General features: G+C 46.3%; 49 protein-coding genes, 1 other RNA gene, 1 pseudogene and 1 riboswitch. Of the genes and pseudogenes, 19 read left to right on the forward strand and 32 right to left on the reverse strand.

Translation table 11 applies throughout. The annotated features are described in order from the left end of the window. Positions 1-596: transposase (locus NE536_RS17620; protein WP_425347538.1), on the reverse strand; the 596-nt coding region annotated here is incomplete at its 3' end. Between the two features lie 90 nt (positions 597-686). Here NE536_RS17620 and NE536_RS17625 point away from each other — a divergent pair. Both NE536_RS17625 and NE536_RS17630 read left to right on the forward strand, forming a co-directional pair. Further along, a pseudogene (locus NE536_RS17625) lies at positions 687-890 on the forward strand (ISAs1-like element ISSpu13 family transposase); the annotation flags it as partial. Between the two features lie 134 nt (positions 891-1,024). Continuing rightward, a complete protein-coding gene (locus tag NE536_RS17630; protein WP_261273501.1) occupies positions 1,025-2,350 on the forward strand; it encodes a YecA family protein in 1,326 nt (441 codons plus the stop codon). Positions 2,351-2,563: 213 nt separating this feature from the next. Here the strand turns inward: NE536_RS17630 and gcvP are convergent, their stop codons facing one another. The 6 genes from gcvP to NE536_RS17660 form a co-directional block, all read right to left on the reverse strand. Next, entirely contained in the window at positions 2,564-5,452 is a 2,889-nt protein-coding gene (gene gcvP, locus NE536_RS17635; RefSeq protein WP_261273502.1) for an aminomethyl-transferring glycine dehydrogenase, read from the reverse strand. 122 nt (positions 5,453-5,574) lie between these two features. Then, positions 5,575-5,964, reverse strand: a complete 390-nt coding sequence (gcvH, locus tag NE536_RS17640; RefSeq protein ID WP_006080188.1) for a glycine cleavage system protein GcvH — start codon at positions 5,962-5,964, stop codon at positions 5,575-5,577. A gap of 25 nt (positions 5,965-5,989) precedes the next feature. Further along, a complete protein-coding gene (gene gcvT / locus NE536_RS17645) occupies positions 5,990-7,084 on the reverse strand; it encodes a glycine cleavage system aminomethyltransferase GcvT (RefSeq protein WP_259482970.1) in 1,095 nt (364 codons plus the stop codon). Between the two features lie 254 nt (positions 7,085-7,338). Beyond that, positions 7,339-8,562, reverse strand: a complete 1,224-nt coding sequence (locus tag NE536_RS17650) for an FAD-dependent monooxygenase (RefSeq protein ID WP_259528957.1) — start codon at positions 8,560-8,562, stop codon at positions 7,339-7,341. Positions 8,563-8,606: 44 nt separating this feature from the next. Then, on the reverse strand, positions 8,607-9,833 hold the full coding sequence (gene ubiH, locus NE536_RS17655; RefSeq protein ID WP_261273503.1) for a 2-octaprenyl-6-methoxyphenyl hydroxylase: 1,227 nt from the start codon (positions 9,831-9,833) through the stop codon (positions 8,607-8,609). A 179-nt stretch (positions 9,834-10,012) separates the two neighbouring features. Further along, the gene (locus tag NE536_RS17660; RefSeq protein ID WP_261273504.1) at positions 10,013-10,588 is read right to left on the reverse strand and encodes a UPF0149 family protein; all 576 of its coding nucleotides are present in this window, start codon (positions 10,586-10,588) and stop codon (positions 10,013-10,015) included. Positions 10,589-10,824: 236 nt separating this feature from the next. Here NE536_RS17660 and NE536_RS17665 point away from each other — a divergent pair, with 236 nt between their 5' ends. The 3 genes from NE536_RS17665 to NE536_RS17675 all read left to right on the forward strand — a co-directional run bounded on the left by NE536_RS17665 (position 10,825) and on the right by NE536_RS17675 (position 12,117). Further along, the gene (locus NE536_RS17665; RefSeq protein WP_006080182.1) at positions 10,825-11,127 is read left to right on the forward strand and encodes a cell division protein ZapA; all 303 of its coding nucleotides are present in this window, start codon (positions 10,825-10,827) and stop codon (positions 11,125-11,127) included. 102 nt (positions 11,128-11,229) lie between these two features. Beyond that, positions 11,230-11,410, forward strand: a non-coding RNA gene (ssrS, locus tag NE536_RS17670) — 6S RNA. Positions 11,411-11,418: 8 nt separating this feature from the next. Further along, entirely contained in the window at positions 11,419-12,117 is a 699-nt protein-coding gene (locus NE536_RS17675; RefSeq protein ID WP_261273505.1) for a 5-formyltetrahydrofolate cyclo-ligase, read from the forward strand. Between the two features lie 142 nt (positions 12,118-12,259). On the opposite strand, the gene folM is transcribed toward NE536_RS17675, so the two are convergent. Further along, positions 12,260-13,006, reverse strand: coding sequence for a dihydromonapterin reductase (folM, locus tag NE536_RS17680; protein ID WP_261273506.1), 747 nt, complete (start codon positions 13,004-13,006; stop codon positions 12,260-12,262). A 266-nt stretch (positions 13,007-13,272) separates the two neighbouring features. On the opposite strand from folM, the gene NE536_RS17685 reads away from it, so the two are divergent. Then, the gene (locus tag NE536_RS17685; protein ID WP_173247430.1) at positions 13,273-13,671 is read left to right on the forward strand and encodes a thiol-disulfide oxidoreductase DCC family protein; all 399 of its coding nucleotides are present in this window, start codon (positions 13,273-13,275) and stop codon (positions 13,669-13,671) included. Positions 13,672-13,765: 94 nt separating this feature from the next. Here the strand turns inward: NE536_RS17685 and mdh are convergent, their stop codons facing one another. Continuing rightward, positions 13,766-14,701, reverse strand: coding sequence for a malate dehydrogenase (mdh, locus tag NE536_RS17690; protein WP_198571920.1), 936 nt, complete (start codon positions 14,699-14,701; stop codon positions 13,766-13,768). Between the two features lie 294 nt (positions 14,702-14,995). On the opposite strand from mdh, the gene argR reads away from it, so the two are divergent. Continuing rightward, positions 14,996-15,466 carry a transcriptional regulator ArgR gene (argR, locus tag NE536_RS17695; protein WP_006080175.1) on the forward strand — a complete coding sequence of 157 codons (471 nt, stop codon included), beginning with the start codon at positions 14,996-14,998 and terminating at the stop codon, positions 15,464-15,466. Positions 15,467-15,605: 139 nt separating this feature from the next. Here the strand turns inward: argR and NE536_RS17700 are convergent, their stop codons facing one another. Further along, positions 15,606-16,238: an NAD(P)-dependent oxidoreductase gene (locus NE536_RS17700; RefSeq protein ID WP_261273507.1), complete on the reverse strand. Its 633-nt coding sequence runs from the start codon at positions 16,236-16,238 to the stop codon at positions 15,606-15,608. Between the two features lie 106 nt (positions 16,239-16,344). On the opposite strand from NE536_RS17700, the gene NE536_RS17705 reads away from it, so the two are divergent. After that, a complete protein-coding gene (locus NE536_RS17705; protein WP_261273508.1) occupies positions 16,345-17,247 on the forward strand; it encodes a LysR family transcriptional regulator in 903 nt (300 codons plus the stop codon). A gap of 72 nt (positions 17,248-17,319) precedes the next feature. On the opposite strand, the gene NE536_RS17710 is transcribed toward NE536_RS17705, so the two are convergent. The 5 genes from NE536_RS17710 to NE536_RS17730 form a co-directional block, all read right to left on the reverse strand. Continuing rightward, entirely contained in the window at positions 17,320-18,255 is a 936-nt protein-coding gene (locus NE536_RS17710) for a Dyp-type peroxidase (protein ID WP_011845757.1), read from the reverse strand. A gap of 243 nt (positions 18,256-18,498) precedes the next feature. Then, on the reverse strand, positions 18,499-20,211 hold the full coding sequence (ggt, locus tag NE536_RS17715; RefSeq protein WP_261273509.1) for a gamma-glutamyltransferase: 1,713 nt from the start codon (positions 20,209-20,211) through the stop codon (positions 18,499-18,501). A 176-nt stretch (positions 20,212-20,387) separates the two neighbouring features. Beyond that, on the reverse strand, positions 20,388-21,437 hold the full coding sequence (locus tag NE536_RS17720; protein ID WP_261273510.1) for an ABC transporter ATP-binding protein: 1,050 nt from the start codon (positions 21,435-21,437) through the stop codon (positions 20,388-20,390). Further along, positions 21,437-23,068 carry an ABC transporter permease gene (locus NE536_RS17725; protein ID WP_261273511.1) on the reverse strand — a complete coding sequence of 544 codons (1,632 nt, stop codon included), beginning with the start codon at positions 23,066-23,068 and terminating at the stop codon, positions 21,437-21,439. Before NE536_RS17725 ends, NE536_RS17720 begins: the two co-directional genes overlap by 1 nt. Positions 23,069-23,152: 84 nt before the next feature. Beyond that, the gene (locus tag NE536_RS17730) at positions 23,153-24,160 is read right to left on the reverse strand and encodes a Fe(3+) ABC transporter substrate-binding protein (protein WP_107949207.1); all 1,008 of its coding nucleotides are present in this window, start codon (positions 24,158-24,160) and stop codon (positions 23,153-23,155) included. A gap of 219 nt (positions 24,161-24,379) precedes the next feature. Between NE536_RS17730 and NE536_RS17735 the strand changes: the two genes are divergently transcribed. Further along, a complete protein-coding gene (locus NE536_RS17735; RefSeq protein WP_107949209.1) occupies positions 24,380-24,790 on the forward strand; it encodes a hypothetical protein in 411 nt (136 codons plus the stop codon). 14 nt (positions 24,791-24,804) lie between these two features. Here the strand turns inward: NE536_RS17735 and NE536_RS17740 are convergent, their stop codons facing one another. The 3 genes from NE536_RS17740 to NE536_RS17750 form a co-directional block, all read right to left on the reverse strand. Next, the gene (locus tag NE536_RS17740; protein WP_261273512.1) at positions 24,805-25,401 is read right to left on the reverse strand and encodes a glutathione S-transferase N-terminal domain-containing protein; all 597 of its coding nucleotides are present in this window, start codon (positions 25,399-25,401) and stop codon (positions 24,805-24,807) included. Between the two features lie 81 nt (positions 25,402-25,482). Then, positions 25,483-26,232, reverse strand: a complete 750-nt coding sequence (locus tag NE536_RS17745) for a ferredoxin--NADP reductase (protein ID WP_106651639.1) — start codon at positions 26,230-26,232, stop codon at positions 25,483-25,485. 112 nt (positions 26,233-26,344) lie between these two features. Beyond that, on the reverse strand, positions 26,345-26,962 hold the full coding sequence (locus tag NE536_RS17750; RefSeq protein WP_106651640.1) for a DUF5610 domain-containing protein: 618 nt from the start codon (positions 26,960-26,962) through the stop codon (positions 26,345-26,347). Between the two features lie 226 nt (positions 26,963-27,188). On the opposite strand from NE536_RS17750, the gene NE536_RS17755 reads away from it, so the two are divergent. The 3 genes from NE536_RS17755 (at position 27,189) to NE536_RS17765 (ending at position 29,667) form a co-directional block, all read left to right on the forward strand. Beyond that, on the forward strand, positions 27,189-27,806 hold the full coding sequence (locus tag NE536_RS17755) for a histidine phosphatase family protein (protein WP_261273513.1): 618 nt from the start codon (positions 27,189-27,191) through the stop codon (positions 27,804-27,806). 11 nt (positions 27,807-27,817) lie between these two features. Further along, positions 27,818-29,308: an FMN-binding glutamate synthase family protein gene (locus NE536_RS17760; protein ID WP_261273514.1), complete on the forward strand. Its 1,491-nt coding sequence runs from the start codon at positions 27,818-27,820 to the stop codon at positions 29,306-29,308. A 149-nt stretch (positions 29,309-29,457) separates the two neighbouring features. Further along, a complete protein-coding gene (locus NE536_RS17765; RefSeq protein ID WP_006084154.1) occupies positions 29,458-29,667 on the forward strand; it encodes a hypothetical protein in 210 nt (69 codons plus the stop codon). A 149-nt stretch (positions 29,668-29,816) separates the two neighbouring features. Here NE536_RS17765 and NE536_RS17770 read toward each other — a convergent pair whose 3' ends face one another. Together NE536_RS17770 and NE536_RS17775 are read right to left on the reverse strand one after the other, a co-directional pair. Next, entirely contained in the window at positions 29,817-30,077 is a 261-nt protein-coding gene (locus NE536_RS17770; RefSeq protein WP_106651643.1) for a hypothetical protein, read from the reverse strand. Between the two features lie 80 nt (positions 30,078-30,157). Then, a complete protein-coding gene (locus tag NE536_RS17775; RefSeq protein ID WP_261273515.1) occupies positions 30,158-31,954 on the reverse strand; it encodes an ABCB family ABC transporter ATP-binding protein/permease in 1,797 nt (598 codons plus the stop codon). A gap of 482 nt (positions 31,955-32,436) precedes the next feature. Here NE536_RS17775 and NE536_RS17780 point away from each other — a divergent pair, with 482 nt between their 5' ends. Further along, positions 32,437-32,613, forward strand: coding sequence for a hypothetical protein (locus NE536_RS17780; protein WP_006080150.1), 177 nt, complete (start codon positions 32,437-32,439; stop codon positions 32,611-32,613). A 103-nt stretch (positions 32,614-32,716) separates the two neighbouring features. Here NE536_RS17780 and aroG read toward each other — a convergent pair whose 3' ends face one another. The 5 genes from aroG to NE536_RS17805 all read right to left on the reverse strand — a co-directional run bounded on the left by aroG (position 32,717) and on the right by NE536_RS17805 (position 37,618). Continuing rightward, positions 32,717-33,772 (reverse strand): 3-deoxy-7-phosphoheptulonate synthase AroG, encoded by a 1,056-nt coding sequence (gene aroG, locus NE536_RS17785; protein WP_261273516.1) that lies wholly within the window; start codon positions 33,770-33,772, stop codon positions 32,717-32,719. A gap of 373 nt (positions 33,773-34,145) precedes the next feature. Then, complete coding sequence (locus tag NE536_RS17790) at positions 34,146-35,339, reverse strand: tetratricopeptide repeat protein (protein ID WP_261273517.1); 1,194 nt, start codon at positions 35,337-35,339, stop codon at positions 34,146-34,148. Between the two features lie 126 nt (positions 35,340-35,465). Further along, complete coding sequence (locus NE536_RS17795) at positions 35,466-35,804, reverse strand: hypothetical protein (protein WP_012090222.1); 339 nt, start codon at positions 35,802-35,804, stop codon at positions 35,466-35,468. Positions 35,805-36,018: 214 nt separating this feature from the next. Beyond that, positions 36,019-37,269: an ammonium transporter gene (locus NE536_RS17800; protein ID WP_006080145.1), complete on the reverse strand. Its 1,251-nt coding sequence runs from the start codon at positions 37,267-37,269 to the stop codon at positions 36,019-36,021. A 10-nt stretch (positions 37,270-37,279) separates the two neighbouring features. After that, a complete protein-coding gene (locus NE536_RS17805) occupies positions 37,280-37,618 on the reverse strand; it encodes a P-II family nitrogen regulator (protein WP_006080143.1) in 339 nt (112 codons plus the stop codon). Between the two features lie 343 nt (positions 37,619-37,961). On the opposite strand from NE536_RS17805, the gene NE536_RS17810 reads away from it, so the two are divergent. Then, positions 37,962-38,504: a hydrolase gene (locus NE536_RS17810; protein WP_261273518.1), complete on the forward strand. Its 543-nt coding sequence runs from the start codon at positions 37,962-37,964 to the stop codon at positions 38,502-38,504. A gap of 81 nt (positions 38,505-38,585) precedes the next feature. Here NE536_RS17810 and NE536_RS17815 read toward each other — a convergent pair whose 3' ends face one another. Further along, on the reverse strand, positions 38,586-39,338 hold the full coding sequence (locus NE536_RS17815; protein ID WP_063881746.1) for a putative porin: 753 nt from the start codon (positions 39,336-39,338) through the stop codon (positions 38,586-38,588). Between the two features lie 258 nt (positions 39,339-39,596). Further along, positions 39,597-41,000 carry an ammonia-forming nitrite reductase cytochrome c552 subunit gene (gene nrfA, locus NE536_RS17820; protein ID WP_012090224.1) on the reverse strand — a complete coding sequence of 468 codons (1,404 nt, stop codon included), beginning with the start codon at positions 40,998-41,000 and terminating at the stop codon, positions 39,597-39,599. 225 nt (positions 41,001-41,225) lie between these two features. Here nrfA and narQ point away from each other — a divergent pair, with 225 nt between their 5' ends. Both narQ and NE536_RS17830 read left to right on the forward strand, forming a co-directional pair. Further along, positions 41,226-43,061 (forward strand): nitrate/nitrite two-component system sensor histidine kinase NarQ, encoded by a 1,836-nt coding sequence (narQ, locus tag NE536_RS17825; RefSeq protein ID WP_261273519.1) that lies wholly within the window; start codon positions 41,226-41,228, stop codon positions 43,059-43,061. Continuing rightward, a complete protein-coding gene (locus tag NE536_RS17830) occupies positions 43,054-43,683 on the forward strand; it encodes a response regulator (RefSeq protein WP_006084162.1) in 630 nt (209 codons plus the stop codon). The genes narQ and NE536_RS17830 overlap by 8 nt, the downstream gene beginning before the upstream one ends. An 89-nt stretch (positions 43,684-43,772) precedes the next feature. On the opposite strand, the gene NE536_RS17835 is transcribed toward NE536_RS17830, so the two are convergent. Beyond that, complete coding sequence (locus NE536_RS17835) at positions 43,773-44,147, reverse strand: YacL family protein (protein ID WP_261273524.1); 375 nt, start codon at positions 44,145-44,147, stop codon at positions 43,773-43,775. 299 nt (positions 44,148-44,446) lie between these two features. Here NE536_RS17835 and NE536_RS17840 point away from each other — a divergent pair, with 299 nt between their 5' ends. Beyond that, positions 44,447-45,412: a zinc transporter ZntB gene (locus NE536_RS17840; RefSeq protein ID WP_012588585.1), complete on the forward strand. Its 966-nt coding sequence runs from the start codon at positions 44,447-44,449 to the stop codon at positions 45,410-45,412. A 103-nt stretch (positions 45,413-45,515) separates the two neighbouring features. Here NE536_RS17840 and NE536_RS17845 read toward each other — a convergent pair whose 3' ends face one another. The 3 genes from NE536_RS17845 to NE536_RS17855 all read right to left on the reverse strand — a co-directional run bounded on the left by NE536_RS17845 (position 45,516) and on the right by NE536_RS17855 (position 48,855). Beyond that, a complete protein-coding gene (locus tag NE536_RS17845; RefSeq protein ID WP_261273520.1) occupies positions 45,516-46,637 on the reverse strand; it encodes a succinylglutamate desuccinylase/aspartoacylase family protein in 1,122 nt (373 codons plus the stop codon). 1 nt (position 46,638) lies between these two features. Further along, positions 46,639-47,994, reverse strand: coding sequence for a lysine-sensitive aspartokinase 3 (gene lysC / locus NE536_RS17850; RefSeq protein ID WP_261273521.1), 1,356 nt, complete (start codon positions 47,992-47,994; stop codon positions 46,639-46,641). A 150-nt stretch (positions 47,995-48,144) separates the two neighbouring features. Then, positions 48,145-48,319, reverse strand: a riboswitch (Lysine riboswitch). 101 nt (positions 48,320-48,420) lie between these two features. Next, positions 48,421-48,855 (reverse strand): DUF3293 domain-containing protein, encoded by a 435-nt coding sequence (locus NE536_RS17855; protein ID WP_006080129.1) that lies wholly within the window; start codon positions 48,853-48,855, stop codon positions 48,421-48,423. 588 nt (positions 48,856-49,443) lie between these two features. Between NE536_RS17855 and arcA the strand changes: the two genes are divergently transcribed. Next, the gene (gene arcA / locus NE536_RS17860) at positions 49,444-50,160 is read left to right on the forward strand and encodes a two-component system response regulator ArcA (protein ID WP_006080127.1); all 717 of its coding nucleotides are present in this window, start codon (positions 49,444-49,446) and stop codon (positions 50,158-50,160) included. A 336-nt stretch (positions 50,161-50,496) separates the two neighbouring features. Here arcA and NE536_RS17865 read toward each other — a convergent pair whose 3' ends face one another. Next, positions 50,497-52,821 (reverse strand): S9 family peptidase, encoded by a 2,325-nt coding sequence (locus NE536_RS17865; RefSeq protein WP_261273522.1) that lies wholly within the window; start codon positions 52,819-52,821, stop codon positions 50,497-50,499. Positions 52,822-53,087: 266 nt separating this feature from the next. Between NE536_RS17865 and NE536_RS17870 the strand changes: the two genes are divergently transcribed. Further along, positions 53,088-54,080 carry a class 1 fructose-bisphosphatase gene (locus NE536_RS17870; RefSeq protein ID WP_261273523.1) on the forward strand — a complete coding sequence of 331 codons (993 nt, stop codon included), beginning with the start codon at positions 53,088-53,090 and terminating at the stop codon, positions 54,078-54,080. Positions 54,081-54,533: the final 453 nt, after the last annotated feature.

Consider the following 54,533-nt stretch of genomic DNA (forward strand, 5'->3'; position numbering starts at 1 on the left):
TGTTCTGGCGTATCCGCTATTTGGGCTCTAATCGGATTCAAATCAACATAGGCTATACAGGTTAACACAGCGGCTTCATCGAGTAAGGCTTGGGATTTAAAGCGTCCTTCCCAAAAACGACCAGTACAGTTATCCTCTTGATTTGCTTGTCTTGCTATCGGTTCATTAAGGCAGCGCATAAACCATGAAATATCGCATAATCGGCTACGGTAAATTGCGATTGAATGCCTTAATCTGTTGACCTCGTGAGCTTCAACTAACTCACCTTTAGCGAATTTTTGTGTTAAGCCATCACCTTTAAACAGCTTATGCCATTGCTCAAGCACTTCACGGTCAGTCCAACGATTAGCACTGTCGATATCCACCCGCAGCACCACATGCAGATGATTGGACATCACAGCAAAGGCCGCCACATCAATGGCAAAAACGGCTTCAAGTTCAAACAGTAGTGACTCAACCCAACTACGGCGATGGTCATAGTTTTTCCCTAAATAGGCATCATCTCCACATAAAAATGCACGCCGAACAACACGGCTACAGCAATGGTAATAGGGAGTATCTTCAACACTAATCTGAGTTCTTCTAGGGCGCGGCATCACATGCTCTCCACATAAACACTTTATTGAGTCTAGTCGAGGCCCATAAAACTCGCGATTTAAGATGGGTGGCACGATTTACTAACAGAATTTGGTACAGCGATTAGAGCGCACTGGCAAACAGAAAACAATCAACACTGGCTTTTAGATACGCTATTTCAAGAAGACAAGCAGAAGATGTATGATGAAGACGGTGCCAGTATCTTAGCAATTTTAAGGCGTTGGGCATTAAATTTAGTGAAATTACATCCCGCAAAAACGACTCAAAATCAGAAGTTTAATAGGGCATGCTAGAGTGATGACTTCAGAGAGGAGATTATTTTTGGTGCTGGTCAAAAAGTGTAATCAGCCCCTGGCTGTTAAGCCACTTTTGTGATCAATAAATAGGTTTATTTTGAAAAATAATAATTTAATGAGAGTACAACGAGATGAAATTATTTGATGTCCAATTACCATTGGAAGACGGTAAGTACCACAATAAATTTGCGGTGCTCTGCACAGAACCTGCGTATTGTATTGAAAAAGACATTATTAGCGATTGGGCGATAAATTTTCAGGATAAAGATGGTAAATTTGTCAATGAGTTCCAAACTACGTTTCATTCATCATTTTGGGAGCTATATTTACATAAAGCTTTTAATGAAATGGGGTTTTCAATAGATTTCGACCCGAAGCACTACGCGCCAGATTTTATATTAAATGGAGAAGATGGATTTAATGTTGAAGCTGTTGTTTCAAATATTAAAGCTGATGGTGAACCCGAGAGTAGCCGAACATATGATCACCACCTTCAAAATTTGATGGAATTTAGCAGTGATGAAGAGTTTTCTTCAATAATTGATGAGGCTATTGTCAGGCACTCAAACTCGATGCAATCGAAATTAAAAAAATACATTGGGCATAGCAAAAATGGCAAAATAAAGAAAGGTTATAGAGATCTTACTTGGGTAGATGAAACTAAACCTTTTGTTATAGCTCTTGCTTCTTATGACCAAATTGAATATGGCAAAGAATCGTTTTATTCAATGCTAGCATTATTGTATGGATTTTATTTTTCTCCAGAGAAGTACGGATATGAATTAAAAGAATCTATAAAAAAGCCTTATACAGATTCAGATATAAAATTAGGTATTTTTAAAGATGAGTCATTTTCTGACATTTCAGCAGTTATATTTACATGTAATTTAACCTTAGGCAAACTTACTTCACTCGCCATTTCACAAGGCATGCCATCATTCAAGTCATCGATTTTGATCAAATTGCTTGATGAAAATATTGATGGGGACTTCATTCGCAGCATGCCAATGGAAGTAACACCCACTACTCCCGAATCTTTATTTGATGGCTTATATATTTTCCATAATCCTAAAGCAAAAATAAAACTATCTTCTGAAAAGTTTTCACAGAGCAAAATAATGGAAATTACTAGTGATTTCAGTTCGTTTACTTTTTCCGAAGGTAGATTACCTCCAATAAGAGCAAGAATTACAGAACTAAGACCTCTTAAAGAAATTTTTATGCGAGAGGCTGAACTCCAATACAACCGTCACTTATACGAAGAAAGCATTGCAAATGAAGAGAGATATTTTCAAGATTCTATGGAAATGGAAAAGAAAAGAAGTGATGAAAAGTTGGCTGAATTTTATTCAGAACGCTTTGAAAAAAAAACACAAAAGAAAAAAACTGGTAGGAACGCTCCGTGTCCATGTAACAGTGGAATAAAGTATAAAAAATGTTGCTATTTTCTTACTTAATTTAATTGTAAGCATCGCTAAAAAAGATCAAAGATGGATATTTTCTATCAGTACCTCACTTTGAATGGGGCAATAACGAGTTAACAAAAAGGCGAACCTTGCGGTTCGCCTTTTTAGTGCTCTACTAGCTAGATTGTCACAATCTTAATTACCTGTTACAGACTTCATTAAAACTGTCACAAACTTCATTACCAGTTATCAACTATTCAGCCCCTACTCGTAGTCTGATAATGGCGCACAACTACACATTAGGTTACGGTCGCCGTATACGTCATCAATACGATTCACAGTTGGCCAGAACTTGTTAGTGCGTACTGCTGCACTTGGGAACACGGCCACTTCGCGGCTGTATGGACGCGTATCAAACTCTGGGTCCATGATATCAGCCATAGTGTGCGGTGCGTTGTGCAGCGGGTTGTTGTCCACTGGCCATTCACCTGATTCCACTTTGGCGATTTCAGCGCGGATTGACACCATAGCGTCGATGAAACGATCGAGTTCCACCTTAGATTCAGATTCCGTCGGCTCAATCATCAGGGTACCCGCAACAGGGAAGCTCATGGTTGGCGCGTGGAAACCGTAGTCATTCAAACGCTTAGCGATATCCATTTCGGTCACGCCTGAGGCTTCTTTCAGTGGACGTAGGTCGATAATACATTCATGCGCGACGCGATCGTTACGGCCACGGAACAATACTGGGTAGTGTTCTGACAGCTTCTTCATCACATAATTTGCGTTTAACAGCGCAGTTTGGGTCGACTTTTTCAGGCCCTCTGAACCAAGCAGCTTAATGTACATCCAGCTGATCGGCAGAATGCCAGCGCTACCATAAGGTGCAGCTGATACGGCACCGTTGTTGTCGCTTTCACGGCCCGGTTTCACCACAACGTGACCCGCAACAAATGGGGCTAAGTGCGATTTCACACCGATTGGGCCCATACCTGGACCACCGCCGCCGTGTGGAATCGCGAAGGTTTTATGCAAGTTAAGGTGTGAGACGTCGGCACCGATAAAGCCAGGAGACGTTAAGCCGACCTGAGCGTTCATGTTAGCGCCGTCTAAGTACACTTGACCGCCGTGCTGATGCACTATGTTACAGATTTCGCGGATAGATTCTTCATACACACCGTGGGTCGATGGGTAAGTGATCATGATGCAAGACAGGTTTTCAGCCACTTCGGCAGCTTTCGTCTTCAGATCTTCTAAATCGACGTTACCTTGCTTATCGCACGCCGTCACCACCACTTGCATACCGGCTAATTGCGCCGATGCAGGGTTAGTACCGTGGGCTGATTGCGGGATCAAACAGATATTTCTGTGCGCATCGCCACGTGACTCATGGTATTTCTTGATGGCTAACAGGCCAGCGTATTCACCTTGAGCGCCTGAGTTAGGTTGGATACACACAGCGTCATAGCCTGTGATGTTCACTAACCAAGTCGACAGCTCTTCAATCAACTGGGTGTAGCCTTTAGCTTGATCCAGTGGGCTGAATGGGTGCATGTTGGCAAATTCTGGCCAGCTCACGGGCAGCATTTCAACCGCTGCGTTTAACTTCATGGTGCAAGAGCCCAGTGAAATCATCGAGTAGTTAAGTGCTAAGTCTTTGCTTTCGAGACGTTTGATATAACGCATCATCTCGGTTTCGCTTTGATAGCGATTGAAGGTTGGGTGGCTTAAAATCGCATCTTGGCGCACGAGTGCCGCCGGAATCGATTGGCTACCTTGGCTGACGATTTGCGCGTCTAACGCGACAACATCTAAACCATGGCCAGCACCTAAAATCACATCGAACAGGGCGTCGATATCTGTGCGCAACGTGGTTTCATCTAAACTTATGCCCACAGTACCGTCGGCATCAAAACGTAGGTTCATTTCAGCAGCCAGTGCGCGTGCATTAACAGCAGCAACATCTAAGCCTTTGATGCTGATGGTATCAAACCAAGTGCTGTTGACTAAGTTCACGCCCTTCGCTTTTAAGCCTGTAGCTAAAATATCGGCGAAACGGTGAATGCGTGATGCAATAGTTTTCAGGCCATCTGGGCCGTGGAATACGGCGTAGAAAGACGCCATATTCGCTAACAGAATTTGTGCAGTACAAATGTTGGAGTTGGCTTTTTCGCGACGGATATGTTGCTCACGAGTTTGCATTGCCATACGCAGTGCGCGGTTACCACGGGCGTCTTTGGACACACCAATGATACGGCCAGGCATAGAACGTTTGTGCTCGTCACGGGCAACGAAGAAGGCAGCGTGTGGACCACCAAAGCCCATTGGCACGCCAAAACGCTGCGCACTACCAAAGACCACATCGGCGCCCATAGCGCCCGGTGATTTCAGTAATACCAAGGACATAATGTCGGCAGCCACAGTCACAACCACATTCTTCGCACGCAGGGTGGCGAAGAATTCAGTAAAGTCAGTGATTTGACCGAAACGGTTAGTATATTGGAACAAGGCACCAAACAGTTCGTGATTAACGGCTTCAGATGCAGGGCCAACTACCACTTCAAAACCGAAACACTCAGCGCGAGTTTTTACTACGTCTAAGGTTTGTGGGAACACATCATCGGCAACGAAGAAGATATTGGCTTTTTTCGCTTTAGACACACGCTTAGCCAGCGCCATCGCTTCGGCTGCGGCGGTTGCTTCATCTAACAAAGAAGCAGAAGCCAAATCTAAACCCGTTAAGTCCATCGACACTTGTTGGAAGTTTAGAATGGCTTCTAAACGGCCTTGGGCGATTTCTGGCTGATATGGCGTGTAAGCCGTGTACCAACCTGGGTTTTCAAATACGTTACGCAGGATCACGTTTGGCACTTGAGTGCCGTAGTAACCCATACCTATGTAGCTCTTAAATACTTGGTTTTGGTCCGCTAAACCACGAATGTAGGCAATGCCTTCGGCTTCGCCGCAGGAATCACCAATGCTCAGGTCTTGGCTTAAACGGATCGACTCAGGCACGATTTGCGCGGTCAGATCTTCCAGTGACTCAGCACCAACAAAATTCAGCATAGCTTGCTGTTGGTTGCTATCTGGGCCGATATGACGACGTAAGAATAAATCGTGCTGTTCTAACTGAGTAAGGGTTTGCTTGGTCATGATAAACCTTGTTCCAGATTTGCCGAAATTCAGAACTGTAGGGTACTGATTAACGGGCTGTTGTTATGTCAATCTTGCGCTAAAACAAACGAAGCCCCTCAGGGCTTCGTTAGCGTCGACGATTAATCTTCGTCGATTACAGCTTGGTAGCCTTCGGCATCCAGCAGGGCGTCGACTTCTGATTCGTCAGAAGGCATCACGCGGAAAAACCAGCCTTCGCCGTAAGCGCTGCTGTTAACGAGTTCTGGAGAATCTTCCAGCGCTTCGTTCACGGCAATCACTTCGCCAGAAATAGGGGCATAAATATCAGACGCCGCTTTTACTGATTCAGCTACAGCACAGTCTTCACCCGCAGTAACAGTGTCGCCAACTTCTGGGAGTTCAACGAAAACCATATCACCTAACAGCTCTTGGGCGTGTTCAGTGATACCTACTGTGTAGCTGCCGTCTTCTTCCTTGCGGATCCATTCGTGTGAAGAGGCGTATTTCAGTTCTGTCGGAATATTGCTCATTGTTCTTGTTCCTTGTTCCGTTTTTTTAAAATGCTTGTTTACCGTTGCGCACAAAGTTTGGCGCTACTACTCTAACAGCCACACGTTTTTTACGCATTTCGACTTCCGCCGTATCCCCAATCGAGTTAGGAACACGCGCCATCGCAATAGAATAGCCCAATGTTGGCGAGAAAGTACCGCTGGTAATCACGCCTTGGTGCTCAACACCGGCTGAGTCGGTGAAAAATACTGGCATATCATGGCGTAACACGCCCTTTTCTTCCATCACTAGACCAACAAGTTTGTCGGTTCCGGCATCGCGAAGTGTTTCGAGGGCTTTACGGCCGATGAAGTCACGGTCGCTCGGTTCCCATGCTATGGTCCAGCCCATGTTGGCGGCCAATGGGTTGATGGTTTCGTCCATATCTAAGCCGTAGAGATTCATACCGGCTTCGAGGCGTAGAGTGTCACGGGCACCGAGACCACAAGGTTTAACACCTTGATCTAACAATGCTTGCCACATAGCTTGGGCTTCGTCTTCTGGGACGATAATTTCGTAGCCCGCTTCGCCTGTGTAACCCGTTGTCGCAATAAACAGAGAACCGGCTTGCTTGCCGAAGAAAGGTTTCATGCCTTCGATGGCGGCGTTTTGCTCGACACTGAGCACGGCAGCGGCTTTCGCTTTAGCGTTAGGACCTTGAACGGCGATCATCGCCAGTTCTGGACGCTCAGTCACAGTGACGTCAAAACCTTGGGATTGCTTGGCGATCCAAGCGAGATCTTTTTCGCGGGTCGCTGAGTTCACTACCACGCGGTAGTTAGTGTCAGTGAGGTAGTAAGTGATGAGGTCGTCGATGACGCCAGCATTTTCGTCTAACATGCCGCCGTATAAGGCTTTACCTGGAACTTTAAGCTTAGCCACATCGTTTGCCAGCAACTTACGCAGAAATGCACAAGCGTCGTTACCAATCACATCAACCACAGTCATGTGGGAAACGTCGAACATACCCGCGTCTTGACGCACGGCATTGTGTTCTTCGATTTGTGAACCATAGTTGAGAGGCATGTCCCAACCGTGGAAGTCGACCATCTTAGCGTTTGATTCTAAGTGCTTGTTAAACAGAATAGTTTTGTTAGCCATTGTTATCCCTTTTTTGCGGCCTTTTTCAGGTCTCTGCCTAGTGTAGGGTGTAGATACTAGGGTCTAAAATGCGGCGAAATTATACCTTGCGTCACAAATTTGTATACAGGAGATTTTTCTAATCCGAAGTCAGTGCCATTAGATTTTCTCATCTTTAACCTGTAATTTTTTTACATGCGAAGACCAGATTTGCGCAGCTTGCAATCAAAATGCTGATAATAGCGGCAATTCTGATCACATTAGCGCAACCTAGGCTAACGACACAACTTAGGCAGCGCCGACTTATTGCCCATGGCCTGTTGTATGAACACTGTTTTCAGCCCAGCGACATTATCAACCAGATTTAAGCCCAGATCGCGGATCGCTTTTTTCAGCGGATTCGTCCCTTCGAATAAGCGTTTAAAGCCTTCCATCGCCGCAATCATCTCCATCGCATCGGCTTTACGCCAACGTTCCAGCGCGCGCAGTTGGGCATAATCGCCGATATCTTTACCCGCTTGCTGTAATTCACTGATGACTTCGATGATGCTGGCCGCATCTAAAAAGCCGAGGTTAACCCCTTGGCCCGCCAGTGGATGGATAGTGTGGGCGGCGTCGCCTGCCAACACTAAACGGTGGCGGGCAAAATGGCGGGCGTAGCGCATCCGTAATGGGAAGGCTTGGCGCTCGCTTTCCAGCTGGCAAATCCCTAAACGACCGTCGAACGCCGCGGTTAAGTTGCGCTCGAATTGCACTTTGTCCATCGCTAATAATTCATTGGCGCGCTCGGGCGGCACCGACCAGACGATGGAGCAGAGATTGTCTTCATACAAAGGTAAAAATGCTAACGGGCCGTCCTTTAAAAACACTTGGCGGGCGGTGGCAAGGTGCGGCATTTCGGTGCGGATCGTCGCGACGATTGCGTGGTGGCCGTAATCCCAAAACGTCAGCGGGATCTTACATTGTTCACGCACCCAAGAATTAGCGCCATCGGCAGCGATCACCAAGGCAGCACTCACACTTTCTATTCCAGACTCGGCACCATTGGCGAGGGTCAGCCAAGCTTCGCGCTCACCAAAGGCAATGCGTTCTAAGCGTTGGTTTTCGATATGGGTGATATTGTCAAACTCACCGACGCGTTTGGCGAGGGCAAAGCTAATGGCATCGTTTTCGATAATCGCGCCGAGACTGGTTTCGCTGATGCTGTTGGCGTCAAAGGCAATTTTGCCAAAACCGTCTTTATCCCACACCGCCATTTTTTGATAAGGCGTGGCGCGGGAAGTGTCTAAATAAGTCCATGCACCTAAGTTTTCTAACAAGCGCTGACTCGCCTTATTGATGGCGCTCACCCGTAAACGCGGCTCGCCGACTACGGCATCTGTGTGGCCCGCATCGATAACGACGACATTAAGATTGGCCTGCGCCAATCCAATCGCGGTGGCGAGTCCCACCATGCCGCCACCCACAATGGCGATGTCATAGGCTTGTGAACTTAACATGGGTACATCCTTTTCGCGTTGCGATACCAGTAATGAAAAGCGAGTTATTTCCAGCCCATCGCCTTTTGAGCAACGGGGGTTTTAAGTGGCGGAAACCAAGATAATAAGCGCAAGCCTAAGTTACGACCCAGCGCCATCGGCCAGTATTGGTTTGAAAAGCCGCGGACTAAAAATTCGATATTGCGGATAGTGCTGTTTCTGTCGTGCTCACGGACATTGAGATAAGCATGGGTCACGGCGGCGGAGCCGATATCATCACCCTGATCTAGCGCCGTTTTGAGCACCTCAAGTAAGCTCACTACATCACGCAGCCCTAAGTTAAATCCTTGCCCCGCAATAGGATGCAGCGTCTGCGCCGCATTGCCGATAAACACACATCTGTGATGGATTGGCCTTGGCATATACGACAAATTAAGCGGATACGCATGGCGCGCGCTGACATCGATAAAGGTGCCTGCTCGATAACCAAAGGCCTGCTGCAGCGCCGCTAAAAATTCCGCTTTCGGCGCGGTTTGCATCTGTTTAGCCCGCGCATCATCGAGCGCCCACACAAGTGATAAGCGAGGTTGACCTTGGCTATCAGCCATAGGCAACAACGCTAAGGGGCCCGTTTGGGTAAAACGCTCATAGGCCCAATGTTGGTGGAGCTTATCGGTTTGAATATTGGCGATAATCGCAGTCTGCTCGAAGGCAACTTGGGTCACGGGCAAATCAAAACTGCTGCGCACTTTGGATTGCAGACCATCGGCGGCAACCACGAGTTTGGCTTTAAGGCGCTCGCCCGTATCGAGCACTAAGCTGTGGCCTTCAACGGCGGGTTCCACTTGGGCAAGCTTGGCGGGGCAATAGAGTTTTACCTCGCTCTTGTTCAACTCGTTAAACAACACTTGGCCGACACGCTCAAGCTCGACCACTTGGCCTAAGGCATCTAAATGAAACTGCGCAGCATTGAGTTCTGTCATGCCAAAGTGGCCGCGATCCGACACATGGATATTTTCAATCGCCGTGCCCAAATGGGCGAGCTTTGGCCAGAGGCCTAGACGGGATAATTCGAAAATAGAACCATGGGCGATAGCGATGGAGCGAGCATCGAATCCGGGATGTTGTTTATCGGGAAGGTGCGCCTCGATTAAGGCGATAGAAAGCGGCCTAGCTGCGGATAAAGAAAGACGCGCGAGAGCCAACGCGAGAGTCGCCCCCGCCATCGCACCGCCTACAATCGCGATGTCGACGTGTTGAACTGAAGTATCCATGTGATTTGTGGCCGTCATGGGGATCTCATTCAAGCTTTGGCATGGCACTGAGGCATGTAAACATAAAAGATGTAAACATCAGTGCTATGCACTCAAAAGCACCAGTGCTATGGATTTAAAGGCAGGCTTACCCGCCTTTAATATCAAATGAAGCCACTACTGCGTTAATGTATTGAACATTACACAACTGAGGTAAATTAATGCACCACAGCGGTATCGTCGGTCTCGCCAAACGGGATTTCAGGGCCAAACTCCGAGTAACACATAATGGCGGCGATGCGCACAAACTCGAGTAGTTCAGTGTAAGCAGCTTCAGATTCTTCATCGTCGGCGACATCAAATTCCACTTGAGCAATTTCCGCCAAGTCTTTGATCACTTCACGCACTTCTGCCGAGGCTTGATTCAGTTTCGGCTGAATAATCGCCATGCCAGTCAAAAAGCTTTGGGTCCAAAGGGACAAGGCTTCAACACGTTGGCTGAGCGGCTCTTCTTCTTCAGGCAATAGCGGCATGAAACCAAATTCAAAATCAACTAAACGCGCGACAGAATCATTAAACAAATCAGATACTAATTGGTGCAACTGCGCCGGTAAAGGTTGACCATCGTTCATCAGGTCGAATAGAGGCTTGATCCAAGTGTCGCCAGTTTGTTCTACACCACCGCAGATTAAACCGACTAAAGCACCGTGAACTTCTACCGGATGTTGGCCGATTTCAGCTGCATCTAAGGCGAGTTTTAAGCTGTCGATACGTAACGAAGGAGGGGTTGCCATATCAGATCCCAATAAGATTTTTTCCAGCAGCAATGCTAGCAGAGATAAAGACTTGAACCAATACTGAATCCCAATAATGGCGAAATCGGCCACACCCTGATAAAAAATTATCCAACTGCTCACACAAACAGCAAACAAAGCCGTCAAAGACCAATCCAATTGCGGCTTACCTTGCACTTTTAATATCAGCCCTATATAGTCCGCCCTAAGAGGCTAACGAAAGGATCACCCGCGACATGAGTAACAGTGCTGTTGAAATTACCCTACTTGGGCGCACCTACTCTATCGCTTGCCCGAAAGGTCAAGAGGATGCTTTACGTACGGTGGCATTGGGAGTTGAACAACAACTCACAGCGTTAAAAACCCGCACTAATAGCCTAAGCCGCGAAGAAATTGCCATTATGGCGGCGCTGAATATTGGACACGAGTTGTTCCAAGAAAAGCAAAAAAATAAGCATTATATGCAACAGATGGACGACAGGATCAGCTTGCTGCAGTCGACCCTCGAGAATGCCTTAGTTGAGCGTTCAACTAAATAGATTTAAACTGTGCGCCTTGGCAATTAGGTCAATTAACGCACAGTGAATGGCTAAGCTGGCTTATACTCATAGGCCAATGTTTTAGCGATTCAATACCGTTTTTGCTCCCTGGGATGCATGCCAACTGGTAATGTCCCTGTGCCGATAATTTTGATCTCAGGGTGAATGTTTTACTGACATTGAGCATGCTCGGCTTGTACCGAGAAGCCTTAGGAGGTAATCATTTACCCGCCTTGAACCTACGGTTCAAGGGCTACACCGGTAGCGGCATTCTGGGGAGCATCTTAATTTATGCCTACATCTTCCAAACTTTCTCATTTGAAGACCCAAAGCGACATGGCGCACCTTGCCGTAGAAGTCGCTGATGCCGTAGATGTCACAAACTATGCGGCAAATATCGCATTCCATACAAAAGAAAGCCGCAATCAGATACGCAAAGCCATTCGCACCGCGCGCAAATCCCTTTCAGAAACCGAGCAAACTCAAGCAAGCTTAAGCGCTAGCCAACGTATGCTCCATGCATTGCAGGCTCAAAATGCGCAACATGTAGCCCTGTATCTCACCCACGATGGCGAACTTGCCACGCCGCCGCTAATCGAAGCACTGTGGCAATTGGGGATTCACACCTATCTGCCAAGGTTGCATCCCTTCAATGCCGGGCAATTGTTATTCCTGCATTACAGCGCTGACACACCTATGCAGGCGAATCAATTCGGCATCTTAGAACCTAAGTTAGATGTGCGCGCCATTATCCCAGTAACAGATCTCGATGTGGTTATCACGCCCTTAGTGGCGTTTGATTTAATGGGAAATCGTATGGGCATGGGCGGCGGCTATTACGATAGAACGCTGGCGAACTGGCAACTTAAGGGTAAACCTTTGCCTATGGGTTACGCCCACGACTGTCAACAATTGACCAGTTTACCCTGCGAGCATTGGGATGTGCCTTTGCCCTTTATCATCACCCCAAGTCGCCTACTGACGTTTTAAAAGAAGGTGCAAGAAACTAGAAGCTAGAGCGCTTCGCTGCTAGAAAAAGCAGAGCGTCGCTCCATAACGACTTCTTCTTGAATCTAGATTCTAGAGCTATGCAATGGCGCTCTAGAGGCCGCAGGCCGTTCTAGATTTTTCTTTACCTCAAATGCCGGCCACCATCAACATTATGGCAACGACCAGTGACGTAGCGGCTATTCAGCAGGTAGTCCACTAGTTCAATAATCTCCGCATTTCCCGCCTCTTTCGGCAACAGCGCTTTGGCTAAGGTTTTTTGCTGATAGGCAGCGTCATCACCCGCATTAAAGAGGATCATCGCTGGCGCAATCGAATTCACTTTGACCTCGGGCGCAAACTTGGCGGCAAAGGATAGCGTCATATTGTGCAGCGCAGCTTTACTGGCGGCATAGGCGATATGCTTCTGACTGCCCTTCTCTGCCACATAGTCAGTAATATGAATCACATCACTGCCGCCGATTTCATCGCCAGCACCCGCACGTAGCTGCGCCTCTAAGGCCAAGTTCAACTGATAGGGCACACTCACATGCACTTGCATCATCCGCTGCAGCACTTGGCTCGGCGCAAAAGTGGTACTCTTTAAAGACTCATTCTTTGTAAGCACAGGATCAGGCAGCCAATCTGAGGCATTGTGAATAATGGCGCGAATTTGCGGCAATTTAGCTAACTCAGCAATTAAGAATCGCACTTGGGCATCGTCATAAAAATCGCAGGGATACAGAGTCGCACCTAAGGTGGTAAGCTCATCAATACTAGCGTAATGGCTGCGATAAGTACCAATCACGCGCTGACCTTGGGCGAGAAAATGTTTGGCTAAGGCGTAACCTATGCGTTTACCCACGCCTGTGATAATGATGGGAGATGTCATACCTATCCTTTTGAGTCGTTATTTGTCAGGCTTTACCTTGTTCACTTAAAAATCAGCAATCAAGTTAAACTGATTAATAACCAAGATGTTACTGCACTCATTTGAATTTAACCTAACAAAAAGCCAAATGAGATGCTGATCCGTTCTACAATCGCTTCGATCTAAAACCCTTTATTCTGCGTATAGGGTAGAAGAAAACCAAGCTTAAGTACTCAAGCCAAGAGCTTAGACCAAGTATTGTGATCAAGTCATCAGAGGTAATACCAATGGAACTGCGGATTTTTTACGATGGGAATTGTCCATTATGTAGCGCCGAAATGCGTCAACTGAAAGCGCGCGATCCGAAGAACTTGATTGCGCTTGAGGATTTAAATGCACCAGACTTTAGTGAGCGCTTCAGCCATATCGATAGAGACTACGCCAATACGATTCTCCATGGCGAAACCGCAACAGGCGAAGTGTTACTCGGGTTAGATGTCACTTGTAAAGCGTGGGCACTGACAGGAACACGCGCTTGGATCCAACTATTACGCCTGCCCGTGATTAAAACTGTCGCCGATTGGTGCTATCTCAGATTCGCAAAACACAGATATCGCATCTCTTATTTACTGACGGGCAAAGCCCGCTGCGATGATAACTGCCAAATTCCCACTAAGCGCCGCTGAATTAGCTTGGTAAAGTGTAAAACCCAGGCATAAAAAAACGGAGCTCATGGCTCCGTTTTTAATTCGTCATAATCTAAAAAGATTATCCGAAAGATTATTTAACGAAATCAACGCCTAGTTTGATATCGCCTTTCAGCGTATCTAACATAGAATCACGAGCGTTAGCTTCGAATGCACTCACTTCACCGTAAGGCAGTACTTTTTCAATACCGTTTTTGCCTAACAGCACAGGTTGTGCGAAGAATTCAGCATGCTCGCTGCCGCCGTCAACATAGGCGCATTCAACGATGTTAGCTTCGCCTTGCAGACCACGAACCAGAGACAGACCGAAACGGCAAGCCGCTTGACCCATAGACAGAGTCGCGCTTCCGCCACCGGCTTTAGCTTCAACCACTTCTGTACCCGCGTTTTGGATGCGAGTCGTCAAACTTGCCACTTCTTCGTCAGTGAAAGTCGCGCCTTCAACTTGAGACAGTAATGGCAGAATAGTCACGCCGCTGTGGCCGCCGATCACATTGACTTTAACGTCAGCAACGTTCAGGCCTTTTAATTCGGCGATGAAAGTTTCAGAACGGATCACGTCTAATGTCGTGATACCGAACAGACGGTTTTTATCATAAACACCCGCTTTTTTCATCACTTCTGCAGCGATAGCTACGGTCGTGTTAACTGGGTTAGTGATAATACCAATCAAAGCGGTAGGGCAAGTTGCCGCTACTTTTTCGATCAGGTTGCGAACGATACCCGCATTGATATTGAACAGATCTGAACGATCCATACCAGGCTTACGTGCAACACCAGCAGAAATTAGAACAACGTCAGCACCCACTAGGGCAGGCGTTGGATCTTCACCAGCAAAACCTTTGATTTCAACAGCAGTTGGAATGTGGCTCAAGTCAACCGCAACACCCGGAGTTACCGGTGCGATATCATATAGAGACAATTGTGAACCCGCAGGCAATTGAGTTTTTAACAGTAGGGCAAGAGCCTGGCCGATACCACCAGCAGCACCAAGTACAGCAACTTTCATAGTTATCTCCGTTATTTCTCGGATATGTGTGACATGGATCTAATTTGCGTTGGCGTCACATTACTGGAATGTCACAACAATTTCAATTATCCCTTAGTCGTGGGACAAAAGAATTCCGGAATAACGCAGAAGCAATGTAGAACAATTACTCAAATTGGGATTTTTACGCCCCCAGCAAACGCTTAACCACTGGGGCTTAGTGAATTTTTATTCAACCAATCTGGTTATTTGTTGACAATTTTTCTAAAAATATTCAAAATGGGCCTGTTTTTTTGAATAACGAATAATAATATTATGCAAACGACCAAGAATCAGGATGACCTTGTTAGAATTTTTAAGTCGATTTTAAAAGAAGAGCGCTTTGGCTCTCAGAGTGAAATCGTCACCGCCTTGCAAGCTGAAGGCTTTGGTAATATTAACCAATCAAAAGTGTCACGCATGCTCAGCAAGTTCGGCGCAGTGCGGACTCGCAACGCTAAGCAAGAGATGGTGTATTGCTTACCAGCCGAATTAGGCGTACCCACCGCGGGTAGCCCACTGAAGAATTTGGTACTCGACGTCGATCACAACCAAGCTATGATCGTCGTGCGAACTAGCCCAGGTGCCGCGCAGCTGATTGCCCGTTTATTGGATTCTATCGGTAAACCAGAAGGCATTTTGGGCACAATTGCCGGTGATGACACTATCTTTATTTGTCCATCGAGCATCCAAGATATCGCCGATACCTTAGAAACCATCAAATCTTTATTCAATTATGCAGAATAAAAAAACAGGTCAGTGAGCTGACCTGTTCTATTTTATCAATACATTTTGAAGTGCAATACCGCGCTGGTTATTTGGCCATTGTCCCGATTACGTTACACATTTAAGCCAATCTCTTGCGAACCGATTTTATACGCTAAGGTCAGTAAGCCACACTGATGCGCTGATTTGCGTGAGTGCCCTGTTCGGCTTCGTCTAACATGGCTTTAGCGTAATCTGTAACAGAAATGCGGCTGCGACCATTGGCATCGGTAAAGAAGCTGTCGCCACCAAGACGATATGGGCCTTCACTCTCGCCAGGATAAATCTCAGCGGCTGGGCTCACAAAAGTCCAATTGATTGCCGTTTGCGCCGCACGGAATACCTGCAAAGCTTCACCCTGAGCTAACGCCTCATCTTTATATGCAGCGGGGAAATCTGGGCTAGAAACCAGAGTCACACCCGGTGCCACTTCTAAGCTCCCTGCGCCACCAACCCACAATAAACGTGGCACCTTAGCGTTAGGCAGCACATCCAGTAAATGCTGAACCGTACTCGCCACTAGGCCATGATTTTGTTGTGCGCGGCCACCAACAGAGGCAATAACAACATCTACGCCAGCAAAGGTTTGCGCAACTAATGGCTGCTCTAAATCCACAGCATGCACAACCACGTCAGTAACAGATAACTTGCTCGGATCACGCACTAGCGCTGTTACTTGGTGCCCACGGCTCAATGCTTCTTTTAAAATTGCACCACCAATCCAACCTGTTGCACCTAAAATTGCGATTTTCATTTCGTTAACTCTCTCTGATGATTTACATTGAAGCCAGTTTACTTGCAGTGGTTCACGTGATAAACATCAATAAATGAGCATGATTGTTTCAGTTTGAGGTACTAATATGGATAAAATTGCCGCAATACGCAGTTTCGTCGAAGTGGCAAACTGTGGCAGCTTTACCAAAGCTGCCGAGCATTTAGACCTCAGCCGCCTGCAGGTGTCCCGCCATATTCAAGAAGTGGAGCAGTGGTTGAGTTTACGCTTACTACACCGTACCACCCGCAGCGTCAGCCTGACCTTGCAAGGCGAAGAAGCGCTGCAATTTTGCCAGCGGATCTTAAGTGAAGTCGCCGACATGGAAAGCCGCGCCCACAGCCATAACAGTGAACTGGTGGGCAGTATTCGTATCGCCACACCGATTGGCCTTGGGCAGCACAGCCTGTTCGATGTCGTCGACCGCTTTATTAAAATTCACCCTAAAGTCAGCATTCAGCTGGTGATGTCAGACAGTTTTGCCCAATTGGTAGATGAGCGAGTCGATGTGGCACTGCGCTATACCGAGCAGCCCGATGAGAATTTGATTGCGCGGCGTTTAATGACCATAGATGCCGTGATCTGCGCTGCGCCAAGCTACCTTGATAGCAACACACCACTTGTCGAGCCCATCGATCTACTGGCTCACAACTGCCTGATACACTCGGCGCAACAAAATTGGCCTTTCCTGAAAGAGCTGCAAGCCGAGCATGTAAAAGTCACAGGTAATCTTAAAGCCAACGATATGGGCGTATTGGTGAGTGCGGCGCTGCGGGGACATGGCATAGTGCGTTTGCCCTGCGACTTAGCCAATCAATACCTTGCCAGTGGCCAGCTCAAAGAAGTGTTACCCAACTTTACGACGCCAGGCCAAACCCTGTGGGCAGTGTACTTGTCCCGCAGTTATCAGCAAAATCTGGTGCGCGCCTTTATCGATTTCACTGCCCAGCAATGGCAACTCGATATCAAAAAATGGCTCCCTGCGCATTAGCATAAAAAACGCACTTAGGCGTTAGCATAAGTGCGTGTTAATTGATGCTGAATCTGGGCAGATATCGAACGCTTATTCGTCGAATTGCAACATAAAATCCAATGCGGGGGCAAAGAAGGATGAGCCTGTCATCGCCTTGGTAAAATGCATCAAGTGATCATGGTTACCTTCGCCATCACCAAACATCATGCTATGCAGCATTTTTTCAAAATGCTCCGGCGTACGGCAGTTAGAGATAAACATCAATCCCTGCTCCTTCAGCGAACCATAGGGCATGCTCTGGCGCAGGATCTCCATCGACTGACCATTCGCATCTTTAAGATTCACCCGCTTGATATGGCTGGTCAGTGGCTTATCCTCTGACTCATACTCGATATTATCTTGCTTAGTGCGACCGATAATATCTTCTTGTTTTTTAACCGGCAATCTATGCCATTTACTCAAGTTATGGGCATACTTTTGCACGTGAATATAGCTGCCGCCCCTAAACTCAGGATCTTCATCGCCAACCAGAGCGACTTCTTGACGGTGACGCCCCTTAGGGTTTTCGGTGCCATCGACAAAGCCGGTTAAATCGCGGCTATCCATAAATCTAAAACCCCGTTCTTCATCGACTAATTCCACTAAGTCTTCAAACATTTGGCTGATTTCATTGGCGACTAAATGCAGAATATCGTAACGGTCGCAGCGGATATGCACGAACAAATCATATTCAATGGCCGGCGCTTCACGGCTGCCGACTTGCATCGCAGGGAAAGGCTTAAGCATTTCAGGACGCGCATTAGGATAGAGACTATCCCAATAGTTAGCGCCAATCCCTACAAAACCATTGAATGCACTGTCAGAATACTGATCTGTCAGCTCATAAATATACTGCGCAACGTTGGCAAGACAGGGACGTAATTGTGACTCTACATTGTCATTGGCATTAAACATCAAATAGACACTGTGTAAGTTCCCCTCGGCACACACACCCAACTGTTCACGCGGCATATTTTGAATATCCATTTGGTTATCACCCTTTTTCTAAATTCATTTTCGGCAATATTATCCGCAACTTTACCTGAAAATGACATTAACTAACGCACAGTTTGTTCTGGTTTATCATGATAATGCTCATTAGGTAGCAATATCACGCCCAAGATCCCTAATGTAAAAATGACGAGACTGGAAAGTCTCGTCATTCAGTTTAATCGAATTAGAGCAGCAAAGCTTACTCTACCTCAAGCTTACCTTAGCGTGACGCTGAAGTTAATAACCGGCGGCATGACCATCTTTACGGCTCTCAGAAGCGCCACGATACACGCCCGTTTCAGCATTAAATCCAATAGCTTGATAGCCGCCAAAATCCCCAAGTCCATCACGCAGCACATGACCTTTCTTGATAAGCTCACGGCGTGTTTCCACAGGGAAGCCCGATTCCAGACTGACATAGCCGCCATCATTCATCACTTCGCCGGTGGGCTCGGTTGAACCCATATGCAAAATTCTGGGGGCATCGCCCGCTTCTTGCAAGTTCATTTTAAAATCAATCAGGTTCATTAGAATCTGTGCATGCATTTGTGGTTGAGTCGCGCCGCCCATCACCCCAAAGCTGAGCCAAGGTTTACCGTCTTTGGTCACAAAAGCGGGAATGATGGTATGAAATGGACGCTTGCCCGGTGCGTAGGTATTAAAACGCCCTTCCGTTAAATCAAACATTTGCCCACGGTCTTGCAGCACAAAACCGAGATCCGGCGGTGTCATGCCCGACCCCATACCACGGTAGTTACTTTGAATGAGTGACACCATGTTGCCGTCTTTATCGGCGGTGGTCAGGTACACAGTATCGCCATGTTGCAACGCAGGATTACCCGCATCAACACTCTTGGCCGCTTTATTGGGATCGATTAACTTAGCGCGATCATAATTGTATTGCTGCGAAATCAACTCGTTAACTGGCACTTTATTAAAGGCCATGTCGGCATAAAACTTAGCTCTGTCGGCAAAGGCGAGTTTTTTGGCTTCGACAAATAAATGCACATATTCGGGGCTATTAAAGCCCATCGCAGCCACATTAAAGGGTTCCATGGTTTTTAAGATTTGTAGCGCCGCAATGCCTTGACCATTGGGCGGCAGTTCCCATACATCGTAACCACGGTAGTTCACCGAAACCGGATCTATCCAGTCGCTAGTATGGGTCGCTAAGTCATCATAACTTAAATAACCACCTTGGGATTTCATGTACTTATCGATACTTTTGGCAATATCGCCTTTATAAAAAGCATCGCGGCCACCTTTGGCAATTTTCTCATAGGTATTAGCAAGCGCTAGGTTTTTAAAGATTTCGCCCACCGCTGGCATCTTGCCATTAGGCATATAAGTTTCTTTAAAACCGGGGAATTTTGCGAGTTTTTTACCGCTACCCTCAAGATAATAAGCAATCAATTCGGAGACAGGAAAACCATCACGGGCATAGTGGATTGCGGGCGCGAGATTATCGGCCATAGCTAATTTGCCGAACTTATTATGCAGTTCATACCAACCATCCACTGCGCCGGGCACAGAAACGGGCAAAGGCCCAAGCGGCGGCAAATAATCTAAGCCGAGGGATTTGAGCTTTTCTAAACTTAAGGATTTTGGACTGCGACCCGAAGCGTTAAGGCCATAGAGGCGTTTATCTTTCGCGCTCCAGACGATGGCAAATAAATCGCCACCAACACCTGAACCCGTTGGCTCGACCAAACCCAGCATGGCATTAGCGGCAATGGCCGCATCGACGGCACTACCACCCTGCTTGAGTATGTCGATAGCGACTTGCGTGGCGAGGGGTTGGCTGGTCGCCGCCATTCCATGGGTGGCATACACTTCAGAGCGCGTCGCAAAGGCTTTACCCGTGATCCTATCCATGGCCATCACTCCTGAAGACGACATCGCCGTCACTACTGTCACTAAGCTACAAATTGATTTTATTGTTTTTATCATAATTCCTCCAAAACCGGAGGTTCAAAGTAACAAGGATGGTCGAAAAAATCACCACCCCATACCGCATAGACGCAAGTTAAACGTAAGCAAAAATGTCGTACTTTCGTTGGTGATAGCTTATCGCCGTGGCATTAATACCTGACGGCTTAGATTGGCTCAACACAATATCAATATGCTTAAGATTCAAATAGTACCAGCGAGTGCGGCTCTGTCGTAACCCCGACTTTTTGGCCGATAGTGAGCTGCATCATTTGGCTTCGCACTTCGACATAATAAGCATGGGAGGCGGCTTCAATCTTGACCCAATAATGACAAAAAGCGCCTAAGAAACGTCGCTCTGTGATCGTGCCCACACCTTGCTCATCGGCGCTGAGCGTCAATTGCTGCGGGCGCAAGAATACCGTACCGCTGAACTCGCTCGGCAACCCTAATGGGGTGAGGCTGGTTAAGTGGCCGATTGGAGTGGCAACTCTGTGTCCATCGAGCACTGCGGCGGGTAAGTAATTACCGCTACCTAAAAAGTCCGCCACATAACGGCTATTGGGCGCGGCGTATAAGGCTTCAGCACTACCATGCTGCACTATAATGCCTTGATTAAAAATCGCCAAAGTATCTGCAAATACAAAGGCTTCATCCTTACTGTGGGTGACAAACACCGCGCTCACATTACGCTGTTTTAAGATACTGCGAATCTCCGCCATCATCTCGTAACGCACTTGGGCATCGATATTAGAAAAAGGCTCATCGAGCAGTAATAACTGCGGCTCATAGGCAAGTGCCCGCGCAATCGAGACGCGCTGCTGTTGACCGCCAGATAACTCATGGGGATAACGCTGAGCCAAGCCTTCGAGTTTGACTAAGGTTAGCATGTCATCCAACCGTGCCTGACGCTCGCCGGCCGACAATTTATCCACGCCAAAAAGAATATTCTCCGCCACAGTTAAATGGGGAAAAAGCGCATAGTCTTGGAAAATCATGCCGATACCACGCTGCTCGCTAGGCACAAACTGACTGTCGCCACTTACAACACGGCCATTTATCTGGATTTCACCTTGGCTAATCGCCTGTAACCCCGCCACTGCTCGCAATAAGGTCGTCTTGCCACAACCGCTGGGGCCTAACAAAGCAAGAATCTCTCCTTGTTCTAGGGCCAAACTCAACCCCTTTAAAACTTGCTGGCCCTGATAATCGCTATGAACTTGCATGAGTTTGAGCGTGTTTGTCATCAGCTGTGGTGCTCCAATGAACGGTTTAAATAAATCAGCGGTACTAAGCCCACCAGCACAATCACAATCGCGGCTAAGGCGCCGTGCTCGAGTTTTTCATCGGATACAAACTGGAATACATAAGTTGCAAGGTTTTCAAAACCGATAGGCCGCAGCAATAACGCCGCGGGCAGTTCCTTCATGCTTTCGATAAACACTAATAATGCACCAGCAAACAATCCCTTGCCAAGTAGAGGTAAATGCACTCTTTGCAGCAACTGCCTTGGGCTTTGGCCCATAGTCAGACTCACCATATCTAGCGATGGCGAGATGCGTTTATAGCTGCTTTCAACGCTGCCGATAGCTATCGCGACAAAACGTACACAAAAGGCAAAAATCAATGCCACTACGCTGCCCGTTAAAATAAGCCCAGGGCCATTTAAACCAAGTAAATCCGCCAGATCGTTAATCGCAAAATCGAGCATAGTGAGCGGCACTAATACGCCGATAGCGAGCACAGTGCCGGGCAAGGCATAACCCGTCGAGGCTAAACGTGAGGGCAAGACATCACTGGGCCTTGGGCTTATCCGGCGTACAAACATGAGCAGCAAAGCGATTAAGCAACAAATTAAGCTAGTGATCAGCGCAAGGCTTAGACTATTAAGACTTAATTGCCAAAAGCGCCCATCCCAGCTTTGTTCAAAGTAACCAATAGCATAGGAAATTAAAATGCCAAAGGGCAATAAAAAGGCTAATAACAGCAGAGCGACACAAAAGCTCAGTGCAACTGTGGTTTGCGCTGTCGAGAGTCGATACAAGTCACTGGCTTGGATGCGCGATTGTTTTTGGAATAACTGCTGTTTACGACGGGCAAAACGCTCAAGCCCAATCAAGCAAAACACCACCAGCAAAATAATCGCCGACAACTTAGCGGCTGCAGTCAGATTGCCATAGCCCAACCAAGTGTCGTACACGGCCGTAGTTAAGGTTGGCACGGCAAAATAGTTAACCGTCGCAAAATCGGCGGCCGTTTCCATCGCCACCAAAGCTACGCCAACCGCGAGTGCAGGCCTTGCCATGGGCAAAGATAAACGCCAAAAACTCTGCCACGGCGAGCATCCCATGATCCTTGATGCATGGGCCAAGCTTAAGGATTGCTCCATAAAGGCGGTACGCGCCAATAGATAAATATAGGGGAATAGCACTAGCGACAACATGCACGCCGCGCCGCCTAAGGTGCGAATATCGGGGAAGAAATAATCCTGCGATGAGTTCCAACCAAAAATCGATCTCAAGCTACGCTGTACTGGCCCCGCATAATCGAGCAAATCGGTATACACGTAGGCAACAATGTACCCCGGCATAGCGAGGGGCAGTAATAGCGCCCATTGCAAGTAGCGCCTGCCGAAAAATTCACAGCGAGCCATCAACCAAGCGCAGGGTAACGCGAGTAATAACGCGCCTAAACTCACCCAAAAGATCAGCAATAAGCTGTTGATAACATAAGTTGGCAGGACAGTTGCCATCAAGTGGCCAAACACAGCTTCGTCAGGCCGCAAAGCCTGCAATATCAGCGCAACCAGTGGCAGCACCAGCAGGGTGGCCACCGCATAACCAGCAAGCGACCAGCTTCTGGCTAATCCTAAAATCATGTCAATCCTTAAAAAGTTACAGCGCCAATCAATGGCGCTGATAACCTAGTTCTGCAATTTGTCACTCATACTTAACGTCAAATGCTAGAGATCAAACTGCACTTCATCTAATAACTTAACTGCCGCTTGGTGATATTCAGCCAATTTAAAAATCGGCAATTGATCCGACTTAAACTCCCCCCATGAAGCCACTAAGGTTGAAGGTGCCACATCGGCTTTTACTGGGTATTCCATATTCACTTCAGCATAGGCCTTTTGAGCCACATCGGCGGATAGAAATTCCATCAATTTGATCGCATTGGCTTTATTAGGCGCATGACGAGTTAACACCATGCCAGAAACGTTCACATGAGCACCGCGATCGGCTTGGTTCGGGAAGTTAATCGTGACGGCCTCGGCCCAGCTTTTTTGCTCAGGGTCTTGCATCATGTTGCCGTAGTAATAGCTGTTACCTATGGCGATATCACATAAACCTTCTTTTACCGCTTTCACTTGGGCTCTGTCGTTACCCTGTGGCTTGCGTGCTAAGTTACTCTTCACGCCGGTCAGCCACGTTTTAGCCTCAGCTTCACCATGGTGAGCAATCATAGACGCCACTAATGCTATGTTGTATGGATGCTTACCGCTGCGGGTACAGATTTTGCCTTTGTATTTAGGATCGGCGAGTTCTTCATAGGTGATTTGCTGCGGCCCTAAACGGTCTTTCGCCGTATAGAGATTTCGTACTCGCATGGTCAGGGCATACCACTGGCCATCGGGGTCACGATACTGAGCAGGAATGTTGCTTTCGAGTTGGATATTTTTAACTGGTGAAGTCAGATCTTTATCGACTAATTCAACTAGACGCGAGAAATCAGAGGTCAGCACCAAATCTGCTGGGGATAAACGACCTTCACGGGCGAGACGCTCAGCAATACCATCTTTTGCAAAGACCAAATTAACGCCTATGCCGGTTTCTTCGGTGAAACGCGTCAAGATAGGCTCCACCAAGAAGGCTTGACGATAAGAATAAACGGTTAATTTATCATCTGCATTCGCTGAATGCCCAACCGACATTAACCCAACAATAGCCGCGCAAGTTACCCATTTCATTACTCATTTCTCCCCAAAGTGATGATATGTTCAGCGAGTGTGAACATGGCCGCATTAATGATAATGCTTATCAGTAGCGCAAGAGTAATAGATGGATATGCAGAGAGCAATAGTCCATTTAACTTTTTGTTTTTAATGAATTTAAATTCAAAACTGGTGATTATCTCAAATCAAACTAAACTAAACCTTAATTTGCTTAAAATGCTTTCAGGAGGCGTCATGTTAACTGTTTTGCTACTAGGTATAGTCGCAGTAGCGCTATTTGGCCTATTTAAACTCAATACTGGTCACAAGCGGCATAGACACTATGCTAAAGCGGTAAATCAACACGCGGATAGAACTAAGCCGCATCATCATTTTCACAGTGTAAGCATAGTGAATGACGGCAGTTGCTGTGAACAGGCCGAAACACTGTCTGGAAAACGTTTTTTATCAAAGGATGCACCGGAAATCCCGATGGAAGAATGCACTATGACCCAGTGCCAATGTCGCTATCAACACCATGAAGATAGGCGTCAAATAGGGAATGACCGTAGAGTCGAATATGGGGTTACACGGGAATTATTCGGCGCTTTTGGAGAACAAAACCGCCGTGATAGACCAAAGGGAAGACGCGCAACCGATGGCTGAGCATCTCCATCCAGTTATTGGGGACGGGTTTGGATAAACGCGGGGAGATTACGCATCTCACTAAACCAAAGTGCCGTCGCAGGGGCAACCTTGCGCCAATCTAACTCTGGATGTCTAAAGTCCACATAATCAAGCAAGCAAATCAAGGCTAATTGCGGTGCCTGAATCGTGGTTTGGGTGATGACGGTTTGCAGTTCAACCTGCATAAGACCACGCAGCAATGCTTGTTCAAAGCGAGCCGTCCAAAAAGCCGATCTCACGCCTTCATCTTCACGCATCTGCTCTTGGCGTAATTTCACCGCGCTATCGATTAAGCCTTTTATCAAAGAATATTGACACTCCAACACCCAGTTATGACTTGAGATGCCAAACATCTTACGATCGCCAAGCTCAGCATCTAGGTAGCGCATAATCACTTCGCTATCGAACAGTGCCACGCCATCGTTGGTGATAAGACAAGGGATCTGTCCTAGCGGGTTGGCATCGAGTAATTCAGCGCTGTTTTCAAAGGGATTGACTAGCAGCTCTTCAATATTGTTAATCCCTAAATACTGGATTAAGGCTCTAACACAACGGGCGTAGGGTGAAGCTTGAGAACTTAACAACTTCATCAAAAATTTCCTTATATTTGCATTAAACGCTATGGCTATTTAGGAGCGAAAACGGCTTGCTCCCACCCATATAAAATGGGATCACCAATATTTCTCTACGGTAATTTGTCCGGGAGCACGACGTAAATTCTTCACTAATCCCTTATCGAGTAAGGCGCTTTGCGCGCCATTGATCATTCCGGGATTGCCACAAATCATAACTTGGGAATCAGCAGCGCTTAAAGTTACTCCTGCCTTTTTTTCAATCTCACCCGAGACCAGGCCCTCGGGTATACGACACTGCAACGCATCGGCAAAGGGTTCACGGGTCACACTCAAGACTAATGTAAACTGTGCTGGGTATGTGCGTTCTAACTCACGCAGCTTATCAAGATACGCCAAATCCTGCGCCTCGCGCACGCCATACACAAGTACGACTTTTTCGAAACGCTCCCAAGGCTCATGGGTATCGAGCATAGACAAAAATGGTCCTACTGCAGTACCTGTAGCCAAAAACCATAAGTGCTTGCCTTGGAGTTCACCCTTAGGAATTTCCGCTAAGGTCATAAAACCAGTCGCGGTTGAGGTAATTTCAATTTCATCGCCTATGCCAAGGTTTTGCAATTGCGGCGATAACAGGCCGTCCTCTACCGCGACTGCGAGCACTTCGGCATAGGGTTTATCGGGAGAATTGACTAAGGAGTATGCTCTGGCTACACGCTTATCATCTTGCATTTGACTTAACTTGATAAACTGGCCAGCAATAAATGGGGCTAACTCGGCGGCGATGCGCAATGAAAATAACTTATCGCTCCAATCAATACGTTCTATAACTTGTCCCCTAGTCCACATAGCTTACCCTCAAGCGAAACGTTAAATAGGCTTCCAGCATAGACTTTTTTCCGCATAACAAAAACCCCTTATGTAAGGGGCTTATGATGATAGAACCGAAAACAATAAAGCATTAAGTGGCACTCGATTTTGCCTCATCTGTCTTCTTGTTAAAACTATCTCTAAAGGCCTGTAGTCCCTCTTGCACTAAACCATAGGTTTTATCGACACCATCGGCAATATCCCCCTGCAACACTTTAAGGCCAGACAGAATGTCTTTCGCTTCTTTAAAACCGTTGTCAATGGCACCACCAATAATCCCCATAAAACTATCGAGCTGCTCATCTAAGCTCATACCTGAATGTTGCTGCTGATGAATCCCAAAGAATTTAGTCGCAAAACTCACGATACGATCGGCTGTGGCCTCTGGTGACATATCAACACCATTATCGTAAGCGGTTTGAGTCGCGTTTTCGCCCATAGTAGGCGCTAGCTCTTTGTCTATCGCATCGATAGCGGCACGATAGAGTAAAGTCATAGACTGATCGCCAGACTTGATATTCACTTCCTGCTGCGCAGATAGAATTGCTTGATTCATTAATAACTTACTTGTCTGATATGCCGTTTGTTTAAGTGTGACTTTCACATCCTTCGAATCACTCACTTCGGTACCCTTAGGCGCCGTATTTTCAGCATATTTTTTCTGCGGCAAAGGGGTACTTTGCACTTGAGGGGATTTATTGATTTCCATGATGACTATCCATTCAATTCGGGTCGACTTTATTATCGACCAAAATTCAACCAGCTTTAGTAATTTTTAGAATTGAAGTACCATCGTGACCACAAGGCCATGATAAGGCCCGTATAAATTGAGTGGGTTTATTCTGTATAAATTGCATAAAGCGCCAATAAACCCGCATGCAGATCATTATTATCGTCGAGCTTAGACAAAAGCTAATAGAAAAGGATGTTACACGATGGCAGTAGGCCGCAGTTTGAGTCATTTCCGCTTTCACGTGTTTACACGAATGCTTAAGCGCACTACTGAGCACTATATGGGCATCAATATAAAACGCCTTAGTTTGCTCACTGGTCTTATTATCTTAACTTGCCTCAGCCTCGCACCGATTAGCCAAGCCCATGCGGAAAACAGGCTGATTATTTTAGTCAGACATGCCGAAAAAGCCGACACGCCAGCCAATGACCCACAGTTATCGCCCAAGGGGGAAATGCGCGCAACGTCACTGATCACCGCCTTGAACCGCACGCCATTGTCGCAACTCATCGCGACTCAATACCTGCGAACCCAGCAAACACTCACGCCCATCGCCGAGGCTCGCCATTTGCCCGTGACGATAGTCGAAGCAGCAAAGCCTATGGAAGAACATATTCAGCAGATTGTCGAACAAGTGCATGCGGTACAAGGTAATACGCTCATCGCTGGTCATTCAAACACAGTGCCATTGATCATCAAAGCCCTGGGTGGACCTGAGATCCAAGCAATCGGCGAAGAGGACTACAGTCAGCTGTTTTTACTCTCTCTCAATGATGGCCAACCCGCAAGCTTGATTTCCACCCGCTACGGACAAGAATAAGGATAAATAACATGAGTGAACTCAATTGGTTTATGTGGGGACTCGATCTATTTTCAGGACTATTTTTGATCGTTATAGGACTCGCAGTACTCGCAGTTATTTACATGTATATCGCAGATAAAATGCAGACCAAACAAGCGGTAAGGCATAACTATCCCGTGATTGGCCGCTTTCGATATCTGTTCGAAAAACAAGGTGAGTTTTTCAGACAATACTTTTTCGCCCAAGACAGGGAAGAACTCCCCTTCAACCGTGCTGAACGCAGCTGGGTGTACCGCGCCGCCAAAAATGTCGATAGAACCATAGCCTTTGGTTCGACTCGTCCTTTGGATACAGCTGGTACTATCATGTTTATGAATACCGCCTTCCCAACCCAAGATGAAGATATCACTCCTATTCATCCGCTGACGATTGGCACTCACTGTCGTCAACCTTATACGACTCAAGCCATTTGCCATATTTCAGCCATGAGTTTTGGCGCCCTATCGCGCCCAGCCATCACCGCCCTTTCCCATGGCGCAGCGCAAGCGGGTTGCTGGCTTAACACGGGTGAAGGCGGCTTGAGCCCTTATCATCTCAAAGGTGGCTGCGATCTCGTCTTTCAAATTGGAACAGCCAAATACGGTGTGCGAAATGAACAAGGACATTTAGATGATGAAAAACTGAAAGCGATAGCGATTCATCCTGAAGTCAAAATGTTCGAAATCAAAATGAGCCAAGGCGCAAAACCTGGCAAAGGTGGCATTTTACCCGGTATTAAAGTGAATGCTGAAATTGCCCATATTCGCGGTATTCCAGAGGGGCACGACTCAATCAGCCCCAATGGCCACATCGAATTTAAGTCAGTGAATGATATTTTGGATATGGTCGAGCGAGTTCGTGAAGTCACAGGTAAACCTACCGGCATAAAAGCCGTACTCGGCGATGTACAATGGCTGGAAGATTTATGTAATGAAATTGAACGCCGCGGCGAAGACTCAGCCCCCGATTTTTTCACCTTAGACAGCGCCGATGGCGGCACGGGCGCAGCGCCGCAACCGTTAATGGATTATGTCGGATTACCGCTGAAAGAAAGCTTACCTATCCTAGTCAATATCTTGATCCAACGAGGCTTGCGTAAACGCATCAAAGTCATTGCCTCAGGCAAACTTATCGTTCCATCTAGGGTCGCTTGGGCTTTGGCATTAGGTGCTGACTTTATCGCATCGGCCCGTGGCAACATGTTTGCCCTCGGCTGTATTCAAGCCTTGCAATGTAATAAAGATACCTGTCCAACGGGTATTACTACGCATAATCCAAAACTACAACAAGGGCTAAATCCTAGGGATAAATCGACGCGGGTCGCTAACTATAATCATAATTTACACCATGACTTAGGGCTAATCGCGCACTCTTGCGGTGTGACAGAGCCAAGACAACTTAAGCCTTCACATGTACGAATTGTGCTCGATAGCGGTTTATCTATCTCGCTCGACAAATTCTATTCGCACATGGATAAATAGCCGCAAACCCTTGCGGTGATTAACCAGTACAACTTTTGTCTACATGAGTTTTAAAAGGTATATTTGAATGCGTATCACAAAAGAGGTAAGATCCGTGAGGTGAGGCGTAATCCAAATACCTTACCCACAATTGAACTTAAGGAAACACTTTGAAATCTAGCTTCGTAAGCCAACTGCCCGCCAGTAAAACTGTAAGCACGAGCTGTAAGAGCTGTAATCGCCTGACTGAGATCGAAGGCGAGCTTGTGTGTTTTCGTGAAGGACAGATCATTCGACTCACCTTGATCGATGAGTCAGCGCCTAAATTGAATCTTTTATGCGAAGGTTGGAAAGCTGGCAAGCTGAATGGCGTAGCTTAATTCGGCACTATTGGTCTTAAACTGGTCTTAAACAAGATATAAAGCGTTAGAGCAAAATGACTCTTCCTTGAGCATCGAGAATAGTTGCTCACCACTACCCTCCCACATTCTCATCAAACGCTGACTTTCTAACGCATTTTCTATGATGTTTAGCGCATGCTCATCATATAGTCACTTGTCGGCACATGCATATCGCGGATCACGCCCGCAAGTACCATCTCTGGATTGACCTTAGCCAAAGTAAGACACCGAGTCGTCACCAGTAGACCCGCATTCAATTCAGCATGAATACGTTGCAGCGAATCATAATCAACACCACGTTTTTTCAATGTCGCCATGATGGCAAACCAATCAGTGGCGACTTTTTCTTCTTTGCCTTCAATGTTCACTCTCAGTGCAATATTTTCCATGCCAGATCTCTTCCGATTGATGTGTTGGCATTTGAGTATAGAGAGCCAAAGCTGAATAAAGACTGAACTGTATTGCGCTATTAACTGCTCAGAGGAGTATGTTGTTGCTCATTTTGTATCCGCCATAATTTGGCATATAGACCATTTGCTAACAGTAAATTTTGGTGATTGCCTTGCTCAACAATTTCACCTTGGCTCAAGACGACGATTTGGTCAGCATCGACAATAGTGGATAATCGGTGAGCCACCACAAGGCTGGTATGCCCTTTAGCGACTTCCCGCAGTGCCGATAAAATCGCTTGCTCGGAACGGCTATCGAGTGAGGATGTCGCCTCATCAAACACCAACACGGGTGAGCCCTTCAAAATGGCTCTGGCTATCGCAACCCGCTGTTTTTCTCCGCCAGAGAGTTTTAAGCCGCGCTCACCCACCTTTGTATCCCAACCAAGGGCAAGCGATGCAATAAATTGCTCTAAGTGCGCCAGTTTAATCGCGTTGCGCACCTCTTCATCCGTCGCGCCCGGGCGACCATAACGTATGTTCTCAACTAATGAATCGTTAAACAGCACTGTATCTTGCGGCACGATAGCGATGGCCCGTCGCAACGCATCTTGCGTAAGATGACGGATATCTTGTCCATCGATTTTAATCGCGCCTTGGTCCACATCGTAAAATCTAAATAGCAGTTTAATCAGCGTCGATTTACCGGCACCACTATCACCGACTACGGCCACTTTTTTTCCCGCAGCAACCTTAAAACTCACGTCCCGCAAAATTTGCCGCTCGTCGTAGCTGAAATTCACATTTTCAAATACCAGCTCGCCCTTGGTGGGCTGAAAATCGAGTGCTTGGGGTGAATCGACTATCATGGGATGTTTATCGAGCAGGCTAAACATACGTTCAATATTGGCTAAGGCGCCGCGAATTTCGCGATACACGAAACCTAAAAAGTTAAGGGGTAAAAAGAGCTGCATCATAAACGCATTAATCAACACAAAATCACCTAAGGTCATATCGCCATAGGTAACTCTGTAAGCCGCCAGCGCCATCATAGCTGTCATCGCCAGAGCGATAATCACAGCTTGTCCGCCATTAAGCGCAAACAAAGATAAGCGGTTTTTACGTTTAGCGACTTCCCACTGTTCAAGCGCTTGGTCATAGCGCTGCGACTCATACTTTTCATTATTAAAATACTTTACCGTTTCATAGTTCAGCAAGCTGTCGATGGCGCGGGTATTCGATAACGAGTCAGCCTTGGCCGCATCACGAACATACTCAGTACGCCATTCGGTCGCGACCACAGAAAAAATAATATAAGCCAGCACAGCAACAAAAGTGATTGCCGCAAACGCAATGCCGTAGTTATAGAAGAAAATGCCAATCACCATGACAATTTCGAGCAAGGTCGGCACTATGTTGAACACCATAAAACGCATGAGGAAACTCACGCCGCTGGTGCCGCGTTCAATATCACGGGAGAGGCCGCCGGTTTTGCGCTCTAGATGAAAATCGAGGTCAAGTCGGTGTAAATGGTCGAATACTGCTAAGCCTAAACGGCGGATCGCCCGCTCGGTTACGCGGCCAAACAAGGTATCGCGGATCTCCCCCGTAATCGCCGTTAGTAAACGTACCGCACCATAGGCCAACACTAATCCTACGGGCACACTGAGGGCTTGCGCGGTTTTATCGGCATCTAAGGTGTCGACCAAATGCTTCAGAATAAAAGGTAGAGCCACGCTGGTCAGCTTAGCGATGATGAGGCATGACATCGCCAGCGCAATACGGCCTTTGTATTCCAATAAGTAAGGCCAAAGCAGTTTCATGACGTGCCAGTTTAATTTATCGACTGGACCTTCAAAATATAACGTTGGGCGCATAAGACATAACCTTGAATGAGTTATGCCAATTGTAACAGTTCACACCGAACATAAGCTAAGCGAAACTAGCAAAGTCTGAATAAAATCAATCAGATTTTCCTGACAGACAAATAGACTTATTCACGACATACTCAGCTGCTATTTTGATTGCATTTAAAGTCAAAACATCATACTTACGCATTACACTGGCGTATTCACAATAAATGAATTTATACTGATTTCTGTGCAGGCACAAATACCCATAGTTTGCGTTTTGCTTGCGCCCAGCACCGTATAAATGTAGACAAGTTTGCTATGGGAAAAGCTTAGCTCAACCTTGCTGCTGTTGATTATTTTAGCAGTTTTGCCCAAAATGCCATGGAGGCGGTTATACAAATCGATAGAATTTGTTAACCTCTACGCGCTAGATTTGGCTATTCATACGCCCAAGCTCTAGCGAGAACATTAAGACAAACAAATTAAATAAGATCAAAGGAAGCTTTATGTTGGATTCCGCTAAAGTTCAATACCCGCCATTACCACTGATCCAAACTTGGGTGTGGATGATGATCGAATCAGGCAATCCAGAGATACAAGATAAAGGTAGAGACAACCTTATTGCCGCCTTTGGTAGCTTAGCCAAAGCAAATGAATACATTGTTGAAATAAGCAATAAATAGATAAAACAAAGGCGCCGGGATAGCGCCTTTGTTTTTACTTTACCCGCAATCGTTAACGACTAACTCAGGTATCGTTGCGGTTTATGTTCGCACGAGCAGACAATTAAACCTGACGGCGTTCGATAATACTCTGATTCAGAATGGCCAACAGGCGCTCGGTATCATCCCAACCGATACACGCATCGGTAATACTCTGGCCATAACACAACTCTTGACCTTCAATTAAATCCTGACGACCTTCCACTAAATGGCTTTCTACCATAACACCAAAAATAGCAGTATTGCCCGTCGCCACTTGGCCAGCCACATCTTCGGCAACCACTAACTGACGTTGATACTCTTTACTACTATTGGCGTGGCTAAAGTCGATCATGATGTTGTCGGCAAGTTTAGCTTTTAATAACTGCTGGCTAATTTCAGCGACATGCGGCGCACTGTAATTAGGCTCGCGACCACCACGTAAAATAATGTGGCAATCAGAATTCCCTTTCGTCGAAACGATCGCCGAATGACCTAATTTAGTCACAGATAAAAAATGGTGCGGTGCATTGGCAGCACCTATCGCATCGATGGCAACTTTGATGGTGCCATCAGTTCCATTTTTAAAGCCCACTGGACAAGAAAGACCTGAGGCTAACTCTCTGTGCACTTGTGATTCAGTAGTACGGGCGCCGATGGCTCCCCAGCACATTAAATCTGCCATATATTGTGGGGTGATCATGTCAAGAAACTCGCCCGCGGTTGGCATGCCGCTATCGTTCAAATCCACCAATAACTTACGCGCAGTGCGTAAACCATCGTTGAGTTTAAAGCTGTTATCCATGTAAGGATCGTTGATAAGCCCCTTCCAACCCACTGTGGTTCTTGGCTTTTCAAAATACACTCGCATCACGATTTCGAGTTGATCCTTATAACGCTCACGCAGCGCAACCAGACGTTGACCATATTCCAACGCCGCTTTGGGATCGTGGATAGAACAAGGCCCAATCACCACTAATAGGCGATCATCAGTTTTAGCCAGAATATTGTGGATACTATTTCGCGCATTAAACACAGTCGCAGAGGCTTTTTCAGAAGCAGGAAATCGTTCTAGAATCGCGATAGGAGGAAGTAACTCTTTTACTTCTTTAATGCGAACGTCATCATTTTGGTAATACATAATTTTACTGCTCCAACTCTGGTGTTTTAGGCTATTTCTATCGCTGCGATAAGGGATCTCAACTGCAATACTGAGTTCAATTTATCGAGTCTCAAGCGCCAATGCAACCAAGTTGTCTCCATTTCAAAAAATCAAATATAACTTATTGTTTTAATATATTTTAAAAAAATCAAAATTCAAATATGCCAGCTAACTCACAGCCTTAATGAACAAAATCGAATATGGCGGATAAAAAGCAAGCGGGGAATGATTGCGGCAAGTACGAGTGAGCTATCCATGCCTGTCAGCTAAGGTATTAACGACTAAACGCTTGAATGAGTGCAATTGATCCAGCTCTCTATGCAAGAGAACTGGATGCTAGAGCAGGCCAATACTAATGGTGCAGCATGACTTGTAACTTGTTCTGATAACGGTGACGCTCTGAATCATCGCGGCTCAAAGCCAGCGCTTTTTCCATATTCAGTTTGGCACGCTTTTCATCCCCCAGCGCCCAATAGGTTTTTGATAAACCGAAGAAGAATTCATGCCGATAATCGGCCTTAGCCAACGCCCTTTGATACCAAGCCAAAGCCTCGTCGTATTGATGCTCATCAAAGGCTTGCTGCGCCATATCATAGTAATAATAGGGATTATGTATCCTTGCTAATTCAAGCACTTTATTGATTTCGGCCCACTCATCAAGCCGCCCCTGATCCCCCAAAATCAAGGCTAAGTTATAAAGCGTGGTTAAATTTTTCGCTTCAAACTTAAGGGCATAGCGATACACCTGTTCGGCCCGTTTCTCATCCCCTTTATGCCGGTAAATGATGGCGAGCGTATTGAGTGAGGGCACAAACTGGCCGACGTTTAAGCCCGCTTTTATAAGGGCATAGGCTCTGTCTAAATCGCCATTCACCAAAGATTCTGCCGCCATATTGTTGTAAAACATGCTGATTAAGGTCTGCTTATTCACTCGGGTCTTACCATATCCTCGTAGGGCGCGCTCAGGCATAAAGTCCACTAAGATTGCCGAAGATGACACATAGACTGAATGCAAATTCTCGGGCGGAAGTAAGCGTAAGTTCACATGACCATTGATTAAATAGAAATCCCCTTGCTTGTCCCATACGGGTTCAATAGCGATATCTTGATACTCAGCGCCCACATTCAATATGTCCGCCAGCGCAGAAGTCATTACCACTAAGGACATACAATTCCCCGCCCTTTGGGCGTAGGTTTCACGGGCAATTTGGGTCAGGTTATCTTGATAGCGAAAATCAATTTTAGCGCTATTGGTTTGACTGGCATTGATATAACTGGCTAACCATTCGTTGGCTAACATGGCGTTATTGTGGGAAAAAGTGTATTTATCATAGCTACGCTTTACGTCTGTCACCACCTCTGGCGGCAAATAAAAAATATCCGCAACTGAAGGAATATCGGCGACAGAGGAAAACAGTGAATCGGCAAGTAGCGACTCAAGATCAGACGGATCAGGCTCGATGGTCGTCGAGCTACAGGCAAACAACTGACTGAGTGCAGTGCCCATGATGGCACTCAGGTATACGGCTCGGAATAGTTTCGACATATGTCCTCCCACACCATTAGCTCCTATTTGAGCTTATTACAAATGGCGAAAAAGACGACATAAAATGGTTACAAAAAATGACAATCGTATCGTTAAAAAATAACTGTAAGTGATTTAGCAAGTTAGTTACTGCGAAGGTCGATCAACCTCTATGTATAACTCGCGCTGCTGGTAATGGTATGGCCGATAGTTATGTTCCCCACAGGTGAAATAGCGATAGGGCTTCATCACAGTAATACAACCTAAAGGTAAAGCCTGCAGAATTTGGATCTGCTGCTGACGACGCAGCGACTCCTGCCACTCAAAATCTTTGAGCACTTGATCGCGCACAGCAAAGGCATCGACAGACTCACTCGAGCGATTAACGATGACTTCTCCTGCTAAGGCAGAGACTGATATCAAGCCAGAAATGACGATAAGACTGAGTCGCGTAAATTGACCGACTGCTGTGGCATTTAAGCTCATAGTTCACTCCTTTATTCGTGCAGTAAATGGTGCAGGTAAATAATGCTGCAAGGAAGCAGTAATGCGCGGCAACCGACTTATACCTTCACCCTTAAACTCCCTGAGCTTCAACCATTGCGATGATCCATAAAAAAAGCAGAGCCTAAGCTCTGCTTTACTATCCCTCGATCCACGCTAGGCATCAAGTTGAATCACAATTAATTCGCCAGTTTACTTAGCCAGCATTTTTAACAGTAACAAACTCTGGATAGGCATCGATACCGCAATCAGACGCATCCATACCATTGTATTCTTCTTCCTCTGTCACACGGATCCCCATGGTTTTCTTAATCACATACCAAACCACAAAGGATGAACAGAATACCCAAGTAAAGATGAAGGCAGCACCGGTCAACTGCCCAGTAATGGTCGCATCTGCGTTGGATAATGGCACACACATTAGCCCAAGGAAGCCAGCCACGCCATGTACTGAAATAGCGCCCACTGGATCGTCGATCTTAATGCGATCTAAGCCCACAATCGAGAACACCACCACGCCGCCCGCAACTAAGCCAATCACACCCGCCATTAACAGTGAAGGTGAAAGAGGATCTGCAGTAATCGCCACTAAACCCGCCAAAATACCGTTGAGTATCATGGTCAAATCCGCTTTACCCCAAATCATCTTACACACGATAAGCGCAGAGATAGCACCGAACGCCGCCGCAGTATTGGTATTAACAAACACTTTTGCCACTGAGCTCGCATTCGCCGCATCCGACACCATTAATTGCGAGCCACCGTTGAAGCCAAACCAGCCCATCCACAGAATAAACATACCTAAGGTTGCCATCGGCAAATTAGAGCCAGGGATAGGATTCACTTGACCGTTAGGGCCGTATTTCCCCTTACGCGCACCGAGCAATAACACACCCGCAATCGCCGCCGTCGCACCTGTCATGTGCACAATACCGCTACCCGCAAAGTCCACAAAGCCCAGTTTAGAGATAAAACCTTGGCCCCAAGTCCAATACCCTTCTACTGGATAGATAACCGCTGTCATCACCACAGAGAAGAACAGGAAAGCCCATAACTTCATCCGTTCCGCCACAGCGCCAGAGACAATTGACATCGCCGTTGCCACAAACACCACTTGGAAGAAGAAGTCAGATTCTAATGCATGGCTCGCATCTGATGATTGAGAACCGATTAAGGTACCAATCGATGGCAACCAACCCCCTTCAGTGTTATCCACATACATGATGTTGTAGCCAACCAGCAGATACATCACACAGGCAATCGCGTACAACACAACGTTCTTAGTTAAAATTTCAGTGGTGTTTTTAGAGCGAACTAAACCCGCTTCTAACATGGCGAATCCCGCCGCCATCCACATAACTAACGCACCAGAAATCAAAAAGTAAAAAGTATCGAGTGCAAAGCGTAGTTCAGTGACTGTGCCGCCTAATTTTGTTAATTCTTCCATTGTCAGCCCCTTATAGCGCTTCTGTATCGAGTTCACCCGTACGGATACGGATAGCTTGTTCTAAGTCGACGACGAAGATCTTACCGTCGCCAATTTTCCCCGTATGGGCCGCAGTGGTAATGGCCTCAATCAACATGTCGAGATTTTCAGCCTTAGTGGCAATTTCTAGTTTTACTTTTGGCAAAAAATCCACCTGATACTCGGCGCCACGATACAGCTCTGTGTGCCCTTTTTGACGGCCAAAACCTTTAACTTCGGTCACCGTCATGCCTTCAATACCTATTCCGGCGATAGCTTCACGGACATCATCCAACTTAAATGGCTTGATGATAGCGCTGACTAGTTTCATCCTGACCTCCAAAAAAACGCGATTGTTATTAACTTGTATCAAAGGTAATTCAATCATTAGGCCAACAATTTAACTTACTGATTATTTTACACTTTAACTAAACAAGGTTATTTTTAAAGGTTAAAAATGCACCATGATCGAGCACAAACAAGTGCAACGCACTCTTTTAGTGAGCAGTTTAAGTGCAACAGCTATTCGACCTTAGGCCTATTGGTAACAAGGTTAAATTGGGGTCTACTGGGGAAGCGTAAATCGAGATGAAATCTGAGCATCACAGCACAAGCTCTTAGACAAAAGCGAAGATCATCACTAAGACAATCATCAAGCGCAGAAGGAAGGCCCGATGTTAAAACCCGAAGAATGTGTTCTCGTTATCGTCGATGTGCAGGGAAAACTTGCACAAATCATGGATAACAGTGACAAGCTGCACCAACAACTACAGACCTTAATCCAAGGTGCACAATTATTTGAAATTCCCATACTGTGGTTAGAACAGCTACCCGATAAGCTCGGAGCAACCAGTCCTGGGCTTCAAACCTTGCTGGAGAAAACCGGCTCCCCCATTGCCAAGCAACATTTTAGCGGTTGGCACTGTGAAGAGTTTGCGCAGGCACTCACTAAGACAAATCGTAAACACGTCATACTGGCGGGCATTGAAACCCATGTGTGTGTTTATCAAACCTGTTGTGACCTTATAGAACAGCAATATTCGGTGCATCTCGTCGCAGATGGCGTCTCGTCACGCAGTGCCGATAATAAACAACTGGGTATTCAGATGATGACGGCCAGAGGCGCCTTATTAACTAACGTGGAATCGCTATTATTTGAATTACAACATCAAGCCCAAGGCGAGCGCTTTAGGGCATTATTAAAACTGATAAAATAGTCTTAAATTCATTTAGAGCAAAAGAATAAAGGTCACATTAACTTGTGACCTTTATATTAAATAATCGTTACAAAAATTAAATTAGAAACGACCAGTCAGACCTAAACCAATAAATACACCATCAGCATCTGAATCTAATTCTCTAGCTAATTCAAAGTTTGCAGAGAAGCTATCAGATAGACGTAACCAATAAGCGGTTTTTAATACGAAAGTATCATCATGACCATCATCAGTATAACCTAGACCAACAGACCATGATTTAGTCACATACCAATCAGCACCTAAATTGAATGTGTCGTCAGAATCTTGATGTGTCCAGTTTGCGCTCAAATCAACACCAGTGGTTGATTGTAGTGCAATAAAGCTACGCACTTTTAAACCGTATGATTCTTCGATGCTATCGCTGCCATCGTTATAGAAAGCAGATACTGCAGAGCTATCGTTGAAGTAATAACCGACTTCTGCACCGTAAGTGTTCCAGTCAAAACTGCCGATTTCAGAACGTTGATAGTTAGCAGCAATAAACCATTTAGAAGCAAATACATAAGTGCCATCAACACCAATGGTATCTAAATCTGATTCATCATAATTGCTGTAATTAACGCCAACATTAGACGTTTGAGCTAAAAATCCATTAAGCGCATAAGGACCTTTAGTTTGGTCAACTGGGCTAATGTAGTAACGATAATTCGCGTTCCACAGACCATCGCTGAACTCTTCAGAATTTGCGCTATATTTTAGGCCTGCTTCATGCTGAAATGAGTTATCTTGTGCAGCAGCGGCATTAACACTTACGAAACCTAATAATATTGCAAGCGCGGTAATTTTTTTCATCAAAGTATTCCCTTATATGATTATAAGCTAGGAGTAAAAGATGAAGATAACGAAGAAACAATCTCAGCATTGCTTATTCCATTATCATTAATATCCATTTAAATTTTTTATTTAAACGAACCTGCTCTCCTAGCGGCGCACACCTTAATGCAAAAAATATAGAATTGAAATAAAAATTTAATATTTATCCTTTAATAAAGGATATAAAAAAAGCTCCCTATATAGGAGCTTTTTATTATTTTGAAGTCTACTTAAGTATTATTTATAAGTGGCTTCGCGTTTTTTCGCTTCTTCATCCCACTTAGGTAACATGTCCTTCTTAAATGCTTCTTTCTCAGCATTCATTTTTTCCATGTCCATACCTAAAGCGGCTTGTGCCTTAGCTTTAGTCGAAATATCAGGGATAGCGACAGGATCTGTGATGCCTTTTTTCGCCAACAGTTGCGCTAATTTAACCCGCGCATCAGCCGCTTTATCTACCGCGGTACCTAAAATACGTAAGACTTCTTCAGGAGCGTGAGCAGCAGCGCCGTGTGAAGCAATCGCATAGTCCCAACGCCATTGTGAATGACGGATATCGGTTAGAATAGGCTTCATTTCCGCTTCAGTTGCACCCGCTTTCCAAGCGGCTGCGGCTTCAAAGTGCGCTTTCACCAGTTGCGCTTCGGCGCGGCCTTTTAACTCTTTCACTTTAGCTTTACGTTCGTTGGTCAAGCCGACTAAGAACTCTTTACTTTGGCTGTGGCACGTCGCGCAGGTTTCTTCAAAACGATCAAATGGGTTACCCACTTTATGATCTGTGTACTTACGACCCTTGTCGTTGGTCACTTTTGGCATGTGACAATCAACACAGCTCACATCATTCTTACCATGAACACCGAGTTTCCAAGTTTCATAGCCAGGATGCTGCGCTTTTAACATAGGGGTTTTAGACAGCGCATGCGTCCAATCTGAGAACTCAATACCGTCGTAATAGGTTTCCATTTGCTCAACGGTTGTGCCCATATCCCAAGGGAATTTAACGAAACCTTTTCTGCCTTCTTTTTTCTCGAAGTAGTATTCAACGTGACACTGACCGCAGACCATTGATTGCTTGTCTTTTTTAGACGCTTTGGCAAAAGGTGTGCCTAATGCTTCCATACCACGTTCAGCAAAGGGGCGAGAGATACGCAGTTTTGGCGTGCCTTTCTCATGGCAGTCACCGCAGCCTATGGTGTTCACCACTTCTGGGCCGCCTTTTGCCCATTTGCCTTTGAAGTAACCATCTTCGCCTTGTTCTTCAATCAAACGCGGCACATCTGGGCTCTTACAACTCCAACAAGCCATAGGCATTGGACCATCTTCCGCATTGGCTGGTGCGCCAGTACGCAGAGTGTTACGCACATCCGTAATGGCATACATGTGGCCACGTGGTGCGTTGTAATCTTTCGCAAAACCATAACCTGCCCACAGCACGACTAAGCTCGGGTCCGAGGCTAACACATCGGTATTCTCAGTGCTTTTATCTGTGTCATGCCAGCTAGCGTATTGATTAGCAAATTTGTCTTTATAAACTTCGTTGCGAGGCTCAGTTTTATCACTCGCCATTGCGCCCGCCGCCATGAAGCTGGCGGCAACCAGTGCACTTAGTGCAAAGGACTTACCTGTCATCTTCTTCATCATCTCATCTCCGTGTTGCATTATTGTTGTAAATCACGACATCTCCATGGTCAAACTTAGTGAGTTAATCCCGCTAAACATATACCTCTTAGGGGGTATCTAGGTCGAAGTTTGCGCTAGATCAAAATGTAAAGGTGTTGTTGTTCACACTTCTATACTTTTGTTAATGTATTACATTATTTTCTAATGTAAAAACCACTGCAAAGTGCCATAACAGCGGCCATTAAAATGAATAGCGGATTAATGAAACGAGGCAGTCTAACCTCAAAAATCTTAGGATTAATGTTAGTACTCATTCTGCTTTCTAGCAGTTTATCAACCTTTGCTATCATCAATTTGTCTTACAGCTTGGGCGACGCTAAGGCGATTAACGCCTCGGGTTCTTTGCGGATGCAAAGCTATCGATTGATGTTTTACGCCAACTCTGGCAGTGATGCTGCGCTCGATAAAATCATCGAATTCGAAAACACCCTCTATTCCGATACCTTAAAGCCTTCAGATAGTTGGTTTAGTCCACGTAAGATTGCCGATCAATATCAGCTCGTGATCGATAAATGGTTGGTAATGAAATACTACATAGAGCAAGAAAACTCCCGCGACTATGTGGCGTCACTTAAGGACTTTGTCGACACCATAGATTTACTGGTATTGGAGATGGAGCACCACGCCGCCTTTAAACTCAGGCTCCTCGCTGCCAGCCAAATATTAGGCTTGAGTGTCATGCTGATTATCGCCTTTGTGGCGGTGCGTTTTACTAAAAAGAAAGTGGTGATCCCGCTGCAAAAACTGATGGAGTCGGCGAATACTATTTCTAAGGGCAATTTTGAAATCGAAATGCCCGAAACCGAATATATCGAACTCACAGCGCTCACCCATGCCCTGCAAAAAACCGCCAAGGAACTCGCCATGCTTTATGGCGATTTAGAGTCGCAGGTGGCAGAGAAAACCTTAGCACTCACTCGGGCTAACAATGAGCTGGCATTTCTATACGATAATCTACTGACATTAAACGCGAATAAGCTCGATTACAAAGCGCTCAAAGCGGCACTGAATCAGTTAAAAGGTTATGAGTCACTCGACTACCTAAGGCTCATTATCCAGTATCCAGAGCAAGAGCTTGAAGTGATTGAGGCCGATGGTGGCTGGCCAGAGGTAACTCAAAACAGCACCCGTTTCCCGCTACAATTTGAGCAAGCAAATCTGGGCTACTTAGAGTTGATAGCAGATCAAACACCGAATATCGCGCTATTTAATAATTTCGCGATTATGCTGACTCGCTCAATTGTGATCCACAACGCCACTGAGCAAAGACAACAACTGGCGCTGATGGAGGAACGCGGCGTAATCGCACGGGAATTACACGACTCCTTAGGTCAAGTGCTGTCCTTCCTTAAAATCCAAATTAGCTTATTACGCAAAAACTTAGATCACAGCTGCCGCAACCCTACCGTTGAGGCTCAATTAACCGAAATCAATGAAGGCGTGAGCACTGCCTATGTGCAGCTCAGGGAATTGCTGTCGACCTTTAGACTCACGATTAAAGAACCCGATCTAAAAAGTGCCTTAGAGGCTATGCTTGAGCAGCTCAGAACCAAGACGAGTATCAAGATCACCTTAGACTATAAACTTGCACCACAATGGCTAGAGGCAAAGCAGCATATTCACATACTGCAAATCACTCGGGAAGCGACCTTAAACGCCATCAAACATGCTGAGGCCAGCCTCATCAATATCCATTGTTATAAGGATGACGAGGGCATGGTCAATATCAGTGTTTGCGATAACGGCATAGGTATTGGACATTTAAAAGAACGAGATCAACACTTTGGCATAGGGATTATGCATGAGCGAGCCAGCAAACTTTCAGGTAAAGTCATATTTAGCGACAACGAGATAAGCAGATTTAAACCTGCTACGGCAACCACGATTGAGCAAGGATGCAACGAACAAGACGATACACTCAAGCCTAACCATTCATTCAACCTTGCGCAGCACAGCAAAGGTTCAAGTGGCACTCGAGTGACGCTTATTTTCCCCTCTCAACAGGAGCCTTCAAATGGGTAAACCTTATTCCGTACTTGTGGTCGACGACCATCCCCTCTTACGCAAAGGCATCTGCCAGCTCATTGCCTCAGATCCTGACTTCAGCCTTTTTGGCGAAGCCGGTGGTGGTTTAGATGCATTAACCGCCGTTGCCACCGATGAGCCCGATATCATCTTGCTCGATCTGAATATGAAAGGCATGACAGGCCTAGATACGCTCAATGCCATGCGCCAAGAGGGCGTCACCTCGCGCATAGTGATACTCACAGTTTCCGATGCCAAACAGGATGTGATCCGTTTATTACGCGCAGGAGCCGACGGCTATTTGCTCAAAGATACTGAGCCCGATTTACTGCTCGAAAAACTCAAAAATGCCATGCTTGGCCACAGAGTTATCAGCGATGAAGTGGAGGAATACCTCTACGAGCTAAAAGATGCGACCGACGAGCAAGAATGGATTTCGAGCCTGACGCCTAGGGAGCTGCAAATTCTAGAGCAACTGGCGGAAGGCTTAAGTAATCGGATGATTTCAGAGCATTTACACATTAGTGAAGGCACAGTCAAAGTGCACGTGAAAAACCTACTGCGCAAAGCCAATGCCAAGTCGAGAACCGAAATGGCGGTACGCTACCTTAATCAGTAATCCCTGAGTTTAGCGAGGTATAGCGCAAACAATAAAGGCAATCCTATGATTGCCTTTATGTTTTTATCGAACAGGATTTGAATGGACGATTACAGACCTTTCTCGATAAATGCCTGCCAACTCAGTAACGCCTGCTCAAAGTCCTCTAGGCCACAATAGGCTTCAGATTCAGCATCATAGAGTGACATCGCCTCTTCTAATTCATACTCTTGCTCGAAACCTAACGTATTCGCAAACACCCGCGCCTGCTCACGCTCTAACTCTAAGGTGAAATCATTACCGACGAGACGCCATGCACCGCGTTTATCGGTTTGAATTTCTTTAATCATGTCTAACACTTGCTGAATTTTGGCTAACTCAGGCCCCAATTCTTCTGTAAACCATTGCCCCAGCACTTCATGATCCATGCTAAAGCTGGCCAGAAAGGTGCCGGTTAAACTGTTACGCCGAAATTCGTATTCCATTTTATTGTCTCTTTGCTCTAAGCCTACTAATGCTAATTTTAACCTATCCTTGGCGAAGTTGCTCGCCCCACGCAGCACAGCCGATTTAATACCAATCGTACTAAATATCTGTTCATTCAGCGGGAGTTCAACGCGCTTTAGGCAAGGTGAAGGCTTGAAGGCATAGTGGTGCTCTGTCGAAAGCCTTAAACGCAGTATAAAGCGCGTTGCCATGCCGTTAAGCACGAGTACTGACTTCATTTTCATGGCAAAATCAGTTAGCTTGTTTGTATGATTTTGAAAGTTATATGGAATGCGATATGCACGAAGGATTTATCTACAGTTTAGTGCTAAGCGGCGCCCAAGCGGGTTCCACCTTAAGCTTAGAACAGATCGAAAAATGGGATCCGCAGGATGGTCTACTCTGGTTGCACCTTCGCTATCGCAATAAAAAGGCGCGCCACTGGATACTCAATAGCGGCCTGCCGAAGGTCGAGAGTGATGCTCTACTCGCCCAAGATACTCGCCCCCGCGCCGTTATCGCCGGCGAAGGCATATTGCTCGCGTTACGCGGCGTCAACCTCAACCCCAATTCAGCTCCCGAAGACATGGTTGCCGTGCGTATTTATGCCGATAAACAGCGGATCATATCCACCTGCGATCGCGAGTTACAGTCGGTCAAAGATGTCGCCGAGCTGATCCTTGAGGGCAATGGGCCTGCAACTACGGGCGACTTTATCGTCGCTGTCTGCGAGCGACTCACTAACCGTAAAGTCGAGTTCATCGATAAGTTAGAAGAACAACTCTCTGATTTAGAAGAGCTCGTTGTCTCAGGCAATGTAAAAGACTTACGCACCGATATCGCTGAACTGCGCCGCCAAACTGTCGCCATTCGCCGCTATTTAGCGCCCCAACGTGAAGCCTTTTCAAAAATGATTTCCGAGCAAGTTAGTCTGTTTAACGATTCGGAGCGACTTAAACTCAGGGAAACAAACGATAAGCTTATCCGTACCATTGAAGATCTCGATGCCCTGCGCGATAGGGCGAATGTGACTCAGGAAGAATTACTCAGTCAACAATCGGAGCAGCTCAATAAGCGCTTATATTTCTTATCTTTAGTGTCAGCCATCTTCTTACCATTGGGTTTTTTAACGGGCTTACTCGGAGTCAATATTGGCGGCATACCGGGCGCCGACAACACTTGGGCCTTCGCCACCTTCTGCGGCATATTAATCTCACTCGTCGCCCTACAAATGGCGCTGTTTTATCGATTTAAGTGGTTATAGCCACCTTAAAAACAACAACGCCAATCGATTAGGATTGGCGTTGTTTTCGTTCATTCTTATAAGCTGAATGTTGTGAGCTAATGCTTATGCTCTAAGCGGGCGATTATGTCGTCGGCAACTCAAACACATGAGTCATGACTTTATAAAGCTCTGTCCCTTGGTGCACAGATGCCGAAGCAAAGTGCAAAATCGGCACGCAGTCCTGCGGCAAACTGACCGTCTTTAGCTCATCTGCCGTACCGTATAAATCCATTCGCAGTAAATTTACTAAGGGCTGTCCCGCAGCCAGTGGTTCACCCACTGGAGCGAGGTATTCCACTAACCCTGAACTTGGTGCGTGATACTTTTTATAGTCTTTAAGGTAACAACCAAAGCGCTGCATTTTAGCGGGGTCAACGGTTTCAGCGATCACGCCGCGGTGGCTTAAATACGCCAAAATCCCTTGGGCATCAACCAACGCATCCTCAAGACAGACGCGCTCTTGGCTCGCCAATTCTAAGGTTAACGCTGACACAGCAACGGCTAAATCTCGCCCCTGCGCTTTTGCAAAATCACTTAATTGCCACCAAGGACAAAACGCCGCCTCATCCATAGCACCACCAAAGGTGTTGGGGATAACAAGCGTATAAGGGATCAACAAAAACTGCGCGGCAGCTAAGTCATATTCAGGACAATACAAATGCTTACAGGATTTAGGCCCCGTGTGTAGATCGAGCACTATATCCGCGCCGTGGGCCATAATCTGCAGATTAACCGCAAGCCTATGGCCAGTAGTAATGCCCCATTCATGCCGTAATTTTTGCTGACAGGCTTCAACCAAAGTACTGCGATAAGCTTGGATCAGCTCGTTATCACTCAGCTTAGCATGTTCGCTATACCAAGTCGGCAAATCGATAGCATGATTCAAGTACTCACGATTCCAGTTCGCCCCCGTAATAGGGTCAAATCGGCCGAGGGTAAACTCACCACTTTTTTGGTTGATCCCAAGAGGATTGGCTAATGGTACTAAGGTGATTTCACCGCGGATGTCACAGAGTTCGAGCTGCTTCATCAACTGATAAATCACCGCATTACCTTGCACTTCAGCGCCGTGGACATTGGCCTGAATATACACTTTGGGGCCAGTCGCCTTATCGTCGCTCGGCTTAAAATGGTAAATAGGCAAGGTAAGCGCTTGCCCTGCGGCAAGCTCGCCAATTTGCAGAGACGATGTTGTCGGCAGCATATTAAGCGCCTTCGAACAGATTTTGATGCAGCGATTTCACCACTTGCGCCGCTTCCGATTCTGCCACTAACACACACAGATTATGTGGGCTGGCGCCTTGGCAAATCATCCGCACATTGTGTGGTTCTAACACTTCAAACACACGGCGACAAATACCCGGCGTGGTCGCAATGCGGTTACCGATAATCGCCACTAAGGCTAATCCATCTTCGACGCGCACCCGGCAATGCTGTGATAATTCTTGCAACAATGCCTCACTCAACAAACCTTGGCCACTTGAATCTGAGCCAGTTTTATCGAGGGTTAGAGACACGTTCACTTCTGAGGTGGTAATTAAATCCACACTGATCTTATGTCGCACCAATGTCGCAAAGGTTTCCGCTAAAAAGCCCTGTGCATGCAACATTTGCAAGCTGTGAAGATTTAACAGCGTTTGATCGCGGCGCAAAGCCACAGCGCGGAATACGGGCGCATCTTCCACTTGATGACGGATCCAAGTCCCGCCCTTTTCAGGCTCTTTACTTGAACCCACAAACACTTGAATTTGCTGACGAACGGCAGGAAGAATGGTCGCAGGATGCAATACCTTGGCACCAAAGGTCGCCATCTCGGCGGCTTCATTAAAGCTGATCTCGGCAATCGGAAAGGCATTGGGCGCAAGGCGAGGATCGGTTGTATAAATCCCTGCGACATCGGTCCAAATCTCGACCGCTGAGGCGCGTAGCGCTTCGGCTAACAGCGCAGCAGAATAATCACTACCACCGCGGCCTAATGTGGTCGTTTGACCTGCTTCATCGGCACCGATAAAGCCTTGTGTGACAATCACTTGTTCCGCTAATAGTGGCTGAAGATAATCACGAGCTAAAGTCGCAATCTGCTCAACCTGAGGTTCCGCGCGGCCAAAGTGGCTGTCGGTACGTAATACTCGGCGTACATCGAAGGCGCTGGAGTTAACACCTTTCTCGCGGATGACTGCTGAAAACAACGCCGAAGAACATTGCTCACCGAGGGACAACAACTCATCCATGGTCGCTTTGCTGCGTTGTGATGCGAGCGCGTCACTCAATACTGACATGCGACTCAATAATTTATCTAATGCGGCGGCCACATCGTTAGGACGACCGAGCTTATCTAAAATCGCATATTGAATTTGGGCAATTTGTTTTAATCGCTGTAATCGACCATCGTCGTTGATGGATTCTTGCGTCAATTCAACTAACAGATTAGTCACGCCACTCGATGCGCTGACCACGACTAAACGGCAATGAGGATTGGCTAACACTATGTCGGCACAGCGATTCATAGCGTTATAGTCGGCGACTGAGGTGCCACCAAATTTTGCGACAACGAGGGACATTAGCGCACCTCCGTGAAACACGTAGGGCAACAAATAAATGCAGATTGAATAAGATATTGATTAACTAACATGATCACACTCCGAACTGACTTCGTTCGAAGAGCCTGGTGCTCAATGATAACGCACCCCAAAAGAAGGGAAACAGCAATCGTCACCAGAAGCTCTCCACCAATTACAGGTGACAATCGTCAGGATTCAGCCTGATCGACCGACATAAACATGCAGCAACCATATCTATGCCTCGGCGTTAATCTCCCTCATCAGTCATCGCTGGAGTTTGTGCTCCTCTGACCGACTACCTAGTTAACGCTCCTCTTCTGTTCCTTTCCTAGGGAAAGGGACGAAAAAAGTAGCAATAAACCCCTAATGAAGTCAATGCTAATTTCATAACAAATGAATAATTTAAATAAAATCTTTTGAAAACAACTAAGTGCTTAAATCGGGCAACTCGTATACCAGCTGCACATAATCACTAAATTTGCCTAAACACACTTCATCATGTCCGGCCAAAGTGCAAGGCACTAAGCTCACCTCCCCTTGTTCGACTACATAAATCGCGTACTGATTAAATTTCTTCCCCAATTGCAACGCCATCGTTCTATCGATAAACACGGCCCAGCTTTTTTCCATGTGGGATAAATCCGGCGCCGCGCCCACTAAAGCACGATAGGGACTGCCGAGTAATTCAATTTCACGGAGAAGTTGGCGATCGAGTAAACGGTTTTGACTGGGAGAAAGCAGCTTTGAAGCGGGATTATGAGCAGTAATAACAGCAAAGGAAAAATCACAGGATAATGCTTGAGTCAGCAAAAATAACGGCGCTTGGTAACATTGCCACAAATCTTGAGTCGTATTGTCCATTGGTAGTCTAATCGAAAAATGAACCCAGGCTAGTGTAGCAGAGTGATTGTAAAATCCAAAGAGGCGTGAACTGGCTCACAGGAATCGCAAATACATTAGTTATACTAATCAATAGCTAAAGTAAATATCATGGTAAAAAACCCGACTCACCTAAAATTTGTTAACATTTCATTTGTTAACAAATGACTAAAACGAGTACAATGTACGTACTGGTGAGTTGAAACAGATTGAGCAAGATGCTTATCGTTCAATACAGTTTGTTACATATATCGCTTTAAGTAACGTGAACTGACCGGGCATCTGTTTAAAATGTGTTCTACATTTGATTTGTCTTTTAAACATTTAAAAAAAACAATAGTTAAGGAACTTATTCTAACTATTGCTTATCGAAGTTGGTACTGATTACGTTTTCTCGTATTACACTTAAACGTGCACTTAATCTACATCCAGATATAGATGTCACCTTAAAGATTTTCCTTTTGAGCACAAAGCAGTTCAAGGAAGTATCAACGCTTTTATGAATATAAGAGCCCGAAGTAAGTTGCTCTTATTGGTTAGTATAAACTGATTAAAATTTAGGTAAATAATATGCAAAATCCGCACATTCTGATCGTTGAAGATGAAGCCGTTACCCGTAACACGCTGAGAAGTATTTTCGAGGCAGAAGGGTATGTGGTAACTGAGGCCAATGATGGCGCAGAAATGCATAAGGCTATGCAGGAAAACAAAATTAACTTGGTCGTTATGGACATTAACTTGCCAGGCAAGAATGGCCTGTTGTTGGCACGTGAACTACGTGAAATCAACAACATCGGTCTGATCTTCCTGACAGGTCGTGACAACGAAGTCGACAAAATCCTTGGGCTTGAAATTGGCGCGGACGATTATATTACCAAGCCGTTCAACCCACGTGAATTGACGATTCGTGCTCGTAACCTTCTGACTCGCGTCAACAGCGCTGGTGCCGAAGTCGAAGAAAAGAGCTCAGTAGAATACTATCGCTTCAACGATTGGAGCTTAGAGATCAACAGCCGTTCATTAGTGAGCCCACAGGGTGAATCTTACAAACTGCCACGTAGCGAATTCCGCGCTATGCTGCACTTTGTTGAAAACCCAGGCAAAATTTTGACTCGTGCCGATCTACTGATGAAAATGACTGGCCGTGAACTTAAGCCACACGATCGTACTGTAGACGTGACTATCCGTCGTATCCGCAAGCATTTCGAAAGCTTGCCAGATACGCCAGAAATCATCGCGACTATTCACGGTGAAGGCTATCGCTTTTGCGGTAACTTAGAAGGCTAATTGCCCGCTAAGCGACACTCGCATTAGCAACAGGATTGATTCGATAAGCATCAATTCACAAAAAACCAGATCCTAGGATCTGGTTTTTTTTATGTCTAAAATTTAGCGAATCAGATTAATAGGCGACGCTTACAGAGTTAAGAGTCAGGTTGATGGCAAAGCCGATGTCAAAAATAGAAACAAAAATATTTATAAAACAGCAGCATAATTATAAAACAAGCTCAACCTATCAGCGCTAATGAGAGCGAGTGATATAAGAGCTAAACAAGGAGCAAGCCTACAACGTATACGTAAGGCATAGCAGCATACGCAAGCAGGCCCGCTCTCTATCTCGCGCTACTTAGCGTTTTTCAACTGCCTATCGAGGAAATCGGCCAGTGAGCGGTATAAGTGATTACGCACTTTCTCGCCACGCATCGAATGTTTAGATCCCGGATAATCGATCATCTGGAATAATTTACCTTCATCCTGCAGCGCTTTATAAACTCGAGTGCTGTTTTCAAACAAGACGTTATCGTCAGCCATGCCGTGATACATCAACAGACCCGCTTGATAGTTTTTCACGTATGGGAACACGCTGCTGGCTTCATAACCCTTTTCATTACCTTCGGGATGACCTAAGTAACGCTCAGTATAATGGGTGTCATACAAGCGCCAGTCGGTCACAGGTGCGCCCGAAATCGCGGCTTTAAAGTAATCCGGCGCCTTAAATAAACTCATCAAGGCCATATAACCACCGTAGCTGTGGCCGTAAATCGCCACATTATCGGCATCGACAAAGGGCAGACTCCGTAAATAATCCACCCCCACTTTTTGATCATTCACTTCAGCTTCGCCCAAATGACGGTAAATCACCTGCTCGAACTGAGTGCCTCTGTGGGCGCTGCCGCGGTTATCCAACTGGAATACCACATACCCTTGTTGCACCAGATACTGGGTAAAGTAGTCCTGCTCACTCCAGCTATTAGTCACTAACTGGGCGTGCGGCCCACCGTAAACTCGCACTACGACAGGGTATTTCTTGCTTGCATCGAAGGGAACGGGTTTGAATAAACGGGTTTGCAGCACTTGGCCATCTTCGGCTTTCAGTTCACCAAATTCTGGGATTTGCCACAATCCAGCATAGTCATATAAAGGATGACCTTGCTTAACCGCATTTTGCTCGACCCAAGCCAGTTGCTGGCCCTCGTCACCGTGTAAACTGATTTGCGGTGGCTGAGATAAGCTGTTGAAATAATCAAGGTAGACACTCTGATTATCGGCGAAAACAGGATTGTGCATCCCCGCTTGCTTGCTCACGCGCTCAACCTTGCCGCCCGCTAAAGGCACGCGATAAAGCTGTTTCTCAATTGGCGTGTCTTTACGGCCGGTGAAATACACCCAGCCTGCGGTTTCATCTATGTATTCCAACTCATCGACAGCCCACTCGCCCTTAGTCAATTGCGTTTTGAGTTTGCCTTTTAAGTCAAAAAGATACAGATGATTAAAGCCGTCACGCTCAGACGCCCAAATAAAGGCAGACTGCTGTTTTAAGAAATGCAGATCGTTATTGAGGTTTACCCAAGCATCACTGCGTTCTTTCACTAAGGTTTTTGGCTTAGTCAGTGCATCTAACGCCACTAACTGCAAATCGAGCTGATGTTGATCGCGGCTCTGCCACTGGAACGACAAGTGTTTGCTATCGGGCAACCAATCGACCCGCGGCAGGTAAATATCTTTGCTCTTGTCTTCGCTATTCTCATCGCTATGATCTTCGCGCAACTTTACCCAATTGATAGCCTTATCTTTTAACGTGACCACACCGAGGGCGATATCGACGTTGTTTTTGCCGGCATAGGGATAGCGCTGCTCAGTAAGTTTAATACCATCAGCATAGATTTCGTTACGGGTTACTTGCTCGACACCGGACTCATCAATACGGGTAAAGGCGATGGCCGATTCATCGGGCGCCCACCAATAGCCAGTCATGCGATCCATTTCTTCTTGAGCGACAAACTCGGCCATGGCATTTTTAATCACCCCGCCGCCATCGGTCGTCATAGCTTGGAGTTTTTTCGTCGCCAGATCTAACACATACAAATTTTGATCCCGCACAAAAGACACAAAATGCCCCCTGGGCGATAAGCGTGCATCTGTAGCAAACCCTTCGCCAATGGGAAGTTGGCTTACACTGTTATCCACTAATGAAAAATAATACAGATTACCAGCAGCCGGAATTAATAGCGCTTGGCTATCATCAGCCCAGAAGTACTCCATAATGCCTTCACCATAAATACGTTGGCGTTCGCGGCGGGCCTTTTCTTCATCGGATAATTCATTGCTTGCCAACTTATCGGCATTGAGCAATAGGCTAGATTTGCCCGTCTTTACATCCATCTGCCAGAGATCATAAAAGTTTTGATTGTCTTTACGGCCCGCAAGATAAGTGACACGCTGACCATCAGGTGACAATTTCAAACCTCGAGGACTGGTGCCCGCTAAGGCGGGCGAGGCATTCATTCGCTCAATCGTCAGTGGCAGTTTGCCGCCTTCCATTGCATAAGCTGGGGTAATTGAAAACATAGCTGTCGACATCATGGCCATTTGGCTCGCTATCAGTAGGGGAACGGCGCGCACCTTAAGTGAGCACGCAGGGAACCAAGTTAACCTATTTTTAATCATTATTATTCCTTGGAAACATAATCGCCTAAGATGTCAGCGATTAAAAACAAGCCGACATTGTGCCAGAGGCAAACCCTAAATAGAAATAGCATGCAATATGCCGAAACAAATTAGGCCCTTGCGCCAAGCTCAATCCAAATAATCCCTAAAAGCCTTAATATTCGCTAAAAGCATCAGCAACATCGCTGAAATTGTCGACTAACTGAGTTATCATTCGCGGCAAATAACGAAATTGACCTCATTGTTGAACCCTTAAAGGACATAACATGCAGACTCTGGCCCAGCACCTGACCTCACAGGCAGTGAACGACTCCCTCTCCCACCTAATTTTAACCTTAGCCGACACCTCAAAAGCCATTAGCCATGCCGTTCGCCACGGTGCACTTGCGGGCGTGTTAGGCGCGACTGAGCAAGAAAACGTCCAAGGTGAAACCCAGAAAAAACTGGATATCATCACCAACGACATGCTCAAAGATGCCTTAAAAGCTGACGGTACAGTGCGCGGTTTAGCGTCGGAAGAAGAAGATCATGTGGTTGAAGTCAGCCAAAATGGTCAATATCTGGTGTGTTTCGATCCGCTAGATGGCTCATCTAATATCGATATCAACTCGTTAGTCGGCACCATTTTCTCCGTCCTGCCAGCCCCTGCTGGCGAGCTGACTGAAACCAGCTTTTTACAATCTGGCCGCGCACAATTAGCCGCAGGTTATATACTTTATGGTCCATCGACCATGCTGGCATTAACCACAGGTCAAGGCGTGCAACTCTTTACTTTGCACCCAGAAACCAATGAATTTTTACTGACTAACGCAGCCATGAGCATTAGCCCAGATACCCAAGAGTTTGCCATTAACATGTCGAACCAACGTTTTTGGGAAGCGCCAATGCAGACCTATATTGCCGATTTACTGCTCGGTAAAATTGGCCCACGCGAAAAATCATTCAACATGCGCTGGATTGCGGCCATGGTCGGCGACGTACACCGCGTGCTATCACGTGGCGGTATTTTCACCTACCCAACCGACAATAAAGATCCTAAAAAACCGTACAAACTGCGCTTGATGTACGAAGCCAACCCAATGGCTTTTTTAGTCGAACAAGCCGGCGGTAAAGCTTCAACCGGTTATGAAACCATTTTGGATATTCAACCAACGCAAATTCACCAACGTGTTGCCGTCATCCTAGGCAGCAGCAACGAAGTCGACGCTTGCCTAAGCTACCATGGATTAGATTACAGCGAAGAACCAAGTCTGGACTAAGTAGAATCGCTTAGATTCTGATTTTTACGAGAAAGGCCACTGATTACAGTGGCTTTTTTATTGTCGCGTAATGCGACACTTGAGTTTTGATTGCGAAATCAGGGATCAGTAAAGTTTTAGCGATTGGTTTCACATTTGGAGTTTATGCGGCCTAACGGCCGAGGTAAGTCGAAGTCGTGGGGCTTCACCCTCAATCAATTGTGATGATTTGTTTGGTGTATCACTAACAAAGTTATCGCTGTGAATCGCGATGAGTAATTGCGGCCTAACGGCCGAGGTGAATCAAAGTCGTGGGTCTTCAACCCACACCCGACCAAAAGGGGAAAAGCGCCTGTTCCCCTTTTGGAAATCCCCCGGCGTCCCTAGCGAAGTTACATGCATTGATTACTAGCCTTGGTCTTATGGATAAATTGCTATCGCTTCCGATGGTACATCCTGTACCCCGAAAGCTAG

The organism is Shewanella septentrionalis, from assembly GCF_025370265.1.
GTDB lineage: Bacteria > Pseudomonadota > Gammaproteobacteria > Enterobacterales > Shewanellaceae > Shewanella > Shewanella hafniensis.

Excerpts from the sequence above, each read along its gene's own strand:
- NE536_RS17630 (WP_261273501.1), top strand. The coding sequence starts at position 1,025 with ATGAAATTATTTGATGTCCAATTACCATTGGAAGACGGTAAGTACCAC.
- gcvP (WP_261273502.1), bottom strand. The coding sequence starts at position 5,452 with ATGACCAAGCAAACCCTTACTCAGTTAGAACAGCACGATTTATTCTTA.
- gcvH (WP_006080188.1), bottom strand. The coding sequence starts at position 5,964 with ATGAGCAATATTCCGACAGAACTGAAATACGCCTCTTCACACGAATGG.
- gcvT (WP_259482970.1), bottom strand. The coding sequence starts at position 7,084 with ATGGCTAACAAAACTATTCTGTTTAACAAGCACTTAGAATCAAACGCT.
- NE536_RS17650 (WP_259528957.1), bottom strand. The coding sequence starts at position 8,562 with ATGTTAAGTTCACAAGCCTATGACATCGCCATTGTGGGTGGCGGCATG.
- ubiH (WP_261273503.1), bottom strand. The coding sequence starts at position 9,833 with ATGACGGCCACAAATCACATGGATACTTCAGTTCAACACGTCGACATC.
- NE536_RS17660 (WP_261273504.1), bottom strand. The coding sequence starts at position 10,588 with ATGGCAACCCCTCCTTCGTTACGTATCGACAGCTTAAAACTCGCCTTA.
- NE536_RS17665 (WP_006080182.1), top strand. The coding sequence starts at position 10,825 with ATGAGTAACAGTGCTGTTGAAATTACCCTACTTGGGCGCACCTACTCT.
- NE536_RS17675 (WP_261273505.1), top strand. The coding sequence starts at position 11,419 with ATGCCTACATCTTCCAAACTTTCTCATTTGAAGACCCAAAGCGACATG.
- folM (WP_261273506.1), bottom strand. The coding sequence starts at position 13,006 with ATGACATCTCCCATCATTATCACAGGCGTGGGTAAACGCATAGGTTAC.
- NE536_RS17685 (WP_173247430.1), top strand. The coding sequence starts at position 13,273 with ATGGAACTGCGGATTTTTTACGATGGGAATTGTCCATTATGTAGCGCC.
- mdh (WP_198571920.1), bottom strand. The coding sequence starts at position 14,701 with ATGAAAGTTGCTGTACTTGGTGCTGCTGGTGGTATCGGCCAGGCTCTT.
- argR (WP_006080175.1), top strand. The coding sequence starts at position 14,996 with ATGCAAACGACCAAGAATCAGGATGACCTTGTTAGAATTTTTAAGTCG.
- NE536_RS17700 (WP_261273507.1), bottom strand. The coding sequence starts at position 16,238 with ATGAAAATCGCAATTTTAGGTGCAACAGGTTGGATTGGTGGTGCAATT.
- NE536_RS17705 (WP_261273508.1), top strand. The coding sequence starts at position 16,345 with ATGGATAAAATTGCCGCAATACGCAGTTTCGTCGAAGTGGCAAACTGT.
- NE536_RS17710 (WP_011845757.1), bottom strand. The coding sequence starts at position 18,255 with ATGGATATTCAAAATATGCCGCGTGAACAGTTGGGTGTGTGTGCCGAG.
- ggt (WP_261273509.1), bottom strand. The coding sequence starts at position 20,211 with ATGATAAAAACAATAAAATCAATTTGTAGCTTAGTGACAGTAGTGACG.
- NE536_RS17720 (WP_261273510.1), bottom strand. The coding sequence starts at position 21,437 with ATGACAAACACGCTCAAACTCATGCAAGTTCATAGCGATTATCAGGGC.
- NE536_RS17725 (WP_261273511.1), bottom strand. The coding sequence starts at position 23,068 with ATGATTTTAGGATTAGCCAGAAGCTGGTCGCTTGCTGGTTATGCGGTG.
- NE536_RS17730 (WP_107949207.1), bottom strand. The coding sequence starts at position 24,160 with ATGAAATGGGTAACTTGCGCGGCTATTGTTGGGTTAATGTCGGTTGGG.
- NE536_RS17735 (WP_107949209.1), top strand. The coding sequence starts at position 24,380 with ATGTTAACTGTTTTGCTACTAGGTATAGTCGCAGTAGCGCTATTTGGC.
- NE536_RS17740 (WP_261273512.1), bottom strand. The coding sequence starts at position 25,401 with ATGAAGTTGTTAAGTTCTCAAGCTTCACCCTACGCCCGTTGTGTTAGA.
- NE536_RS17745 (WP_106651639.1), bottom strand. The coding sequence starts at position 26,232 with ATGTGGACTAGGGGACAAGTTATAGAACGTATTGATTGGAGCGATAAG.
- NE536_RS17750 (WP_106651640.1), bottom strand. The coding sequence starts at position 26,962 with ATGGAAATCAATAAATCCCCTCAAGTGCAAAGTACCCCTTTGCCGCAG.
- NE536_RS17755 (WP_261273513.1), top strand. The coding sequence starts at position 27,189 with ATGGCAGTAGGCCGCAGTTTGAGTCATTTCCGCTTTCACGTGTTTACA.
- NE536_RS17760 (WP_261273514.1), top strand. The coding sequence starts at position 27,818 with ATGAGTGAACTCAATTGGTTTATGTGGGGACTCGATCTATTTTCAGGA.
- NE536_RS17770 (WP_106651643.1), bottom strand. The coding sequence starts at position 30,077 with ATGGAAAATATTGCACTGAGAGTGAACATTGAAGGCAAAGAAGAAAAA.
- NE536_RS17775 (WP_261273515.1), bottom strand. The coding sequence starts at position 31,954 with ATGCGCCCAACGTTATATTTTGAAGGTCCAGTCGATAAATTAAACTGG.
- NE536_RS17780 (WP_006080150.1), top strand. The coding sequence starts at position 32,437 with ATGTTGGATTCCGCTAAAGTTCAATACCCGCCATTACCACTGATCCAA.
- aroG (WP_261273516.1), bottom strand. The coding sequence starts at position 33,772 with ATGTATTACCAAAATGATGACGTTCGCATTAAAGAAGTAAAAGAGTTA.
- NE536_RS17790 (WP_261273517.1), bottom strand. The coding sequence starts at position 35,339 with ATGTCGAAACTATTCCGAGCCGTATACCTGAGTGCCATCATGGGCACT.
- NE536_RS17795 (WP_012090222.1), bottom strand. The coding sequence starts at position 35,804 with ATGAGCTTAAATGCCACAGCAGTCGGTCAATTTACGCGACTCAGTCTT.
- NE536_RS17800 (WP_006080145.1), bottom strand. The coding sequence starts at position 37,269 with ATGGAAGAATTAACAAAATTAGGCGGCACAGTCACTGAACTACGCTTT.
- NE536_RS17805 (WP_006080143.1), bottom strand. The coding sequence starts at position 37,618 with ATGAAACTAGTCAGCGCTATCATCAAGCCATTTAAGTTGGATGATGTC.
- NE536_RS17810 (WP_261273518.1), top strand. The coding sequence starts at position 37,962 with ATGTTAAAACCCGAAGAATGTGTTCTCGTTATCGTCGATGTGCAGGGA.
- NE536_RS17815 (WP_063881746.1), bottom strand. The coding sequence starts at position 39,338 with ATGAAAAAAATTACCGCGCTTGCAATATTATTAGGTTTCGTAAGTGTT.
- nrfA (WP_012090224.1), bottom strand. The coding sequence starts at position 41,000 with ATGATGAAGAAGATGACAGGTAAGTCCTTTGCACTAAGTGCACTGGTT.
- narQ (WP_261273519.1), top strand. The coding sequence starts at position 41,226 with ATGAATAGCGGATTAATGAAACGAGGCAGTCTAACCTCAAAAATCTTA.
- NE536_RS17830 (WP_006084162.1), top strand. The coding sequence starts at position 43,054 with ATGGGTAAACCTTATTCCGTACTTGTGGTCGACGACCATCCCCTCTTA.
- NE536_RS17835 (WP_261273524.1), bottom strand. The coding sequence starts at position 44,147 with ATGGAATACGAATTTCGGCGTAACAGTTTAACCGGCACCTTTCTGGCC.
- NE536_RS17840 (WP_012588585.1), top strand. The coding sequence starts at position 44,447 with ATGCACGAAGGATTTATCTACAGTTTAGTGCTAAGCGGCGCCCAAGCG.
- NE536_RS17845 (WP_261273520.1), bottom strand. The coding sequence starts at position 46,637 with ATGCTGCCGACAACATCGTCTCTGCAAATTGGCGAGCTTGCCGCAGGG.
- lysC (WP_261273521.1), bottom strand. The coding sequence starts at position 47,994 with ATGTCCCTCGTTGTCGCAAAATTTGGTGGCACCTCAGTCGCCGACTAT.
- NE536_RS17855 (WP_006080129.1), bottom strand. The coding sequence starts at position 48,855 with ATGGACAATACGACTCAAGATTTGTGGCAATGTTACCAAGCGCCGTTA.
- arcA (WP_006080127.1), top strand. The coding sequence starts at position 49,444 with ATGCAAAATCCGCACATTCTGATCGTTGAAGATGAAGCCGTTACCCGT.
- NE536_RS17865 (WP_261273522.1), bottom strand. The coding sequence starts at position 52,821 with ATGATTAAAAATAGGTTAACTTGGTTCCCTGCGTGCTCACTTAAGGTG.
- NE536_RS17870 (WP_261273523.1), top strand. The coding sequence starts at position 53,088 with ATGCAGACTCTGGCCCAGCACCTGACCTCACAGGCAGTGAACGACTCC.